Source organism: Pseudomonas gingeri (assembly GCF_013386115.1).
Lineage (GTDB): Bacteria > Pseudomonadota > Gammaproteobacteria > Pseudomonadales > Pseudomonadaceae > Aquipseudomonas > Aquipseudomonas gingeri.
Window position 1 is genome coordinate 113,134 of the sequence record NZ_JACAOR010000005.1, and the last position, 55,331, is coordinate 168,464.

The window sequence follows — 55,331 nt, forward strand, 5'->3', positions numbered from 1 at the left end:
AGGGTTTCACGCACGGCCTTGCCGTTGTCCCAGGTTTCGGTGATGGCCAGCAGTTCGAGGTTCTGTTCGATGCGGTCGGCGATTTTCAGCAGGATCAGCGAGCGCGCCTGGACCGAGGTGCTGCCCCAGGCATCGGCCGCGGCGTGGGCGGCGTCCAGGGCCTTGTCGATGTCCTTGGCATTGGAGCGCGGGAACTCGGCGATCGGCTGGCCGTTCACCGGCGAGGTGTTGGTGAAGTACTGGCCGTCCACGGGAGCGACGAATTCGCCATTGATGTAGTTGCCGTACTTGGCCTTGAACGAAACGATGGCGCCGGCAGTACCAGGGTGGGCGTAACGCATGGTGAGTGTCTCCTTGGCTTTTGTGCTTATAAGGGAGTTGCGCTTATCAAGCGTAGAGCAAAGGTCGGGCCAGTGCGTCCGAACCCCGCAGCAACGGGGCCTGGCAGGATTCGCCCGAAGTCGTCACCGATGCACTGTGGCGCGTCTGGTACAACCCTGGGTGACACTTTGTAACGCCGATGGCACAGCCTGTGACTCATCGGTCGTGGGGTGATTGCAATGCTTGCGGCGCAGGAGGATGCTGATGGGCCAGAGTCAGGCGCATGGATTCTGAACACCCCGCGAAACCTGTAGGAGCCGGCTTGCTGGCGATGGCGGTCGATCAGGCGATGCGAGGCCCACTGGCTCTATCGCTGGCAATCGAGCCTCGACCGGCCGCGCTCCTACAAGGGAGAACAATAAGAAATGCAGAACAACCATTTGAGCCGTCACGCCCGCCAGGTGCTGACCGTGACCCAGGGCAAGCCTCAACTGCATGGGCCGGGTAGTGATCCGTCCATTGCCCGTTCCTGGCTGCGCTGCCTTGAGGATTATCACCTCGATCCGTCGTTGAGCATCGCCCCCACGGTGCTGGAGCACGATCGCCTCCTGGAAAGCCGCGAGCGCCTCAAGCAGGTGTTGCAGATCGCCGGCAACGAGATGACCAGCCTGCATCAGCAACTCTCCGGTGCCGGGCATGCGGTGTTGCTGACCGATTCCCGGGGCGTGATCCTCAACTGCGTCACCGCTCCCGCCGAACGCAAGATCTTCGAGCGTGCCGGGCTCTGGCTCGGCGCCGACTGGAGCGAGGCCTGCGAAGGCACCAACGGTATCGGCACCTGCCTGGTGGAGCGGCAGTCGCTGACCATTCACCAGGACGAACACTTTCGTGGCCGCCACACCGGCCTGACCTGTTCGGCGAGCCCGGTCTTCGATCCCCAGGGCGAATTGCTGGCGGTGCTCGATGTGTCGTCCGCGCGTCCGGATGTATCCCGGCAGAGCCAATTCCACACCATGGCCCTGGTGAACCTCTCGGCGAAGATGATCGAGAGCTGCTATTTCCTGCGTTATTACGATAAGCACTGGTTGTTGCGCTTTCACTTGCAGGCCGAGTCCGTGGGCCTGTTCAGCGAAGGGCTGCTGGCATTCGACGGCGAAGGGCGGATCAGTGCGGTCAACCAGAGCGCGTTGAACCTGCTGGGGCATGCCCGCGGCGGGCTGCTGGGGCAGCCGGTGGAAGCGTTTTTCGATTGCTCGCTGGATGACTTGCTGGGGCGTGCGAGTGCCCAGGCCAGCGCCAGTTGGCCATTGCGCACGCGGGATGGCCGCGGCTTGTTCGCGGTGTTGCGCGGCCAGCCGCGCAGTGTGCCCAAGCCGCTGGTATCGTCGCCGGTCATCGCCGAACGGGCAGGCCTCTCGGGCATCTGCCTGGGCGACGAAGGCTTGCAGAGTGATTTTCGCAAGGCGTTGCGGGTCTTCGAGCGCGATGTGCCGCTGTTGATCAACGGCGAAACCGGCTCGGGCAAGGAAGCGTTCGCCAAGGCGGTGCATCAGTCCAGCCAGCGTGCGGAAAAGGCCTTTGTCGCCCTCAACTGCGCGGCCATCCCGGAAAGCCTGATCGAAAGCGAACTGTTCGGTTATCGCGGTGGCAGTTTTACCGGCGCGCGCAAGGAAGGCATGCGTGGCAAGTTGCAGCAGGCCGATGGCGGCACGCTGTTCCTCGATGAGATCGGCGATATGCCGCTGGCATTGCAGACCCGCCTGCTGAGAGTGCTGGAAGACCGCCAGGTGGTGCCGATCGGCGGCGAGCCCGAGGCGGTCAACGTGCGGATCGTCAGCGCGACCCACCGCAATCTGCTGGAGCGGGTGCAGGACGGCAGCTTCCGCGAGGATCTGTATTACCGGCTCAATGGGCTGGAGATCGGCTTGCCGGCCTTGCGTGAGCGTAGCGACAGGTCCCAGTTGCTGGATTTTCTACTGGCCGAGGAGGCCGCCGGGCAGCCTGTGCTGATCGAGGCGGCGGCACGCCAGGCCCTGCTGGATTTCGCCTGGCCGGGCAATGTGCGGCAGTTGCGCACGGTGCTGCGCACGCTGGTGGCGCTGTGTGATAACGGGCGGATCGCCGTGGCGGACCTGCCGGCGATGATTCGCCAGGCGCGACCCGCCCTTGCGCCGATGCCGGTTGACGAGCTCTCGGAGCATCCGCTGGAAGAGGCCGAGCGCCTGGCCCTGCTCAATGCCCTGGAGCAGCAGCGCTGGCACATGACCCATACCGCCGGGCAACTGGGGGTCAGTCGCAATACCCTGTATAGAAAGCTGCGCAAGCATGGCATCGCCCGCTGAGGACGCTCGGTTCCCTCATGTCCGCGAACCTGAAACACAAGGTGCGATTTCGTCCGCCCTGGGCTAACCTGCGGCCATGTTTTACGAGGTCGACTATGCACATTCATATTCTGGGTATCTGCGGCACCTTCATGGGGTCGATGGCGGTTCTGGCCAAAGAGCTGGGCCATCACGTGACGGGCTCCGATGCCAACGTCTATCCACCGATGAGCACGCAACTGCAGGCGCAGGGCATCGAGCTGACCCAGGGCTACGACCCGGCCCAGCTTGATCCGGCCCCCGACCTGGTGGTGATCGGCAATGCCATGTCCCGTGGCAATCCCGCCGTCGAGTACGTGTTGAACAAGGGCCTGCCCTATGTCTCCGGCCCGCAGTGGCTGGCCGACCATGTGTTGCAGGGCCGCTGGGTCCTGGCCGTCGCCGGCACCCATGGCAAGACCACCACCAGCAGCATGCTGGCCTGGGTGCTGGAACACGCGGGCATGAGCCCGGGCTTCCTGATCGGCGGTGTGCCGCAGAACTTCTCGGTGTCGGCACGGCTGGGCGATACGCCGTTCTTCGTGATCGAAGCCGATGAATACGACAGCGCGTTTTTCGACAAGCGCTCCAAGTTCGTCCACTACCGCCCGCGCACGGCGATCCTGAACAACCTGGAGTTCGATCACGCGGACATCTTCCCGGATCTGCCAGCCATCGAGCGGCAATTCCACCATCTGGTGCGGACCATCCCGAGCGAAGGCCTGGTGATCCACCCGACCACCGAGCCGGCGCTCAAGCGCGTGATCGAGATGGGCTGCTGGACGCCGGTGCAGACCACCGGTGCCGGTGGCCAGTGGCAGGTCAAGCTGCTCAGTGAAGACGGCTCGCGTTTCGAAGTGATGTTCGAAGGCGTGGCCCAGGGTGTGGTCGAGTGGGACATGACCGGCCAGCATAACGTCGCCAATGCCCTGGCCACCCTGGCTGCCGCCCGCCATGTCGGCGTGGTGCCGGCTATGGGCATCGCGGCCCTGAGTGCTTTCAAGAGCGTGAAGCGGCGCATGGAAAAGGTCGCCGAAGTCCATGGCGTGACCATCTACGACGACTTCGCCCACCACCCGACGGCCATTGCCACGACCCTCGACGGTTTGCGCAAGAAGGTCGGCGATGCGCCGGTGATCGCCATTATCGAGCCGCGCTCCAACTCGATGAAGCTCGGTGCCCACCGCGACGGCTTGCCGGAAAGCGTGGTCCAGGCCGACCAGGTGATCTGGTATGCGCCGGCCAACCTCGGCTGGGACCTGGGCGCGACCGCGGCCTTGTGTACCGTGCCGTCGATTGTCAGTGACTCCCTCGACGGCATTATCGAGCGAGTGAAAAGCCAGGCCAAACCCGGCACCCATGTGGTGATCATGAGCAACGGCGGCTTCGGCGGCCTGCACGGCAAGCTGGCCGAGGCCTTGCAGTGAGCGGCCCGGAACGCATCACCCTGGCGATGACCGGCGCGTCCGGCGCGCAATACGGCTTGCGCCTGCTCGATTGCCTGGTGCGCGAGGACCGTGAGGTGCACTTCCTGATTTCCAAGGCCGCGCAACTGGTGATGGCGACGGAGACGGATGTCACCCTGCCACCCAAGCCGCAGACGATGCAGGCGTTCCTCACCGAATACACCGGGGCGCAAGTGGGGCAGATCCGTGTCTATGGCAAGGAAGACTGGATGTCGCCCGTCGCCTCGGGCTCCGGTTCGCCGGCGGCGATGGTGGTGGTGCCGTGTTCCACCGGGACCTTGTCGGCGATTGCCACAGGGGCCTGCAACAACCTGATCGAGCGGGCGGCGGACGTCACGCTGAAGGAGCGGCGGCAGTTGATCCTGGTGCCGCGGGAAGCGCCGTACTCGAGTATCCACCTGGAGAACATGCTCAAGCTGTCGAATATGGGCGTGACTATCCTGCCGGCGTCGCCGGGCTTTTATCACCAGCCGCAGACCATCGACGACCTGGTGGATTTTGTCGTGGCACGGATTCTCAATGTGCTGAATATTCCTCAGGACATGTTGCCGCGCTGGGGCGAGCATCACTTGAGCAGCGATGAATAAGTCGCTGCTGTACCTGTTGCTGGCCGTACAGCTGGCGGGCTGTGCGACGGTGCGTACCCTGGATGCGGGCAAGACCGGCGCGCCGATCGTCTATTCGGGGACGCGGCTGGACCTGTACGCGATGCAGGGCGGTTGTTGTGCCAGCGACCGCTTCGGGGCCGAGGCGCCGAGCTATCCGGGCGTCGACCTGCCGGCCAGCGCCTTGCTCGACACCTTGCTGTTGCCGCTGTCGGTGTTGACGGTATTGGGGGTTGGTTTTCAGGCGACGGGCGGGTTGTAGCATTGATTGATGGCTTTGTGGCGCTGGGTTGCGTGGAGCTTGTGTGGGAGGGGGCTTGCCCCCGAAGAGGCCGGTGAGATCGCTAAAAGCTTCGGGGGCAAGCCCCCTCCCACATAAATAAGCACTGCTCCACACAAGCACCGCTCACCACAAGGGACCGAGCAGTCCCGTGAGTTACTTGCCCAACCGGCGCAACTCATCCGACTCGACGATCCGCACACCATCCTGCTCTTCCAGCGCCAGGCGCCACAGTGCTCGGGCCAGCTGGCAGGCTTCGATCCCGCGATACTTGCCGGGAATCAACTTCGACAAGGGCCCCGCCAGCTGTTCGGCGAGGCGCGGTTCCGTGCGCTCGCCCAGCAACAGCGACGGCCGGGCAATGGTCAGTTGCGGCCAGTCCTGCGCCTTCAACGACTCCTCCATCTCCCCCTTGACCCGGCTGTAGAACACCTTGGATTTCGGGTTGGCATCAATCGCGCTGACCACGATCAGGTGCCGTGCGCCCATTTCCCGGGCGCGCTTGCCAAAGGCCACGACCATGTCATGGTCGATGGCGCGAAAGGCTTCCTCGGAACCGGCTAGCTTGATGGTGGTGCCGAGGCAGCAGATGGCCAGGTCGACACGCCCGCTCAGTTGCGGCAGGAATACCGCCGGGTCGCCGACCGGGTTTTCCAGGTGTGGATGTTCCGCCAGGGGCCGCCGCGACGGGGCGAGTACGCGGCTGACCGTGGGCTCGTTGAGCAGGCGGTCGAGTAGATGTTCACCGGTCAGGCCGGTGGCTCCAGCGAGCAGGATGTGCTGAGGCGTCAAGTACATAAAATATCTCCCTTGATACGAATCAGCTTAGTTGCTCTTGGCTTCCTTGCTGTCCAGCGAAGCGCTTTGCAGCGCTTTTCGTGCTTGTTGCTTGCGTAGTTGCTGCCAATGGGCCAGCACGCCCTTGGGTGCCCAGATCTGGGGTTCCGAAGCCTCGAAGTTGTCCGCCTGTTCGCGGTCGGCGACATGGGCCTTGGCGAGGTTGAAAGCTTGCTGCAAATCGTCGGTCTGGTTCAGTGCCTGGGCGAACAGGGCGTCGCCGAAGTAGGTGAAATCCGCTTCCTCGGAGCAGCCGAAGGACACCCTATCAGCCCGCGAGGCGGTCATTATTAAAGTTCTTTCATCTTTCAGGGCGGGAATGAAACCACCGGAATAACAGGCCGAGATGACGATGACCTTGTCGCGGTTCTTCAGCGGGGCCAGGGCCGAGGCCATTTCATCCGCCGGCAGGTCGGCCAGTTCCAGGCGCGGCTGGTCCAGCACCAGTTCGTGCTCGTGGGTGCCGTGGCTGGTCAGGTAGATGAAGATCAGGTCTTCCGGGCCGCTACGGTCGGCCAGGGTCTGGGCAGCGCGGCGCAGGTTCTCGCGGGTGGCCATCGGACGGTCGACCAGATGGTCGCGGTGATTCACCAGGCTGATCTGGCCGTAGGCGCCAAAGCGCGTGGCGAGCATCTTGTTGACGTAGTCGGCTTCACGCAGGAACACGCTCTGCTTGCCATCGCCCGCCAGTACCAGGCTGTACAGCTCGATGGCCGGGGTGGAGGCGGGAACGGCGGCCAGGGCTTTTTCCAGCAGCGAGCCCTGGGCCAGCAGACCCAGTTCCAGGGCGTCCGGCAGCAGCTTGCCCTCGGCATCGCGAACCCGCTGGCCATTGGCCCAGACACCGCTCTGCACGCTGCCGTCGGCCAGGGTCAGGATGCCGCGGCCCTGGTAGGTGTCGCCGGCGAACTCGCCGATATAGACGCTGCCATCACCGAGGCTCAGGTGGCCGAAGCCGGTAAAGCGCCATTCGCTGAATTCACCGCGATAGTGGCTGCCATCGACACCGATCAGCTCGCCCTTGCCACTGAGCACGCCGTCCTTGAACTCACCGATCCAGACATCGCCGTCGGCGTTTTCATAACGGCCCTTGCCGTTCAACTGGTTGTGCTTGAAGCCGCCGGCGTACTGGTCGCCTTCGGCGCTGTTGAAGGTCCCGATGCCTTCCAGCTGGCCGTTGACGAAACGCCCGGTGAACTGGTTGCCGCTCGAATCGCTGCGCTGGCCTTCGCCATTGGGTTTGCCATGGGCGAACTGGCCCTGGTACTGGCTACCGTCTTCCAGCTCCAGGTGGCCGAGGCCGGAATACTGGTCGTCCTTGAATTCGCCGCGGTAGGTCATGCCGGCTTCTTTGAGGGTGCCTTCGCCGTTGCGGCGCCCCAGCTTGAACGCGCCGGTGTAGCTGCTGTCATGGGTGGTCAGGGTGCCCTGGCCGTGGAACAGGCCTTGCTGGAACTGGCCCTTGTAGACCTCGCCGTTGCTGCCGTGCCACTCGCCGTCGCCATGCCATTGGCCCTTGTCGAACTGACCCGCGTACCAGCTGCCGCTCGGGTAGTCGATGCGCCCCTGGCCTTGCAGCAGGCCATTGATCACTTCCCCACGATAACGACCGCCATCCGGCAGACGGGCGTCTGGCGGTAGCAGCGATTCGCCATCACCGCAGGCGGCGAGCAGCAGGGTCAGAGCAAGGGGCACAAGTGGGCGCATAACGGGATCCGGGCAATTAGGGGACCGAGTATGCCGTAGCATTATGTTGTGTCTAGGGGGGAGAGCACGAAACAGTCGTGTCACTGTTTCGTGCCAGCACTCGGGCGTTACCTCAGACGAAGCAGAGCGACAGAGGTTCAGCGATGTAGGCGGGTTTTTCCTGGCCTTCGATTTCCAGGGTGGCGGTGGCCTTGAGCAGCCATTGGCCGGGCTTTTTCTCGGTGACCTCGGTCAGCTCGACCTTGAGGCGCACCCGCGAGTCGACCTTCACCGGCTGGATGAAGCGCACGCTGTCGAGGCCGTAGTTGACCACCATCTTCAGGCCTTCGGGCAGCACGAGGATGTCTTCCATCAGCTTGGGCATCAGCGACAGCGAGAGGAAACCATGGGCAATGGTGCTGCCGAACGGCGTTTGCGCGGCCTTGACCGGGTCGACGTGGATGAACTGATAATCGCCGGTGGCTTCCGCGAACAGGTTGATACGCTCCTGGTCGATGGTGAGCCATTCGGAACGTCCCAGTTCCTTGCCGACATAGTCGTTGAGTTGCGCTACGGGTACATAGGGCATTGAGCCTCTCCTTGGTTTATCCAGTTCTTTCTGGCCGGGGCCTTGCAGCCCTTGGCATCCACTGTAGATCATCACGGCACTTGTGCCCGGTCAAGCCACCATGGCTTTGGCGAATGCCGCCGTATCGGCGTGCTTATAATGGGCCGCGTTATCGGGGAAGAATCCAAGGGAGTGTCTGATGTTGCTACGCGGCCTGACCTGGCTGGTGCTGTTTCAGTTGCTTGGCACGGCGATCAATCATTTGTGTGTACCGATGTTGCCGGGGCCGATCATCGGCCTACTGCTGTTGCTGGCGTTCCTGATGGTGCGTGGCGAAGTGGGCGCGCCGTTGAGCGAGGCGGCCTCCAGCCTGTTGCGCTACCTGCCGTTGCTGCTGGTGCCGCCGGCCGTGGGCGTGATGGTCTATGCCACGGAGATCGCGGCGAACTTCTGGGCGATCGCCGGCTCGCTGGTGCTCTCGGTGCTGATCTCCATGGCCTTGGCCGGCGTCCTGATGAATTGGCTGGTGCAACGCAAGGACCGGCGGGAGGGCAAGCCATGACGCTCGACTGGCAAGGCGCCTGGAGCGCGGTGATTCACCATCCGTTGTTCGGCATCGGCATTACCCTGGGCGCCTATCAGTTGGTGCTCGCCGGGTTCGAGAAAACCCGCTGGATCTTCCTGCAACCGGTGCTGGCGTCGATGGCACTGGTGGTCGGGGTCCTGCTGCTGTGCGACCTGGACTATGCCGAGTACCGCAAGAGCACGGAAATCCTCAGTATCCTGCTCGGTCCGGCGACCGTCGCGCTGGCGGTGCCGTTGTTCCTCAACCTGCGGCGGATCCGGCAGTTGTTCTGGCCGATTTTTACTACGCTGGTGATTGGCGGGGTGATCGCCACCGGGTTGTGTGTCCTGCTGGGTTGGCTGTTCGGCGCCGACCACCGGATGTTGATGACCATGGCGCCGAAGTCGGTGACTTCGCCGATTGCCATGTTGGTGGCCGAGCAGATCGGTGGTGTGGCAGCCTTGGCGGCGGTCTTCGTGCTGATCACCGGCGTGATCGGCGCCATTGCCGGGCCGAACATGCTGACGCGCCTGGGTGTGCAGCGTGCCGAGGCTCGTGGCATGGCGCTGGGCATGACGGCCCATGCGGTGGGCACCTCGGTGGCCTTGCAGGAAAGTGACGAATGCGGTGCCTTCGCGGCGCTGGCGATGAGTTTGATGGGCGTGGCCACGGCGGTGTTGTTGCCGCTGGTGGTGACATGGCTGGTTTAAGGAAACCTTTATGACCCTGGCGCTGTTTCCCCTGAACACCGTGCTGTTCCCCGGCTGCACCCTCGACCTGCAGATTTTCGAGGCGCGCTACCTGGACATGATCAGTCGCTGCATGAAGCAAGGCAGTGGCTTTGGCGTGGTGTGCATTCTCGAGGGCGAAGAGGTCGGTCGCGCCGCGGAAGGTTTTGCCCGGGTCGGCTGTGAAGCGCTGATCCGCGACTTCCAGCAGCAGGACAATGGCCTGCTGGGCATTCGCGTGGAAGGCGGGCGACGTTTCCGTGTGCTGGGCAGCGAGCTGCAGAAGGACAACCTGACCGTCGCCGATGTCGAATGGCTGGACGAAATTCCCGAGCAGCCATTGCAGGACGAGGACGAGGACCTGGTGGCCCTGCTCAAGGCCCTGGCCGAACACCCGATGGTGGCGGCGTTGAACATGGGCACCGAAGCCACCGGACAGCAGTCGCTGGCGAACCAGCTGGCTTATCTGCTGCCGTTTTCCGATCTGGACAAGATCGATCTGCTGGAACTCGACGATCCCCAGCAGCGGCTGGATGCGATCCAGGCCCTGCTCGACGAACTGCAGGGCGAACTATTCGCATGAACAGGGGGCGCGGTTCTCTCTAGTAGGCGTACCGCAGCACCTGGTGCTGCACATGCCATAACGCGTGGAATCCATACAGGGCCACGGCGGCCGGCAGGATCAGCCACCAGGCGCGTGGCGGCATGGCATTGAGCGGCATGTAGCGCTGGCTGAGGGTCAGGCTGGCCGCCAGCACGCCAATCGCCAGCAGTGCGCCGGCGAGGATGTCGGTCGGCCAATGCGCGCCGAGATACACCCGCGACAACGCCACCGCAAAGGCCGGCAGGCAGCCGAGCAGCAGCCAGGTCACGCGCATCCGTGGCGGCTGGTCGCGCCCGGCCAGCACGGCGAGCATCAGGAAGAACGCGAACGATCCGGAGCTGTGGCCGCTGGGCATGCTGTAGCTGGTGATCGGATCGGTCAGCACCTCCGGGCGCATGCGCGCGAACAGGTGCTTGGTCACGGTGTTGCCGAGGGCGGTGACCGCCAGGGTGGCACCGAAAAACAGCGCGTGGCGCCATTGGCGGGCGAGGAACAGCAGGACCGTGAGCACCGCCGCGACGGTGAACTGGGTGCGGAAGTCGCCCAGGCGGGTGATGATCACCGCGACGAAATCAAGGCTGCTCTCGCGGTGCTCCTGCACCAGCGTCATCAGGCCCTGGTCGAAGGCCTTCAGGTGCGGGTAGCCGAAGAACAGGCCGCCCAGCAGTGCCAGGCTCAGGGCCGAGATCAGGATCGTCGCCTTCGGGTGGCGCTTGAGACTGCAATGAATGCACAGCCCGATCAGCGCCGCCAGGCCGGCCGCGACCACCGCGGTCTGCGGCCAGAAACCCTCAGGCAACGGCAGGCGAAAGGCCGCGCCGGTGGCCCAGCCCGGCAGCAGGTAGGCCACGGACCAGCCGGCGGCGGCAATCAGGCTGACACCGATAAACCGTGGCAGCGGCATGTCGCACATACCGGCGATCATCGGCAACATCGGCCGTAGCGGGCCGATAAAGCGCCCGACCAGCAGGCTGGCGATCCCGTAGCGCTGGAAATAGGATTCGGCGCCGCTCATCCACTCCGGATGCTGGCGCAGGCCCGGCAAGCGCCGGATGTTCTGGTGAAAGCGCCGGCCGAGGGCGTAGGACAACCCGTCACCGAGCAAGCCGCCGAGGAACCCCAGCAGCAGGGTTTCGCCCAGGGTCAGGGCGCCGCTGCCGGCCAGGACGGCAATGGCGAACAGCAGCACGGTGCCCGGCACGATGATGCCGGCAATGGCCAGGCATTCGACACAGGCAATGATGAATACGGCCAGGCCGAGCCATTGCGGATTAGCCGTCAACCAGCCGGTGATGCTATCGAGCCATGGGCCCATGGAGGATTTCCTTATGCAGGCCAGACAACCGTCGGCATTGCGCTTGTTACTGCAGGAGCCGGGCTCCTACAGGTTTGGTGAAAGAATGTGGTAATCGCGACCTTCGACCTGTCCGCGTCGCAATGGGTTGCGCGTGCAATGCGGGGCATAGGCGGCGTCGACGAAGCGGTACATCAGGTGCTCGTCCCGACCCAGGGGAATGCCCAGGCGGGTGGTCTGGATGATCTGCGCCGGCCGGTTGCCGACATCCTCGACAAACAGCCGCTGCAGGTCGAAGCGCTTGGCGTCCCAGGCCGGTACCTTGAGGCCCAGGGCCTTGCACAGCAGCGTCTGCCCGGCACACAGCTTCTGTGATGGCCGCGCCGCACCGTTGGCGTCGGGATTGTTGAGGAGCATCTGCGCCAGGCTGGCCGGGCCCGACAGGTCGTCGACCCAGGGATAGGCGGATTTGATCAGCACCGCGTTTCCCGGCCCATGGGCGCTGAAGTTCAGCGAGTCGCCACCCCGGGAGTAGTACATATAGATGTGTCCGCCATCCAGAAACAAAGCCTTACGCTTTTCTGTATAGCCGAGGGAGGCGTGGCTGCCTTTTTCCTCGAAGTAATAGGCTTCGGTCTCTATGATGCGCGCCGCGAGCCACAGATCGCCGACGCGATGGCGTATGACTTTTCCCAGCAGTTCGCGGGCAAGCAGTTGCGCGTCGCGGTCGAAAAAGGCATCGGGCAGGGCGTTCGGCAGGGGCGGGGGTGTCAGGTTGGACATCGTTCCTGAGAGGCATTCAAGGCTGGTCGGAGGCCAATCATACCGATTTTGCCCTTAATCCAAGCTGAATGGCGGCTATTTGTGCCCGATTTCGACCATCCGCCCGGCACCGCTGTGCGTGAGGCGGCGCGACAGCTATAATCGGCCGCTTTCCTATTTGCCAAGTCCCCCTTAGACCATGACTGAGTCCGTTCTTGACTACATGACCCGCCTGGGTCGCGCAGCCCGCGAGGCTTCCCGCGTGATCGGCCGTGCCAGCACCGCGCAGAAGAATCGCGCGTTGCATGCCGCCGCCGCCGCGCTGGATGCGGCCCGCGACGAGCTGGGCGCGGCCAACGAGCTCGACCTGGCCGCTGCCCGCGCCAATGGTCTGGAGCCGGCGCTGGTCGAACGTCTGGCACTGACCCCGGCGCGGATCGACAGCATGATTATCGGCCTGCGCCAGGTGGCAAGCCTGCCGGACCCGGTCGGGGCGATCCGGGACATGAGCTACCGGCCGTCGGGTATCCAGGTCGGCAAGATGCGCGTACCGCTGGGTGTCGTGGGGATCATCTACGAGTCGCGTCCGAACGTGACCATCGATGCCGCCAGCCTGTGCCTGAAGTCCGGCAATGCCACCATCCTGCGTGGCGGCTCCGAGGCGATCCACTCCAATCGCGCCATCGCCACCTGCATCCAGCGTGGCCTGGACGAGGCCGGCCTGCCGGCCGCCGTGGTGCAGGTGGTGGAAGTCACCGACCGTGCCGCCGTCGGCGCGCTGATCAGCATGCCCGAGTACGTCGACGTGATCGTTCCCCGCGGCGGCAAGGGCCTGATCGAGCGGGTCAGCCGTGATGCGCGGGTGCCGGTGATCAAGCACCTGGACGGCATCTGTCACGTCTACGTCAGTGCCCATGCCGACCTGGCCAAGGCCCGTCGTATCGCCTTCAACGCCAAGACCTACCGCTATGGCATCTGCGGCGCCATGGAAACCCTGTTGGTGGACCAGGCCGTTGCCGCCGAATTCCTCCCGGCCATGGCCGAGCAGTTCCGCGCCAAGGGTGTCGAGCTGCGGGGTTGCGAACGCACCCGGGCGATCATCGAGGCGCTGGCCGCGACGGAAGAAGACTGGAATACCGAATACCTGGCGCCGATCCTGTCGATCCGTGTCGTCGACGGGCTGGACATGGCCGTCGAGCACATCAACGGTTACGGTTCGCATCACACCGACTCGATCGTCACCGAAAACCTGGCCGAGTCCCGGCGTTTCATGGCCGAAGTCGACTCCAGCTCGGTGATGCTCAACACCCCGACCTGCTTCGCCGATGGCTTCGAGTACGGATTGGGTGCCGAGATCGGCATTTCTACTGATAAGCTGCACGCCCGCGGACCGGTAGGTCTGGAAGGCCTGACCTGCGAGAAGTACATCGTGGTCGGCGACGGGCAGTTGCGTGGTCAGGAGTCGGTCTGACTTGGTCGAGAAACGCCAGTCAGCCGCCGTGACCGCTCGCGAAGTTCCACCTCGGCGCATCGGTGTGCTCGGTGGAACCTTCGACCCGGTGCACATCGGCCATTTGCGCAGTGCCCTGGAAGTCGCGGAATTGATGGAGCTCGATGAGTTGCGCCTGACGCCCAGCGCCCGGCCGCCCCATCGGGATACGCCGCAGGTTTCGGCGATCGACCGTCTGGCGATGGTCGATTGCGCGGTGGCCGGCGTCTCGCCGCTGGTGGTCGATGATCGCGAGCTGCAACGGGACAAGCCGTCCTACACTATCGACACCCTGGAACTCATGCGGGCCGAGCTGGCCGCCGAGGACCAGTTGTTTCTGTTACTGGGCTGGGACGCGTTTTGCGGCCTGCCCACGTGGCATCGCTGGGAAGAGTTGCTCCAGCATTGCCATATCCTGGTGCTGCAACGCCCGGATGCCGACAGCGAACCGCCGGATGCCTTGCGCAACCTGCTGGCCGCGCGGTCGGTCAGCGACCCGAAGGCCCTGCCGGGGCCTGGCGGGCACATTACATTCGTCTGGCAGACACCCCTCGCGGTGTCGGCCACCCAGATCCGTCAACTGCTGGCCAGCGGTAAGTCGGTACGTTACCTGGTGCCTGACGCGGTCCTGGCCTATATCGATGCGCACGGGCTGTACCGTGCGTCGAACTGAAAAGGCGCGCTTGAAAGCACGGACAATCGTGTATTGAAGCGCCCGAACATACGAGCAAAACGAGTTTTATATGACGAACAACGACGTAAACAAAGCAAAGCGCAAAGGCACCTTCAAAAGTGCTCCGCTGCCTGAGAAAGTGATCAGCGGTGAGCCCCTCAAGGGCGATGAGCTGGTCAAGATCGCCGTGGCGGCCCTGGAAGACGTCAAGGCCCAGGACATCCTGGTGATCGACGTTCGCGAAAAGCAGAGCATCACCGACTACATGATCATCGCCACCGGTACCTCCAACCGCCAGATCGGCGCGATGCTGGACAAGGTCCGCGAAGCGGTCAAGGCCCTGGGCGTCAAGCCGCTGGGCGAAGAAGGCAAGGGCGACAGCGACTGGGTCCTGCTGGACATGGACGACGTGATCGTCCACATGATGACCGCCAGCGCCCGTCAGTTCTACGACCTGGAGCGTCTGTGGCAGGGTGCCGAGCAGAGCCGTTCGGCCAGCGCCGCACACCACAGCCCGGAAAACACCCATGAGCATTTCATCAAGCTCAACAAAGACCAGGAATAAGGTGCGGTTGTGCGCCTGCGCCTGATTGCTGTCGGTTCCCGCATGCCCAAGTGGGTGGAAGAAGGCTGGCATGAATATGCCAAGCGCCTGCCATCCGAACTGGCGCTGGAACTGGTGGAAATACCGCTCAATACCCGGGGCAAGAATGCCGACGTGGCGCGCTTTATCCGTCAGGAAGGCGAGGCCATGCTGGCCAAGGTCGGTCCCAACGAGCGCGTCGTCACGCTGGAAGTCCATGGCAAGCCATGGAGCACCGAGCAGTTGGCGGTCGAGCTGGATCGCTGGCGGCTGGATTCGCGCACGGTCAACTTCATGGTCGGCGGCCCCGAGGGGCTGGCGCCGGAAGTCTGCGCGCGGGCCGATCAGCGCTGGTCGCTGTCGCCGCTGACCCTGCCGCACCCGCTGGTGCGGATCCTGATCGGTGAACAGCTGTATCGCGCCTGGACCGTGCTGTCCGGGCACCCTTACCACAAATAAGCCTGCCGAATGACCCAGCCGATCCGCCTCAAGGACCACGAGAAAGACGCCCGTCTGGTGCGTAACCGTGTCGTGGTCGGTGCAGTCGTGGTCGTGCTGCTTATTGCGGTACTGATTGCCCGCCTGTATTTCCTGCAGGTGATCCAGTACGACTACCACTCGACCCTGTCGGAAAACAATCGCGTCCATGTGCAGTCGATCCCGCCGCCTCGCGGCCTGATCTATGACCGCAATGGCGTAGTGGTGGCCGATAACCGGCCCAGCTTCAGCCTGAGCATGACCCGCGAGCGTTCCGGCGATTGGCAACAGGTCCTCGATGTGATCGTCGAAGTCCTGCAACTGACCCCCGAGGACCGCGTGCTCTTCGAGAAGCGCATGCGCCAGGGGCGGCGGCCGTTCGAGCCGGTGCCGATCCTGTTCGAGCTGACCGAAGAGCAGATCGCCCGGGTGGCGGTGAACCAGTTCCGCCTGCCGGGCGTCGAGGTGGTGGCGCAACTGGTTCGCCACTATCCACAGGGGGCGCATTTCGCGCATTCGGTGGGCTACATGGGGCGGATCAACGAGAAAGAGGCGAAAGTCCTCGACTCGGTGAACTACAGCGGCACCCACCATATCGGCAAGACCGGCATCGAGCGCTTCTACGAGGCGGAATTGCACGGCCAGGTCGGTTACGAGGAAGTCGAGACCAACGCCCGCGGGCGCATCCTGCGGGTGCTCAAGCGCACCGATCCGGTGCCGGGCAAGGACATTGTCCTGAGCCTGGACATCAAGCTGCAGGAAGCCGCCGAAGAAGCCCTCGGTGGCCGTCGTGGCGCGGTGGTGGCGCTGGACCCGAATACTGGCGAGGTGCTGGCGATGGTCAGCCAGCCGAGCTTCGACCCGAACCTGTTCGTCACCGGCATCAGCTTCAAGGCCTACGCCGAACTGCGCGACTCCATCGACCGTCCGCTGTTCAACCGGGTCTTGCGCGGCCTGTATCCGCCGGGTTCGACCATCAAGCCGGCGGTGGCGATTGCCGGCCTGGACAGCGGTGTGGTCAATGCCTCGACGCGGGTCTTCGACCCCGGTTACTACGAACTGCCGAACTACGACCACAAGTATCGCAACTGGAACCGCACCGGTGACGGCTGGGTCGACCTGGACACGGCGATCATGCGTTCCAACGATACCTACTTCTATGACCTGGCCCACAAGCTGGGGATCGACCGGTTGTCGTCCTACATGAACAAGTTCGGCCTGGGCCAGAAGGTCTCCCTGGACATGTTCGAAGAGTCGCCGGGTCTGATGCCGTCGCGCGAGTGGAAGCGCACCACGCGCCGGCAGGCCTGGTTCCCCGGCGAGACGCTGATCCTCGGCATCGGCCAGGGCTACATGCAGGCGACGCCGCTGCAACTGGCCCAGGCCACAGCGCTGGTGGCGAACAAGGGCGTGTGGAACCGTCCGCACCTGGCGAAGACCATCGAAGGCCAGAAGCCGCTGGATGAGAACCCGATGGCGGATATCGTCCTGCGCAACCCTGCCGACTGGGACAAGGTCAGCCACGGCATGCAGCAGGTGATGCACGGCGCCCGGGGGACCGCGCGCAAGGCGGCGATCGGCTCGCAGTACCTGATCGCCGGCAAGAGTGGTACGGCCCAGGTCGTGGCGATCAAGCAGGGCGAGAAGTACGATCGCTCGAAAGTCCAGGAGCGTCATCGTGACCACGCCCTGTTCGTCGGCTTTGCGCCGGCCAACAATCCGAAGATTGCCGTGGCGGTGATGGTCGAGAACGGTGAGTCCGGTTCCGGCGTCGCGGCGCCGGTGGTCCGCCAGGTGATGGACGCCTGGCTGCTGGGTCCGGATGGCCGGATCAAACCTGAATATGCAGGCACCACTACCGCGGAGGCTACGCCTTGATCGCCAATTTCGATCGCATCCTCTCCAGTGAGGATGTGATGCGCCGCCGGGCCACGTTGTTGCAGCGCATGCACATCGACGGGCCGCTGCTGGTCCTGCTGCTGACCCTGGCGGCCGGCAGCCTGTTCGTCCTCTATTCGGCCAGCGGCAAAAGCTGGGACCTGCTGATCAAGCAGGCGACTTCCTTCGGTATCGGCCTGGTGTCGATGTTCGTCATCGCCCAGCTCGAACCGCGGTTCATGGCCCGCTGGGTGCCGCTGGCCTACGTGCTGGGGGTGATGCTGCTGGTGGTGGTGGATGTCATGGGCCACAACGCCATGGGCGCCACGCGCTGGATCAACATTCCCGGGGTGATCCGCTTCCAGCCGTCGGAATTCATGAAGATCCTGATGCCGGCGACCATCGCCTGGTACCTGTCCAAGCGCACGTTGCCGCCGCAGCTCAAGCACGTGGGTATCAGCCTGATGCTCATCGGCGTGCCGTTTATCCTGATCGTGCGCCAGCCCGACCTCGGCACCTCGCTGCTGGTCCTGGCCGGCGGCGCCTTCGTGCTGTTCATGGGCGGCCTGCGCTGGCGCTGGATCCTCAGCGTGCTGGCGGCGGCGGTGCCGGTGGCGGTCGGCATGTGGTTCTTCATCATGCACGACTACCAGAAGCAGCGGATCCTGACCTTCCTCGACCCGGAAAGCGATCCGCTGGGCACCGGCTGGAACATCATCCAGTCCAAGGCCGCCATCGGTTCCGGCGGCGTGTTCGGCAAGGGCTGGCTGCTGGGCACCCAGTCGCATCTGGACTTCCTGCCGGAGAGCCACACCGACTTCATCATCGCGGTCATGGGCGAAGAGTTCGGCCTGGTGGGCATCTGCGCCCTGCTGCTGATCTACCTGCTGCTGATCGGCCGGGGGCTGGTGATCACCGCCCAGGCCCAGACCCTGTTCGGCAAGCTGCTCGCGGGCAGCCTGACCATGACATTTTTTGTTTATGTTTTCGTCAACATCGGTATGGTCAGTGGCCTGTTGCCGGTGGTGGGCGTGCCGTTGCCATTCATTAGCTATGGCGGAACTTCGCTGGTGACGCTGCTGTCAGCGTTTGGGGTTTTGATGTCGATCCATACCCACCGCAAGTGGATCGCACAGGTTTGATTAAGGTGAAGAATTCAATGCAAGTGATGCGCGGCTGGGCGGCTCGATGCGCTCCATGGATGAGCCTTGTGGGCTGTCTGGGGGCGGCGCAGAGTGCGCTGGCCGGTGATTACGAAGGATCACCGCAAGTGGCCGAGTTCGTCGGTGAAATGACCCGCGACTACGGTTTCGCCGGCGAACAGCTGATGGAAGTGTTCCGTCAGGCCGAGCGCAAGCAGAGCATTCTCGATGCGATTTCCCGCCCGGCCGAGCGGGTCAAGCCGTGGAAGGAATACCGGCCGATGTTCCTCACCGATGCCCGGGTTGCCCGCGGTGTCGACTTCTGGCGCCAGCATGAGGCGGCCCTGGCCCGCGCCGAGCAGGAATACGGTGTGCCGGCCCAGGTGATCGTGTCCATCATCGGCGTGGAAACCTTCTTTGGTCGCAACACCGGCAACTATCGGGTGATCGATGCCTTGTCGACCCTGGGGTTCGATTATCCGCCCCGCGCCGAGTTTTTCCGCAAGGAGCTGCGCGAGTTCCTCCTGCTGGCCCGCGAGGAACAGCTCGATCCGCTCAGTCTCAAGGGGTCCTACGCTGGCGCCATGGGCCTGCCGCAGTTCATGCCGAGCAGTTTCCGCGCCTATGCGGTGGACTTCGACGGCACCGGCCATATCAATATCTGGACCAACGCCGACGATGCCATCGGCAGCGTTGCCAGCTACTTCAAGCGTCATGGCTGGGTGGCCGGCGAGCCGGTGGTGAGTCGCGCCGACGTGCGCGGCGATCTGGTCGACCAGGGTTTGAGCCCGGGTATCGACCCGGTGAAGACCGTTGGGGAGTTGCGGGCGCTGGGCTGGTCGAGTCATGATGCGCTGCGCGATGATATGCCGGTCACGGCATTTCGCCTGGAAGGCGACAATGGCCCTGAATACTGGATGGGCCTGAAGAATTTTTATGCGATCACGCGCTATAACCGCAGCGTAATGTACGCCATGGCCGTGCATCAGCTGTCTGACCTGTTGGTCCAAGCACGGGGCGTCAAGTAATGCAGGCTTTGCCGATTCAAAAACCACTGAAACTGCTGGCTTACACCGCGTTGGCGGTGCTGGTGGTCAGTTGTTCGACCAGCCGCTCGCCTTACCAGTCGTCGTCTTCCAATGCCATCCGCGCCAAGCCGGGGCTGGACATCAACCGGGCCCACAAGGACGGCGCGCCGTGGTGGGACGTGGATGTGTCGCGGATTCCCGATGCCACGCCGACCCTGCATACCGGTGCCTACAAGGCCAACCCCTACACCGTGCTGGGCAAGACCTACTTCCCGCTGCCGGACTCGAAGAACTATGTCGCCCAGGGCACGGCCTCGTGGTACGGCACCAAGTTCCATGGCCAGAACACCGCCAACGGCGAGGTCTACGACCTCTACGGCATGAGTGCCGCGCACAAGACCCTGCCGCTGCCCAGCTATGTGCGGGTGACCAACCTGGACAACAATCGCAGCGTGATCCTGCGGGTGAACGACCGCGGGCCGTTCTATTCGGACCGGATCATCGACCTGTCCTACGCCGCCGCCAAGAAGCTCGGCTACGCCGAGATCGGCACCGCGCGGGTCAAGGTCGAAGGTATCGATCCGCAGCAATGGTGGGCCCAGCGCGGTCGCCCGGCGCCGCTGATGCTCAATGAGCCGCAATTGGCGCAGGCGCAGGCACCGGCCCTGACCGCGTCCACCGGGACCATCGAACAATGGACTCCGCCGCCGCAACAACACGCGACCGACGTTGTCCCTGTACAGGCCGATGCAAAAAAAAACGGTTCTGTACCAGCCTCTGGCCAGTATCTCCAGGTGGGCGCCTTCGCGAACCCGGACGCTGCCGAACTGCTGCGATCGAAGCTAAGCTCGATGGTCAAGGCGCCGGTGTTCGTCAGTTCGATCGTGCGCAACCAGCAGACGCTGCATCGGGTCCGGATGGGACCGATCGGCACGCCGGATGAAGTGCAGCAGGTACAGAACAGCGTCCGCCTGGCCAATCTCGGCTCGCCAAGTCTGGTGACGTCGGAATAACACAGGCACAATTGTGGATTCGGCCGCATCCGAAGGGCCGGGTCCTGGTTGTTGGTTCGTCTGATAATAAAAGCCTCAAGGGCGCTTGAGAACGTAGCGAGCGAAGGCAAGACAAGGCAAAGCACGCGAGGAAGCGGAGTTTACTGCTGTAAATGAGCATTCCGAGCCTGCTTTTAACGCCGTATTACCGAGCGCAGTAGTTTTCATGCGCCCTGATAAAAGGGTGGTGGAGCGAGCAACCTAACACGGGGCAGCCGTTGGCTGTCTGATTAGTTTTGTCCGCAAGGGCAAGTTTCCATTAGCGATTTCGAGAGACGGATGAACATCACCACCTTTGCCAAACGTTTGTGCCTGCTTGTGCCGTTGATCATTGCGCCCGCTGCCTGGGCCGCCGATGACATGGCCTTGCCGGCTTCGCCGCAACTCGCCGCCAAAGCCTATGTGCTCATGGATGCCGCCAGCGGCAACGTGCTGGTCGAGAACAACGGCGACCAGCGCCTGCCACCGGCCAGCCTGACCAAGCTGATGACCGCCTACATCGCGACCCTGGAAATCCGTCGTGGCCAGATCGGCGAAAACGATCCGGTGACGGTCAGCGAGAACGCCTGGCGTACCGGCGGTTCGCGGATGTTCATCAAGGTCGGCTCGCAGGTCACCGTCAGCGATCTGCTGCACGGGATCATCATCCAGTCCGGCAACGACGCCAGCGTCGCGCTGTCCGAGCACATCGCCGGCAGCGAAGACGCCTTTGCCGACATGATGAACAAGACCGCTGGCGACCTGGGCATGAGCAACAGCCACTTCATGAACCCGACCGGCCTGCCGAACCCGGAGCACTACTCGTCGGCTCACGACATGGCGCTGCTGGCCCGCGCGATCATCCGCGTCGACCCGGTGCACTACGCGATCTACTCGCAGAAGGAATTCTTCTGGAACGGCATCAAGCAGCCGAACCGCAACCTGCTGCTGTGGCGTGACAAGACCGTCGACGGTCTGAAAACCGGTCACACCGAAGAAGCCGGCTACTGCATGGTGTCCTCGGCGGTCCGTGACGGTCAGCGCCTGATCGCGGTGGTGTTCGGTACCAACAGTGAATCGGCCCGTGCGGCCGAGACCCAGAAGCTGCTGACCTACGGTTTCCGCTTCTTCGAAACCCAGACCTTCTACCAGAAGGGCACCGAACTGGCCCAGGCCCCGGTCTGGAAAGGCACCACCCACCAGATCAAGGCCGGCCTGGCCGAAGACCTGACCATGACCATGCCTAAAGGCCAGCTGAAGAAGCTTGCCGCCAGCATGACCATCAACCCGAAACTGGTCGCTCCTATCGCCAAGGGTGACGTGATCGGTAAAGTGGAAGTCAAACTGGATGACAAGGTCGTTCACAGTGCCGATCTGATCGCGCTGGAAGCGGTCGAGGAAGGTGGTATCTTCCGTCGCCTGTGGGATAGCATCCGCATGTTCTTCTACGGCATGTTCAACTGAAGCACCTTGAACGGCGGCAGTTTGAACACGTAGCAATTTGAACCAATAGTGTCGATTTACGTACCTCGCGCCTGACCCGGGCGCGAGGTATGTCCGTTGCCTGGGCTTACGAGGCCGTTATTGTCATGACAGACACTGAAGTAAAAGCGCCGAAAATCGAATTCCCCGTCACCGACTATCCGGTCAAGGTGATCAGTGACACGGGTGTGGGCAACAAGGACAAGATCGTCGAGATCGTCAGGAAACACGCGACGATCAACGACAACCGGGTGGACGAACGCCAGAGCACCAACGGCAAGTACACCACGATCCAGCTGCACATCGTGGCCACCGACCAGGACCAGCTGTACAACATCAACAGCGAGTTGCGGGCCACCGGCTTCGTACACATGGTGCTGTGATGGCGGGCGTGTTGGGCTTTCGCGAGCTCGGCCAGACCCCTTACGAGCCGGTCTGGCATGCCATGCAGCGATTCACCGACGGACGCAAGTCCGCGGAATTTCCTGATGAAGTCTGGCTGGTGCAGCACCCGTCGGTCTTCACCCAGGGCCAGGCCGGCAAGGCCGAGCATCTGCTGCTGCCGGGCGATATTCCGGTGGTCAAGGTCGATCGCGGCGGCCAAGTGACATATCATGGGCCTGGCCAACTGGTGGCCTATCTGTTGCTGGACGTTCGCCGCCTGGGTTTTGGCGTGCGCGAACTGGTCAGCCGGATGGAGCGCTGCCTGATCGAATTGCTGGCCAGCTACGGTGTGGATGCCGAAGCCAGGGCCGACGCTCCCGGGGTGTATGTCAACGGCGCGAAAATCGCCTCCCTGGGCCTGCGGATTCGCAACGGTTGTTCCTTCCATGGCCTGGCGTTGAACGTCGACATGGACCTGGAGCCGTTTCGGCGGATTAACCCCTGCGGTTATGCTGGGCTGGCGATGACCCAGCTGCGTGACCACACAGGACCGATTGAATTTGCCGAGGTAAGTGCCCGGCTGCGCGCGCAGCTCGTCAAACACCTCGACTATGCTGAGCAGACGACCCTAACGGGCGGAATCGATTGATATGACTACTGCGCAAGACGCTGTGCAAACCCTGATCCCGGCGCTGGATGTTTCCGAGCGTCCGGCCCGTGCGAAAGTCGAAACCGGCGTCAAGCTGCGTGGCGCCGAGAAGGTGGCGCGGATTCCGGTGAAGATCATCCCGACCACCGAGCTGCCGAAGAAGCCGGACTGGATTCGCGTACGCATCCCGGTATCGCCGGAAGTCGACCGCATCAAGCAATTGCTGCGCAAGCACAAGCTGCACAGCGTCTGTGAAGAGGCTTCCTGCCCGAACCTGGGCGAGTGTTTCAGCGGCGGCACCGCGACCTTCATGATCATGGGCGATATCTGCACCCGTCGTTGCCCGTTCTGCGACGTCGGCCACGGTCGGCCGAAGCCCTTGGATGTCAACGAGCCGGAAAGCCTGGCCATCGCCATCGCCGACCTGCGCCTGAAGTATGTGGTCATCACCTCCGTGGACCGCGATGACCTGCGTGACGGCGGTGCCCAGCACTTCGCCGACTGCATCCGCGAGATCCGCAAGCTGTCGCCGAACGTGCAGCTCGAGACCCTGGTCCCGGACTACCGTGGACGCATGGACATCGCGCTGGAAATCACCGCCGCCGAGCCGCCGGATGTGTTCAACCACAACCTGGAAACCGTACCGCGCCTGTACAAGGCCGCGCGTCCGGGCTCCGACTACCAGTGGTCGCTGACCCTGCTGCAACGCTTCAAGCAGATGATGCCGCACATTCCGACCAAGTCCGGCCTGATGCTCGGCCTGGGCGAGACCGACGACGAAGTCATCGAAGTCATGAAGCGCATGCGCGAACACGACATCGACATGCTGACCCTCGGCCAGTACCTGCAACCGTCTCGCAGCCACCTGCCGGTGCAGCGTTTCGTGCACCCGGACACCTTCGCCTGGTTCGCCGAGGAAGGTTACAAGATGGGCTTCAAGAACGTTGCCTCGGGCCCGCTGGTACGTTCCTCGTATCACGCCGACGAGCAGGCCAAGCTGGTCAAGGCAGAACTGATCGGAGCGTAACCTTGAACCGTCGTCGACCCGTGCAGGCTTCTTGTCAGGTCCAGAGCGCGGTGCCGGCGCTACGTCAGGGCGGGGTGATCGGTTTGATCGCCCCGGCCGGTCCGGCGGCCCTTGATCCGCTCAAGGCAAAGCAGTGGGCGCAGGCCCGTGGCTATGAGCTGCGGATATTTCCGGGTGTCTCGCAACGGGACGGTTACCTGGCCGGCAGCGATGAGGTCCGCTTGCGGGACCTGCACGATGCCTTTGCCGATCCCGAAATCGATGTGATCCTCTGCCTGCGTGGCGGCTACGGTTGCCCGCGTCTGCTGGACGCTATTGATTTCGAATTGCTCAAAAAACATCCAAAACCCTTGGTCGGCTACAGCGACATCACCGCGCTGCATCTGGCGATCGCCCGTTATGCGGGGTTCATGACCTTTCACGGGCCGCTGTTCAATGCGGATCTGCTCGGGGACAAACTGCCGCCGACCGAATCCTCGTTATTCAACCTGCTGACCGGGCAGGTGCGCGCCGGTAGCCTGTTCGAGCATCCCGCCGCATTCCCGCTGACCACCGTTGTTCCGGGCGCCGCCTCGGGACGTCTGCAAGGCGGCAACCTGTCGTTGATCTGCGCCACGTTGGGCACGCCCTATGAAATCGACACCCATGGCTTGATCCTGCTGATCGAGGACGTCAACGAGCCGCTGTACCGGGTTGATCGGCTGCTGACCCACCTGCGCCTGGCCGGCAAGCTGGAAGGCCTCAGGGGCGTGCTGGTGGGGGATTTCGCCGGTGTCGACCGCGATGCGCTGGCGCGCCTGCTCACGCAGGAGCTGGCACCCTTGGGGATTCCGGTGCTGGCGGGGTGGCGCAGCGGACATTGCGACCCGAACCTGACGCTGCCGTTGGGGGCTCAGGTGCGCCTGGATGCCGATGCCCGGCAGCTTGTCCTGGAGCAGGACGTGGTGCTGATCGCGTAAGTCCGCTCGCCTGTTCAGCCGCCCGGCCCGCTCCCACGGTGTTCGAGTGGTACCGGGTATTGCGGTCCTTGCAATACCTGTGGGAGGGGGGCTTGCCCCCGAAGCTTTTGGCGGTCTTGAGGGCCCCGGCGGATCTATCGGTTGCGCAAGCTCTCCAGCAGCTTGTGGGTCGGATACCCATCCGCCGGCCAGCCCAGCGACTGCTGTGCGCTGCGGATCGCCTTGCGGGTATTGGCTCCGATGATCCCATCGGGATTGCCCGCGTCGTGGCCATTGGCGCTGAGCACCGTCTGCAATTCCATCCGCTCGCTGCGACTCAGCGGCAGGTCGTCTTTCGGCCAGCTCCCGCGAATCACGCCACCGCTGTTGAAACGCTGGGACAGCAGGCCGACGGCCAGGCCATAGGACGATGAGTTGTTGTACTTGAGAATGGCGCGGAAGTTGTCGAGCACCAGGAAACCCGGTCCACGATAGCCTGCCGGCAGCAGCAGCGAGGCCGACAGCGGCGCGGCGCCATAGGGCAGGGCGACCCCTGGAGGGAGCTGCACGCCCATCTGCAGCCACTCGCTCACCGGCTTGCGGATGGCACCGTCCGCCAGGGCGTAGTCGAAGCCGGTCGGCAGCGTGACTTCGAATCCCCAGGGCTGGCCTTTCTGCCAGCCGGAGCTTTGCAGGTAGTTGGCGGTCGAGGCCAGGGCATCGGCGGAGTCGTTCCAGATGTCGCGGCGACCATCCCCATCGAAGTCCACGGCATAGGTGTTGTAGGTGGTCGGGATAAACTGGGTCTGGCCCATGGCTCCGGCCCAGGAGCCGAGCATCTGGCCGGGCAGGATGTCGCCGTGCTGGATGATCTGCAGCGCCGCGAGCAACTGGCTCTGGGCGAAACCGGGGCGACGGCCTTCGTAGGCCAGGGTCGCCAGCGAGCGGATCACCGACTTGTCGCCCTGGAACTGGCCGAAATTGCTTTCCATGCCCCACACTGCGACCAGGGCTTCCCGGTCGACGCCGTAACGTTGTTCGATGCTTTGCAGCAGGGCGCTGTTCTGGACCAGCAGCGACTGGCCCTTGCGCACGCGCAGCGCCGAGAGTGCGCCGTCGAGGTATTCCCATACGGGGCGGGTGAATTCCGGCTGGCTGCGATCGGCCTTGATCACGCTCATGTCCGGGGTGACGCCGGCAAAGGCGGTGTCGAAGGTGCTCGCCGTGATACCGGCGCGCAAGGCTTCGGCGCGGAAGGCGGCTTGCCAGTCATCGAAACTCTGGGCGGGCTGGATGCTCAACTCGTCGCTGGCGGGCTGTGGCGCAGGGACGGGAGCAGGGGCCGCGGGCAAGGTCTGAAGCGGCTGGGCGTCGGCGGCGGTGGGCTTTTCCGCACAGGCGACGAGCAGGATGAAGCTGGTGGCGGCGAACAGTCGGCGCAACGGCCAACGGAGGGTGAGACTAAAGGGCATGCGCGGGTCCGGAGAATGCGAATCAGGTGCTGACCTTATCACGCCAGAGGGGTGCAGGTCGTGATGACACTTTTACGCGGCCAGAAAGTCAGAAGCCTCCCAGCTTTTAGACTGGAAGGCTTCGCGGCGGTAGCTGCCTTTGCCCTTGGCGGGTTGTTCCTGACGGCTGCGGAACAGTGGCTGGGCGATGATCGATTTGGCCTTGTTGGGACGGCGCCGGGACGGCTTGCTCATGAGGGTGCACTCTCGGGTTGGGTGAAGAGTGCGAATGATCGGGCAGATGGGGTTGCCTGTCCAGTGGGTAGGGTGATGCTCGCGGCGCGGGGTTATTCCGGCGGCAATGCCAGCCGTTGCCCACACATCAGCAGGCTGAGACGGCTCAGGCTGCTCCAGGGCGAACCGGCGGCCTGTCCCTTGATTTGCGCATCGACCCGCTGGGCGTCCATCAGCAGCTGGCTCCAGCGTTGCGCCGAATGCCGTTGCAGGGCCTTGCTCATCAGCGGCTTGCGTTTGTCCCAGACCGGTGGCCGGGCCTGGCTGAACGCCTTGTCCAGCGGCACGCCCTGGCTGTACTGCTGGGACAGGCTGGCGAGCAGCCGCAGTTCCCGGGCCAGGGCCCAGAGAATCACCGGCGGCTCGACCCCTTCGCCGCGCAAGCCTTCCAGCATGCGCAGGGCATGGGCCGATTCGCCATTGAGCACGGCATCGACCAGTCCGAACACGTCGAAACGGGCGCTGTCGGCCACTGCGGCCTGCACCGTTTCGACGGTGATCTGGCCGCCCTCGGCCATCAGCTTGAGCTTTTCGATTTCCTGGGCCGCCGCCAGCAGGTTGCCTTCGACCCGCGCGGCAATCAGTTCCACCGCATCCTGCTGCGCGGACAGCCCGGCTTGCGAGAGACGCTGGCGAATCCATTGCGGCAACTGGTTGGCGTCCACCGGCCAGATCTGGATGAACTGGGTCTGCTGGCCTTCGACCAGGGCCTTGCCCCACTTGGTTTTCTGCGCGCTGCCATCGAGCTTGGGCAGGCTGATCAGCAGCAGGGTGTCCTCGGCCGGCCGGCCGCAATATTCCATCAGGGCGGCGGCACCCTTGTCGCCGGGCTTGCCCGAGGGCAGGCGCAGTTCCAGCAGACGCTTTTGCGCGAACAACGACATGCTGGCGCCGGCTTGCAGCAGCGTGCCCCAGTCGAAGTTGGCGTCGGCGCTGAACACCTGGCGTTCGTCGAAGCCTTGCTGGCGCGCGGCGGCGCGAATGGCGTCGGCGGCTTCCTGGCACAGCAACGGATCGTCGCCGCTGATGATGTAGACGGGCGCGAGGCTGCCTTGCAGGTGTTTGGCGAGTTGGGCGGGGGCGAGTTTCATAGGCGGATAGCGGCGGGGCGCCTGGGGCGCCCCGTCCGGCTTACTGCTGCGGCAGTTCCAGAGGTGATTGCTTCGGTATCGACTCTTCGTACTTGCGCGCGGCTTCCAGGGCGTCGGCATCCGCCTTGGCCTTGGCATCGGCGGTTTGCTGCAGGCCGTCGAGTTGTTCCGGGGTCAGCAGTTGCAGGCGGATGACCATCTGCTGTACCAGGTCACGACGCATTTCCTTGCGCAGCTGCTCGGCCTCGGCGTCGCCGCCGGTGATGTTGTTGCCGTCGTGCACGTAGTATTTCTGCACTTCCAGCTTGCCGCCCAGCAGTGTCAGGTCCTTGTCGCCATGGATTTCATAGGTCAGCACGGTGTTGAGTTCGTACTCGGCGGTACGGCCCGAGCCGCTGTAGCTGGCTGCCCGCTGGGTTTCCTGTTCACTGGTCAGGATCAGCTTGTAGGGCGCACCGTTGTAGACCTTGACGCCGCTGTGCTCCAGGACCTGGGTCAACTGCTTGACCGTGTCACCGTAGGCGTTGCGGGCGCTGACCGACAGTTCCTTGATCGTCAGTTCGGTATTGCCGGTGCCGCGCAGCTGGAAGCCGCATGCGCTCAGCAGCACTGCAAGGCCCATTACCAGCAGATTGCGTTTGATCATCTTGTTGCTCCCCTTGAAACCGTGGGTCGACACTGCGACCCCGGAAGTCTTGTAAGGTGCTCGTCCGGGACGGGCACCTGGTCCAATTAGCTAGCGACGATATTGACCAGCTTGCCGGGCACGACGATCACTTTGCGGATCGTCAGGCCATCGATGAAGCGCAGTACGTTTTCGTTGACCCGCGCCGCCGCTTCGATTTCTTCGCGAGTGGCGCTGGCCGGCATTTCGATCTGGCCGCGCAGCTTGCCGTTGACCTGGATCACCAGCACCAGGCTGTCCTGCACCAGCGCGCTGTCATCCTGCACCGGCCAGCCGGCGTCGATCACCGGATCGGCGTGACCCAGGCGATTCCACAGCTCGTGGCAGATATGCGGGGTGATCGGCGCCAGCAGCAGGGTCACGGTTTCCAGGCCTTCCTGGATCAGGGCGCGATCCTGCGCGGTGTCTTGCGGGGCTTTTTCCAACACGTTCATCAGCGTCATCACCTGGGCGATGGCGGTGTTGAATTTGTGGTTCTGGCCGACGTCGTGGCTGGCCTGCTTGATGGCCAGGTGGATCGAACGGCGAATGGCTTTCTGCTCGTCGTTCAGGCCGGCGACGTCCAGTTTGCCCGGCAGGCCCTGGGAAACGTGGGCCTGCGCCAGGCGCCAGACGCGCTTGAGGAAACGGTGCGAACCTTCGACGCCCGAGTCGGACCATTCCGCGCTCATGTCGGGTGGCGAGGCGAACATCATGAACAGGCGGCAGGTGTCCGCGCCGAACTGGTCGATCATCGACTGCGGGTCGACGCCGTTGTTCTTCGACTTGGCCATCTTCTCGGTGCCGCCGATCTCCACCGGCAAACCGTCGGAGATCAGCCTGGCGCTGATGACCTTGGCCTTGCTGTCACGCTCGAGCTCCACGTCCGCCGGGTTGAACCAGGTGTAGGCACCATTGGCTTCGCGACGGTAGTAGGTTTCGGCGATCACCATGCCCTGGGTCAGCAGGTTCTTGAACGGCTCGTTGGAACTGACCAGGCCTTCGTCGCGCATCAGCTTGTGGAAGAAGCGCGCGTAGAGCAGGTGCAGGATCGCGTGTTCGATACCGCCGATGTACTGGTCCACCGGCAGCCAGTGGTCGGCGGCCTTCGGGTCGACCAGGCCACCCTCGTAGTGAGGCGAGGCGTAGCGAGCGTAGTACCAGGACGATTCGACGAAGGTGTCCATGGTGTCGGTTTCGCGCTTGGCCGGTGCGCCGCATTTCGGGCAGGTGCACTCGTAGAACTCGGGCATGCGCGCCAATGGCGAACCGGCGCCGTCCGGCACCACGTCTTCCGGCAGCACCACCGGCAGTTGGTCTTCCGGTACCGGAACGTCGCCGCAGGTGTCGCAATGGATGATCGGGATCGGGCAGCCCCAGTAGCGCTGGCGGCTGATGCCCCAGTCGCGCAGGCGGAACTGGGTGCGCGAGGCGCCGAGGTTTTTCTTGATCAGTGCGACTTCGATGGCGTCGAACGCACCGGCGAAGTCCAGGCCGTCGAATTCACCGGAGTTGATCAGCGTGCCGTGCTCGCCATAGGCGTCCTGCCAGGGCGCCGGGTTGGTGTCGCCCGAGCTGGTGCGCACCACCGACTTGACCGGCAGGTTGTACTTGGTGGCGAACTCGAAGTCCCGTTCGTCGTGAGCCGGAACCGCCATCACGGCACCGTCGCCGTAGTGCATCAGCACGTAGTTGGCGACCCACACCGGGAGTTTCTCACCGGTCAGCGGGTGTTCGACGAACAGGCCGGTCGGCAGGCCTTTCTTTTCCTGGGTGGCGACGTCGGCTTCTGCCACGCTGCCGCCCTTGCATTCGGCGATGAAGGCCTGCAGTTCGGGGTTGTTGCGCGAGGCCTGGGTCGCCAGCGGGTGTTCGGCGGCAACGGCGACATAGGTCGCGCCCATCAGGGTGTCCGGACGGGTGGTGAAGACTTTCAGGGCGCCGGCTTCGCCAATGGAGGCGACATCGTACGGGAACTGCACTTCCATGCCACGGGACTTGCCGATCCAGTTGCGCTGCATGGTCTTGACCTGCTCGGGCCAGCCCGGCAGGTCGTCGAGGCTTTCCAGCAGCTCATCGGCGTAGGCGGTGATCTTGAAGTAGTACATCGGGATTTCGCGCTTTTCGATCAGCGCGCCGGAACGCCAGCCGCGGCCGTCGATCACTTGCTCGTTGGCCAGTACGGTCTGGTCCACCGGGTCCCAGTTGACGGTGCCGTTCTTGCGGTAGATCACGCCTTTTTCGAACAGGCGGGTGAACAGCCATTGTTCCCAGCGGTAATAGTCCGGCTTGCAGGTGGTCACTTCGCGGGACCAGTCCACCGCCAGGCCCAGGCTGCGCAGCTGGGTCTTCATGTAGGCGATATTTTCGTAGGTCCACTTGGCCGGTGCGACGTTGTTCTTCATCGCGGCGTTTTCCGCCGGCATGCCGAAGGCGTCCCAACCCATCGGTTGCAGGACGTTCTTGCCCTGCATGCGCTGATAGCGCGCGATCACGTCACCGATGGTGTAGTTGCGCACGTGCCCCATGTGTAGCTTGCCGCTGGGGTAAGGGAACATCGACAGGCAATAGTAAGTCTCCTTGCCTGGCTGTTCACTGACTTCAAAGGACTTTTGCTCATCCCAGAACGATTGGGCGGCGTTTTCGATTTCACGGGGCTGATAGTGTTCGTGCATGGCTACTTGTACTGGAAAGGGTGGCCTAATCCTCTTCAACGCACCGTCTGGGTGCTGCTGGAAGTGGAGTTACAGGAAGCGCCGTAGCATACATGACGCCGCTCTATCGAGGGAAACCCTGATTGCGCGACAAAAGCCGTTGGTCGCGGCGGCCAGCCGGTTGGCCGGGCACCGCTAAGCTCATAGAGGGGGAGTGATTCTTATCTTCAATGAGGTGAACGGATGGTGGAGTCGCAGCGAAATGTAACTAATCCCGAGTTGTACGAGCGTCTGATCACGCGTCTTGGGCTTGCCCTCGACGCTGCAAGGACGGCGGTCCGCCTGCGTGACGAGCGGCCTGCCGAGCTGGAGTTACGAGGCTTGAGTCGTGCCGAGTTCGAGCTGATCAGGGCCTACCTGGACCTGAGCGGTGGCGACGTGCCCGAGTCGGCCACAGCCGTGGCGCAACAGAAGGAAGGGGTGCGTTCGGCCGAGGTTGTCTGGCTGAAGGACAGGGCGCCCAGGCTCTATTCGGCGCGCTTCAAGTCACTGCGGATCAAGTGAGGATCTGCCCGGCTGCATCCTGTTGTCTGTCGTTGACCTGGCTTGTATTCGAAAGCCATGGATCTGGAATGTTGTTGATTGATCCTGATGCACTTAGGCTTCGAGCATCTTCTGGAGGTGCTCGATGCCTGTTCGCTTCATCCTGAAACAATTACTCCTGCCGCCCGGTCTGTTATTGCTGCTGCTGGCGCTTGCCTGGTGGTTTCGTCGCCGCCGGCCACGCCTGGCGGGGCTGTGTTTCGCCCTGGGACTGGGAGGGTTCTGGCTGATCAGCCTGCCGGTGGTGGTCGAATGGTCCGCGCGGGTGCTGGAAACCGTGCCGCCCCTGCAGCGCGATGAATGGGCGGGCCTGGCGCAGCGGGCCGATGCGATCGTGGTGCTGGGCTCGGGGCGGGAGCGGGGCGATCCGGCGTGGGGCAGCGACCAGCCCACCGGTATCGGCCTCGAGCGCCAGCGCTACGCGGCGCGCCTGGCCAAGGCCTCGGGCCTGCCGGTATTGACCAGTGGTGGTTTGCATTACGGTTCGCCACCCAGCGAGGCGGCGCTGATGGCGCAGTCGATGCTGGACGATTCCGGCGTGACCGTGCGCTGGCAGGAAGAGCGCAGCACCACCACCTGGGAAAATGCCCAGTTCAGTCATGAGCTGCTGGCGCCGCTGGGTATCCGGCGGGTGGTCGTGGTGACCCATGCGGCCCATATGCCGCGGGCGGTGTGGAGTTTTGAAAAGGCCGGCTTCAGTGTCGTGCCGGCACCGGTCGGCTTTCTCGGACGAGACAACGCCAGCCCGCTGGGCGGCTGGCTGCCGGAGTTCAAGGCGATCTGGCGCAGCGGGCAGTTGATCAATGAAGCGGTGGGGCAGGTCGGCTACCGGCTGTTTTACCGTTGAAACCACTCCCCGATCGCCAACCTTGTAGGAGCCGGCTTGCCGGCGATGAGGCCCGTGAGTCTTGCGTTGCTCTCGCGGGCGCCATCGCCGGCAAGCCGGCTCCCACAATCGGTCAGGCTCAGACGGTCTTGGCGATCCGGCTGGCCAGCAGCGCCCAGCCGAACAGCAGGCCGCAGAGGATGATCAGCGGCCACGAGCGCCATTGCAGGTAAGGCGTCAGGTTGTGCATCGGCACCACTTCACCGTAGAGGATGCCCCGTTCGAACTGGGGAATCTGCGCGGTGATCTGGCCGAACGGGTTGATCAGCGCGGTCACCCCGTTGTTGGTGCCGCGAATCATCCAGCGCCCGGCTTCCAGGGCGCGCATCTGCGCCATCTGCAGGTGTTGCAGCGGGCCGATCGAAGTGCCGAACCAGGTGTCGTTGCTGATGGTCAGCAGCAGGTCGCTGCGCGCCGACAGGCTGGCGGCAAACTCCGGGTACACCACTTCATAGCAGATGAACGGGGCGATCTGGTAGCCCTTGGCTTGCAGCAGCGCCTGGTCGGCCGGGCCGCGGGCGAAGTCGGACATCGGCAGGTCGAAGAAGGCGATCAGGCCGCGCAGTACATCCTGCAGCGGCACGTATTCGCCAAACGGCACCAGCTTCTGCTTGAGGTAGATACCGTCGCCTTCGCCTACGACTGTAATGCCGTTGAAGTAGCGTTTTTCGTTATGCACGACCTGGCGGATCGGCACGCCGGTGATCAGTGCCGTATGCCGGTCGGCGGCGAAGTTGCCCATCATCGACAGGTAGCCTTCTGCGGACTCCTTCAGTACCGGCACCGCGGTTTCCGGCCAGACCAGCAGGTCGACTCGCTTGGCCGTGAAACTCATGTCGCGGTACAAGGCCAGCTGCGCATTGAGCTGTTCGGGGTCCCACTTCATGCTTTGTTCGATATTGCCCTGGATTGCCGCCACGCTCAGCGGCTCGCCCGCCGGGCTTGTCCAGGCGTAGTGCTTGAGCGCCAGGCCGATGGCCCAGGGGCCGAGCAGCAACACCAGGCCAATGGCGATAAAGGCCTTGCGCCCGGTCTTGAACAGGCGCGGTGCGTTGTACAGCAGGGCAGCGGTGAGGGCCAGGGCAAAGGAAATCAGCCATACCCCGCCCAGCGGTGCCAGGCTCGAGAGTGGCCCGTCGAGCTGGCTGTAACCGGAGTAGAGCCAGGGAAAACCGGTGAGAAACCAGCCGCGGAAGGCCTCTTGTGCCACCCACAGGGCGGCAAAGGCCAGCGCGTCGGCCAGTGGTGCTTCATTGCGGCGAATCCAGCGTGCCCAGACCCAGGCGGGCAAGGCGAAAAACCAGGCAATGGCGGCCGTGAACAGCAGCATCAGCATGCTCGCCAACAGCACCGAGGCGCCGCCGAAGTGGTGAATGCTGTAGTAGATCCAACTGGTGCCCGCGCCGAACAGGCCGAAACCGAAGCACCAGCCGCGCCATAGCGCCTGGCGTGGCGAAAGCTCGCGCAGGCCGGCATAGAACAGACCGACCGCGAGCAGTGCCAGCGGCCAGATGTCGAACGGCGCCAGGGCCAGGGTGGTCAGTGCGCCAGCCACCACGGCCAGCAGATTACCGGGCCAGCCGGGACGGGTTAAGCGCAGCATGTGGATCCTTAGCGGCTGATGGGAGTCAGGCGAATCAAATGAATCCGACGGCTGTCGGCATTCAGGATGCGGAAACGATACGCGCCGATTTCGGTGATTTCATTACGCTTGGGCAGATGCCCGAACGCACTCATCACCAGCCCGCCGACAGTGTCGAACTCGTCATCGGAGAATTCGCTGTCGAAGAACTCATTGAAGTTCTCGATCGGCGTCAGCGCCTTGATCAGGAAGTCGCCGCTGGGCAATGGCTTGATGTAGCTGTCTTCCTCGACATCGTGCTCGTCTTCGATATCGCCGACGATCTGTTCCAGCACGTCCTCGATGGTCACCAGGCCCGCCACGCCGCCGTATTCGTCGATGACGATGGCCATGTGGTTGTGGTTGGCGCGGAACTCGCGCAGCAGGACGTTCAGGCGCTTGGACTCGGGGACGAAGGTCGCCGGCCGCAGCAGGTCCTTGATGTTGAAGCCGTCGCCGTTCTCCTGGAGGATCAGCGGCAGCAGGTCCTTGGCCAGCAGGACGCCCATGACGTCGTCGTGGCTTTCACCGATCACCGGATAGCGCGAGTGCGCCGCGTCGATCACGGCAGGGAGGAATTCCCGGGGTGTCTGGGTCGCCTTGATGCTGATCATCTGCGAGCGCGGGACCATGATGTCCCGTACCTGCAGGTCGGCAACCTGGATGGCGCCCTCGACGATGGCCAGCGCTTCGCTGTCCAGCAACTTGTTCTGGTGGGCTTCGCGCAGCAGCTCCAGCAACTCCTGGCGGTTTTTCGGCTCATGGGCAAAAGCCTGGGTCAGTTTACCCAGCCAGGACTTCTGCCCGTTGCTCGATCGGTCTTCGCTCATAGCGATTTACTCGTTTCCCTTGGTTGTTGAGTGATCAGTTTTCGTCATCGATATACGGGTCGGGATGACCCAGTTCAGCAAGCAACTCTCGTTCCAGTGCTTCCATTTCCTCGGCTTCCTCGTCATCGATATGGTCGTAACCCAATAGATGCAGGCAGCCGTGAATGACCAGATGGGCCCAGTGGGCGTCCAGTGCCTTGCCTTGTTCGGCCGCCTCGCGGGCGACCACCGGTACGCAGATCACCAGGTCTCCCAGCAAGGGGATATCCAGCAGTTCGTCCGGCACATCGGCGGGGAAGGACAACACGTTGGTCGCGTAGTCCTTCTGTCGCCAGGTATGGTTGAGTTCGCGGCCTTCGGCTTCGTCCACCAGGCGGATGGTCAGTTCCGAGTCGGCGCTGCGCTGGCGCAGGGCCAGTTCGCACCAGGTACGGAAGTCCGCTTCGCTCGGGGCTGGCGCTTCACTGGCCAGTTGCAGGTCGAGTTCAAGCATCGCGACGGCTGTCCTTCGATGCAGACGGTTCGACCGGGCGATTCTCGAAGCGCTCGTAGGCTTCGACGATGCGCTGCACCAGCGGATGGCGGACCACGTCCTTGGGCTGGAAGTGGGTGAAGCTGATGCCCGGTACGTCTTTGAGCACTTCGATGACATGGGCCAGGCCGGACTTGGTGCCCTTGGGCAGGTCGACCTGGGTGATGTCACCGGTGATGACGGCGGTGGAGCCGAAGCCGATTCGGGTCAGGAACATCTTCATCTGTTCGACGGTGGTGTTCTGGCTTTCGTCGAGGATGATGAAGCTGTTGTTCAGCGTGCGCCCACGCATATAAGCGAGCGGGGCGATCTCGATCACCTGGCGCTCGATCAGCTTGGCCACGTATTCGAAGCCGAGCATCTCGTACAGCGCATCGTAGAGCGGGCGCAGGTACGGGTCGATCTTCTGGGCCAGGTCGCCGGGCAGGAAGCCGAGTTTTTCCCCGGCTTCGACCGCCGGGCGCACCAGCAGGATGCGTCGCACCTGCTCGCGCTCCAGGGCGTCCACCGCGCAGGCCACGGCCAGGTAGGTCTTGCCGGTGCCCGCCGGGCCGATACCGAAGTTGATATCGTTGGCCAGGACTTCCTTGACGTAGCGCTGCTGGTTGATGCCGCGGGGACGGATCATGCCTTTCTTGGTGCGCAGGGCCACGGCGGCTTCGGCCACCGGGTTGCTGTTCAGGTCTTCGACGGCCGACTCCTGCAGGAACAGGTGCACCATGTCCGGAGACAGCTCGGTCCCCTTGGTTTCCCGGTACAGGCGGCGCAGCAGGTTTTCTGCGGAAGTGGTGAGCTTGGGTTCGCCGATCAGTTCGAACTGATTGCCGCGGTTGCGGATCTCGATCGTCAGGCGCTGTTCGATCAAGCGCAAATGCTCGTCGAATTGCCCGCACAGATTGGCGAAGCGGCGAGCCTCGAAAGGCTCGAGAATGAAACGATGGGGTTCTATGGGTGCGTTCAAGGTTGTTTTTAGCCGCCCGACGGCAATGGATATGGATTCAAGGATAACGCTAGCAGCCTGGGGGTGAAAGCGCTCATTGCAGCATCGAGCCGCGGAGCGAATGTGGCTGGGCTGCGTCGATATGGACGTCGACGAACTGGCCGATCAGTTGCGGATTGTCGCAGCGGAAGTTGACGATACGGTTATTCTCGGTCCGCCCCTGCAGTTCGCCGGGGTCCTTTTTCGAGTAATCGGTCACCAGGATGCGCTGGGTCGAGCCGACCATTTGTCGGCTGATCTCGAAACCCTGCTGGTTCAGGCGGTGCTGCAGGGCATTGAGGCGCTGCTTTTTCAGCTCTTCCGGGGTGTCGTCCGGCAGGTCCGCGGCAGGGGTGCCCGGACGCTGGCTGTAGACGAACGAATAGGAGAAGTCGAAGCCGACGTCTTCGATCAGCTTCATGGTCTGCTGGAAGTCCTTCTCGGTTTCGCCCGGGAAGCCGACGATAAAGTCCGAACTGATGCAGATTCCCGGCACTGCGGCCCGCAGCTTGCGCAGCTTGGACTTGTATTCCAGCGCGGTGTGGTTGCGTTTCATCGCCGCGAGAATCCGGTCCGAGCCCGATTGCACCGGCAGATGCAGGTGCTTGACCAGCTCGGGCACCTCGGCATGGGCCTGGATCAGGCTGTCGGAGAACTCCAGCGGGTGCGAGGTGGTGTAGCGGATGCGCTCGATGCCCTCGACGGCGGCGACCACCCGGATCAGTTCCGCCAGGTCGGCCAGGCGCCCGTCGTGGGTGCTGCCGCGATAGCCGTTGACGTTCTGTCCCAGCAGGGTCACTTCACGCACGCCGTTCTCGGCCAGGTGGATGATTTCGGCGATCACGTCGTCGAACGGCCGGCTGACCTCTTCACCGCGGGTGTAGGGCACCACGCAGAAGGTGCAGTACTTGCTGCAGCCTTCCATGACTGACACATAGGCACTGGGGCCATCGATGCGTGGCTCGGGCAGATGGTCGAACTTTTCGATTTCCGGGAACGAGACATCCACCTGCGGCAGTCTGGTCAGGCGCGCGGCATCGATCATTTCCGGCAGGCGGTGCAGGGTCTGCGGGCCGAAGACCACGTCGACATAGGGCGCGCGGTCGCGGATCGCCGCGCCTTCCTGGCTGGCGACGCAGCCGCCGACGGCGATCACCATCTCCGGGTTCGCCAGTTTCAGCTCGCGCCAGCGGCCCAGCTGGGAGTAGACCCGGTCCTGGGCGCGCTCGCGGATCGAGCAGGTGTTGAGCAGGATGACGTCCGCGTCTTCGGCGCGGGCGGTAACTTCCAGGGCCTGATGTTCGCCCAGCAGATCGACCATGCGCGAGCTGTCGTACTCGTTCATCTGGCAACCGTGGGTTTCGATATAAAGCTTCTTGGCCATGGGGTTTCATCAAGTGATTCAAAGAACCGCGCATTATAAGGGTCATCGCGGTCGCTTCCTAGCATTGTGCGTCCGGCGGCTATGCTATAGTTCGCGCCCTCTTTTATATCCCCGATGTGTTGCCCGCCCACCATGACCAAACGTGAAGCCCCGATCTACAAGGTGATTTTCCTCAACCAGGGCCAGGTGTTCGAAATGTACGCCAAGCAGATCTATCAGAGCGATCTGTGGGGCTTCCTGGAAGTCGAAGAGTTCGTCTTCGGCGAGCGTACGCAACTGGTGGTCGACCCGGGCGAAGAAAAACTCAAGGCCCAGTTCGAAGGCGTGGTGCGCAGTTTCGTGCCGATGCATTCGATCGTGCGGATCGACGAGGTCGAGCGCCTGGGCACGCCAAAGATCAGCGAGGCGCGGGGCATGAGCAATGTCATGCCGTTTCCGATGCCGATGCCCGAGAAATAAGCCATTTCCTGCACCGATATCGATATCTGTAGGAGCCGGCTTGCCGGCGATTGCGGTCTATCAGCCTGCATCGTTGTCGACTGACACACCGCCATCGCCAGCAAGCCGGCTCCTACAGGGGAATGGATTCAGGGAAGCGGTGAGAAGGGCGTGCGCCCGTCAGCCGTCTGCAGTTCCAGCAGGTACTTGCGGAAAATCTGTCCCAGTACCTGGGTCGCCATCTCCAGCTCGTCCCGCGGCATCTGCGCGGCGACTTCGTCCGCGGTGTCCAGCGCGTCTTCGGCGCCATTGACCGCCGCCATCTTCAGCACGATATAAGCCTGGACATTGTTGGCCGGCACGCCTTCGCCCTTGTAGAACATGGTGCCGAGCTGGAATTGCGCCTGGGCGTGGCCTTGCAGCGAAGCCTGTTCGAAGAGGTTCAGGGCCTTGTTGAGGTCGCGCGGCGCATTCTTGCCGTCGTAATAGAACTCGCCCAACTCGTATTGCGCCTCCGCATCACCACCCTTGGCCGCCTGTTCGCAGGCTGTCAGGGCCTCGGCGAGATCCTGCGGCTGGGTATTGAGGGTGCAGCGACCCATCGCCGGGATCAACAACGAGTTACCGCCTGCATGTGCCAGCAGCGGCTGAAGGAGCAACAGGCAGCCCAGTGAAAGGGCGCGGCCGGTGCGGTTCATGGGAATCGACGTACCTCTGAAGGGCGGGCGTACCCGGCCAGGGGATGTATATGGCGCGCATTATGAAATAAGCGGGGGCCACCTTACAAAGTCTTTACTCGTTTTTCTGCTGCGCGGGCGTTATATCGCCTTGTTTTGCAAGTAATGGGTTAGATGACGGGAAGAAACGAAGGAAGTTTAGGTGGGAAAAGCGACGCCGGCTGAAACCGGCGTCGGATCTGTCACTTGTTTCAGGGTTTATTTCAGTGCGGCGAAGGCGCGTTCAGCTGCATCCAGGGTCAGTTTCAGTTCGGTTTCGCCGTGGGCGATCGAGGTGAAACCGGCTTCGAAGGCACTGGGCGCCAGGTAGACGCCGCCGTCGAGCATCAGGTGGAAGAAGCGCTTGAAGCGCTCCGCATCGCTGGCCATCACGTCGTCGAAGGTGACGATGTCGTCGGCACCGCTGAAATACAGGCCGAACATGCCACCGGCCTGGGTGGTGACGAACGGGATACCGGCCGCGTCGGCGCGCTGTTGCAGGCCATCGAGCAGGCGCGTGGTGTAGTCGGTCAGTTCGGCATGGAAGCCCGGACGGCTGATCAGGCGCAGGGTGGTCAGGCCGGCGGCCATGGCCAGCGGGTTGCCGGACAGGGTGCCGGCCTGGTAGACCGGGCCCAGCGGCGCGATGCAGGACATGATCTCGCGCTTGCCGCCGAAGCAGCCGACGGGCATGCCGCCACCAATGATCTTGCCGAAAGTGCTCAGGTCCGGGGTCACGCCGTAATGGGCCTGGGCACCGCCGAGGGCGACGCGGAAGCCGGTCATCACTTCGTCGAAGATCAGCACCACGCCGTGCTGGTCGCACAGGCTGCGCAGGCCTTCGAGAAAGCCCGGGGCCGGCGGTACGCAGTTCATGTTGCCGGCCACCGGCTCGACGATGATGCAGGCCACTTCCTGGCCGACTTCGCCGAGCATCTTCGCCACGGCATCGATGTCGTTGAACGGCAGTGTCAGGGTGTGTTTGGCGAAAGCCGCCGGCACGCCGGCCGAGCTCGGTACGCCCTGGGTCAGGGCGCCGGAGCCGGCCTTGACCAGCAGGCTGTCGGAGTGACCGTGGTAGCAGCCTTCGAACTTGATGATGCTGTCGCGGCCGGTAAAACCACGGGCCAGGCGGATGGCGCTCATGGTCGCCTCGGTGCCTGAGCTGACCATGCGGACCATTTCCATCGACGGTACGATCGAGCAGACCAGATCGGCCATCTCGGTTTCCATGGCGGTCGGCGCGCCGTAGGACAAGCCGTGCTCAAGCTGCCGGCGCACCGCATCCAGCACGTCCGGATGGCTGTGGCCGAGAATCATCGGGCCCCACGAGCCGACGTAGTCGACATAACGCTTGTCGTCTTCGTCGGTGACATAGGCCCCTTCGGCATGCTTGAAGAACAGCGGGGTGCCGCCGACGCTCTTGAACGCGCGAACGGGCGAGTTCACGCCACCGGGGATATGTTTCTGGGCATTGGCAAACAGCGTTTCGGAACGAGACATGGTCGGGCTCTCAAAAATCATGAAGTGAAGAGGGCATTGAAGGCGCGGGCGCGGCGCGTCACTTCCTGGGCGTTGTCGGCGCCGAACAGGCCGTGGATTACCGCCAGCAGGTCGGCGCCGTGGGCGACCAGCGGCGCGGCGTTGTCCAGCGTGATACCACCGATCACGCAGATCGGCAGGTGCAGCGCCGGGCGGGCCCGTTCGAGCAGGGCGATATCCGCTGCCGGGGCGCCGGGCTTGGTGTTCGAATTGAAGAAGCGTCCGAAGGCGACGTAGCTGGCACCTTCCCTGGCGGCCTGCTCGGCCAGCTCCAGCTGCGCGTGGCAGGTGGAGCCGATGATGGCCTTGCTGCCGAGCAAGGCGCGGGCGGGCGTCAGCGGGCCGTCGGTCTGGCCCAGGTGGACGCCCACCCCGAGGCGTGCGGCGAGTTCGGCGTCATCGTTGATGATCAGCCGGGTCTTGTAGCGCTCGCAGAGTTTCAGCAACGCCTCGGCTTCGCGCAGGCGGCGGGCGTCGTCGGCGCTCTTGTCGCGGTACTGCAGCAGGGTCACGCCACCTTCCAGCGCGGCTTCCACGTAGGACAGGAACTTGCCGGCCAGCAACTGGCTATCGGTGATGGCGTACAGGCCACGTAGTTTCATCGGTTCGGCCTCGAAGCGTTACGAACACAGGGTTTCCAGCACGGGTTTCCCGGTACTGGAAGTTGCCCGCGGTTACGAGCAGAAATCCAGCGGCAGACGGCGTGGCACAAATTGTCCCTGGCCCAGCTGTTCGGCGTCGCGCAGGGTGCGCCATGTGTAATTCAACGCCGATTGCACCGCGCTGACCAGGTTTTCACCGAGGGCCAGACGGCCGGCGAGGGCGCTCGCCAGGGTGCAGCCGGAGCCGTGGTAATTGCCGGGCAGGCGCTGGCACTTGAAGGTCTGGCGGGTGCCGTCGCGGCTGTACAGGCGGTTGTGGATTTCTTCTTCATCGCCGTGGCCGCCGGTGATCAGCAGGTGTTGGCAGAACGGCAGGAGTTTTTCCGCGCATTCGTCGGCGGTGCCTTCGGGCAATTCGGCCAGGATGCGCGCTTCGGGAAGGTTGGGGGTGGCGATCGTCGCCAGTGGCAGCAGCTGTTCGCGCATGGCGTAGCCGACCTCGTCCTTGCCCAGGCGGCCACCGCCGCCAGCGCGCAGGACCGGGTCGCAGACCAGCGGCAGGTGCGGGTGCGCCTTGAGCAGTTCGACCACGGTGTCGACCATTTCCAGGGACCCGAGCATGCCCAGCTTGACCGCCGCGACCGTCGAATCCTCGAATACGGCGTTGGCCTGGGCCAGTACCCACTCGCGATCGAGCACGCGGAAATCGCGGACATTGACCGTATTCTGCACGGTCAGCGCGGTGACAGCGGGAGCTGCATGACAGCCCTGGGCGAGCAGGGCTTCGATATCTGCCTGGAGGCCGGCGCCACCACTGGGATCATGGCCGGAGAGACAGAGGACAACGGGACGAGAGCTGTAGATATTCATGGTGCGCGAGCTTACCACCAAACGCCTTTTTCGGAATCTTCCGCGCAACGGGCTGTTCGATTCCTGAAGCTTTGTCCGTTGCGGCCGATAGATGCTACTCACGAATGCGATTCGATCGCTGAAAAGCCCGTTCTAGAGCCTTTGGATAAAATGTTTCAATGGTGTGCTTTAGCCATTATTGGCTATGCTAGAGTGGATCCAAACGAATAACAGGTCATGCGGTTTCACGTCGTCTCAAAGGGAAGGGGGGCTCCTGACGCGACCAGACTGGCCATGCTGGGGCTGTATGCGCTATTTGCTGATGATGTTGTTGAGCTGTCTGCCGCTGATGGCGAGCGCAGTCGAGTTTGATGAATCCACTCAGAGCCTGCCCCTGGGCCGGATCATGCAGGTGTTCGAGGACGTGAGCGGCCAGGCCGATATCGCGGATATCAGCGCGCCTGCCAAGGCCGGCCAGTTCCGTCGCCATGACAAGGATGCGCTCAACGCGGGCTATTCGCGATCGGCGTTCTGGCTCAAGGTCGACCTGACCTACCAACCGAAAAATCCCGACGCACGGCGCACCTGGCTGCTGGAAATGGCCTATCCGCCGATGGACCACATCGACCTTTATCTGCCGGACGCCGGCGGCGAGTACCGCCTGGCCCAGCGTACGGGCGATGAGTTGCCTTTCGCCAGCCGACCGATCAGGCAGAACAATTACCTGTTCGAACTCGACTTTGCCCCCGGCGAAAGCAAGACCGTCTACCTGCGGCTGCAAACCGAGGGCTCGGTCCAGGCGCCGCTGAGCCTGTGGTCGAGCCAGGCCTACCTGGAAGAGCAGCCGGTGCGCCTGTATGTGCTCGGGCTGATCTATGGCGTGCTGCTGGGGATGCTGGTCTACAACCTGTTCATCTACCTCAGCGTACGCGACACCAGCTACCTGTACTACATCTTCTATATCGCCTCGTTCGGCTTCTACCAGTTGTCGGTCAACGGTGCGGCGGTACAGTATTTCTGGCCGAACAATCCCTGGTGGGCCAACGCCGCGACCCCCTTCCTGATCGGTTCGGCGGGGTTCTTCGGTTGCCAGTTCGCCCGCAGCTTCCTGCACACGGCGGCCCACAGCCGCTGGCTGGACCGCCTGCTGTTGCTGCTGATGGCCTTCGGTGCGGTGGTCATGGCCCTGTCGCTGATGACCAGCTATGCCCTGGCCTTGCGCCTGGCGACCGCCCTGGCCCTGGCCTTCACCGTGACCATCTTCTACGCCGGGATCAGTGCCTGGTATTGCGGCCAGCGGGTGGCGCGCTACTTCATCATCGCCTGGTCGGCGTTCCTCCTGGGCGGGCTGGTCAACACCCTGATGGTGCTCGGCTACCTGCCGAACATGTTCCTGACCATGTACGCCAGCCAGATCGGTTCGGCCCTGGAGGTCGGCCTGCTGTCCCTGGCCCTGGCCGACCGGATCAATGCCATGCGCGAGCAGCAGGCCCAGACGTTGCTGGAGTCCGGGCAGAAGCTGGAAGTGCTGAACCAGGAATTGGCCAACAGCAACCGCCTGAAGGACGAGTTCCTGGCCACCGTCACCCACGAGCTACGCACGCCGATGAACGGTGTGATCGGCTCGCTGGAACTGATGCAGACCGTGGCGCTGGACCCCGAGCTGGAGCAGTACCAGCAGACCGCCGCCGGTTCGGCGCGGGACATGATGCGCATGGTCAACGGCATCCTTACCCTGACCGAGTTGCAGGCCGGGCGTCTCAAGGTCTACCCGCAGACTTTCAGCCTGCGCGGGCTGCTGGAGGGATTGCAGGAGCAGTTCGCCGGCAATGTACTGAACAAGGGGCTGCACTTTGCCGTCGAGGTGGCCGACGAGTTGCCCGACAGCCTCCACGGCGACGCGACGAAGATCGCCCAATGCCTGGAATGCCTGGTGGACAACGCCATCAAGTTCACCCGTGAAGGCGGGCTGGTGCTGCGGGTGATCGGTCATTCGCCGCAGCCTGGGCAATTGACCCTGTCCTTCGCCGTGATCGACAGCGGCATCGGCTTTACCGACCTGGACGAGGCCACGCTGTACCAGCGTTTCTTCCAGCTCGACGGCTCGATGACCCGCGAATACGGCGGTCTGGGCATCGGCCTGGCGATCTGCCGGCAGTTGATCGAATTGCTCGGCGGGCGCCTGACCCATCAATCGGAACCGGGAATGGGCAGCCGTTTCCAGATCGAGGTCGATGTCGAGGTGCTGAGCCCACGCGTCAACCGGTCCGCCACCTCGACGCCACGCAGTCCGCATGACTGCACCGTGTTGCTGGTGGACGGCAACGATATCAGCCAGCTGGTCGTGCGCGGGATGCTGCTCAAGCTCGGCTATCGCGTGCTGACGGCCAGCAATCCGCGGGCGGCGATCGACAGGCTGCGGGCCGAGACGGTGGATGCCTTGCTGCTCGATTGTTCCGCCGACCAGGCGGGCGAGACGATTCTGTGCGGTCAGTTGCGCAGCCTGCCCGGCTGCGCGGAGTTGCCGATCCTGGCCCTGACCAGTCTGCTCAATGGCGTGGAGCGCGAGCGCTGCCTGGCCGCCGGGATTACCGACTACCTGCACAAACCGGTACGTTTCGAAGAGTTGCAAAGCCTGCTGGCGCGTCGTCTGCTGAATCAGACAGAGGGTGAAAGCGCCGATATTTAGGCGCATATGTCACTTTTTTCCCGGAGGTGTGCGTGATTCACTGGGGTTCCTGGCAACTTCCCATAGGAGCCCGACAGCATGAACCTCCATCAGTACGCCGAAACCCACGAAGTCACCAACCAGCCGCCGTCGCTGGATGGCACCAATCTCTACCGCATCGACCTGCCGCTGCAGGAGTGGTCGCAACGGTTCGGCGCCGGCTGGGCGCAGGCGCGCATCGACCGCTACGGTGCGCTGGCCGGCGGGCCGCTGATGGAGGCGGGGTTCCTGGCCAACCAGAACAAACCGGTGTTCGTCAGCCATGACCGCTATGGCCATCGCCAGGACCTGGTGGAATTTCACCCGGCCTACCATGAGCTGATGCGTACCGCGATCGAGCATGGCTTGCCGTCATTGCCCTGGACCGATCCCCGGGACGGCGCCCATGTCGCCCGTGCCGCCATGACCTACCTGCACAGCCAGGCCGAAGCCGGTACCGGTTGTCCGCTGACCATGACCTTCGCCTGCGTGCCGGCGCTGAAACTGCAGGCGGATCTCGCCGGACAGTGGCTGCCGAGTATCCTCAGCACCGAGTACGATCCGCGCAATATAGGCATCGCCCACAAGCGCGGTGCCACCATTGGCATGGCGATGACCGAGAAACAGGGCGGCACCGACGTCCGCGCCAACACCACCAGGGCCTATCCGGTGGGGGCTGGTGGTCCCGGCCAGGCCTATGAACTGGTGGGCCACAAATGGTTCTGCTCGGCGCCGATGTGTGATGCCTTCCTGACCCTGGCCCAGACCGACAAGGGCCTGACCTGCTTCCTGCTGCCCCGGCACCGTCCCGATGACAGTCGCAACCAGTTCTATATCCAGCGCCTGAAAAACAAACTGGGCAACTGCTCCAATGCTTCGAGCGAAGTGGAGTTTCGCGGCGCCCTGGCCTGGATGATCGGCGAAGAGGGACGCGGCGTGCCGACCATCATCGAGATGGTGGCGATGACCCGCTTCGATTGCATGGTGGGTTCCAGCGCCTTGATGCGCCAGGCGCTGACCCAGGCCAGCCATCATTGCGCCCACCGCCTGGTGGGCGGGCGGGTGCTCGGCGAACAACCGTTGATGCAGAACGTGCTGGCGGATCTGGCGCTGGAGAGCGAGGCGGCCCTGGCCTTGAGCCTGCGCATGGGCCGGGCGCTGGATCGGCTGGGGGACGAGCATGAAGCCAAGTTCGCCCGGCTGGTCACGGCCGTGGGCAAATACTGGATCTGCAAGCGTGCGCCGGCGATGATCAACGAGGCGGCCGAATGCATGGGCGGTGCCGGTTATGTGGAAGACAGCATCCTGCCGCGGCTGTACCGCGAAGCACCGGTCAACTCGACCTGGGAAGGTTCGGGCAATGTGCAGTGCCTGGATGTGCTGCGGTCGCTGTCGAAAGAACCGGGCGTGCTGGAAGTGCTGTTCAGCGAGTTGGGCGACGGCCACGGCGACAAGCACCTGGCCCGGCATATCGAGCATCTGAAGCTGGCGTTTACCGACACCCATGACATCCAGTACCGCGCCCGCCAGTTGACCGAGGACATTGCCCTGGCCCTGCAGGCCAAGCTGCTGCTGGAAGCGGGCAACTCGGCGGTCAGCGACGGCTTTATCGCCAGTCGTCTGGGCACCGGCGGGCGGGTCTACGGCACTTTGCCACGTGGGGTGAATGTCGAGGCCATCGTCGCTCGTTCGACGCCGCAGGGGTTCTGATGTGGTCGGTTTGGGTAAGGTCTTGCTTGCAATAGCTGTGGGGCGACCGAGCATTCACAGCTATAGCGAGTAAGCTATTGCATATTTAATTTGTTGAGTTGAAAAAGCAGGTTCGAGTCCGGTTGTGACAGTAGACTCAATAGAGTGCTGTAGTCAGCTTTTGATTGCATTGAGTATATCGCGCACCGCGCCAACAGCCTTGTCGAGCACGGCTTCCTCGCTAAGGTCGGTAGTGTCAATTTTTACACAGTTGATCAAGTGGCATCGTTCATAGCTAGACCGAACGCGATTCTGATAGGCAATGAAACTGTTAAGCCGGTTTTCGTCTCCCCCATCGTAAGCTCCACTTTCGCCAGGACGAAAAGAAATCTTCCGTTTCGCAGCAATAACGGGATCAACATCCAGGAATATCACGGCGTCAGGCTTTCTAATCGTTGCGAATACCGCTGCAGCTTCGTCAGCTATATTTGTGTCCTTAAGTAGGAAGCGAGCAAGATATTTATAGTACCACCCGTCGATAATGCAACTTTTTCCTGCTTTCAGTAGTGGCCTGATAGCGGCATGATCCGTGGCTTGAAACCAGGCGGCTATCAGATTCAACCAGTGCCTGTCGCCTAATTGCTCCAAGGGAGCGTTATCTGGGTAATCCCAAAGTATTTCACGCATTCGGGCCATATGGAATTCGGTGTATCCAGAGGCTACCGGAGGGCTGTTTTTATCAATAAACCTTAGACTGGGGTTACTTTCACAAATTCTGTCATAGGTCGCCCGTGCTATCGTAGATTTTCCGGCCCCATCAGTACCTTCAAATGCGATTAACACTGAACGTTCAGTTGAGAAGCTCATGAAAAACCTCCTAAATAGGCTTCAGTATCTAAAGAATTTCTTCCGCTTCCCTCGATTAGTGGCCGGAAGCCCTCTCTTTGATATATTTCCGACATTTTCTTTCCAAGCGATCTTAGAAAGTCTAAAGAGGGTCTTGGTTTTTTTGAGTACTGCGATCCTGCATCAGGGTGAAATACCGCGACAGCCGGAACTACTCCCATGCTCCCAAAATACTCGATACCCTCGATAATCGATTCTAAGGGTTCCATCCCAGCAACAAAGCCAACATACACATTGCCGCGTCCTAGGGTTTCGACTGCTGCCTCGAAGGCGGCGAAAAAACGTTCGCGTGTATAATCTTTGGATTTTCCTGGGCATACCTCGGAGAACAGCTTGGAGTTGAACACCTCTAAGCTCATGGACATGTTGTCGCCGAGACTTTTGAAACGATCAAAAAGGCGGAAATCTTTAGGGGGCATAGAGATTAAGTGGTATTCAAGATCGGTATTTTGGTTTGTGTTTTTTACCCGTTCCATTAAATCCATGTGTCTTGAGTATCCACGGTCATAATTTGGCGTGGTACCGCCATTAAACAACACCCTTTTGTATCGCCCGCTCTCTTCTCTGATCGCTAGGCTCACCGCCTCACCTGCCTGATCAGGTTTTATTCGCATTTTATGATCAGATAGATTCGTTCTGGCGGATCCTAGAGAGCAAAATTTGCACTCGCGACCATTGTTGAAATAATAGCAGTGCCCTGGGGAAAAAATTCCGAGTGTTGAATTTCCGTAGACGGTCACATATTGCTCAAAAAGCTCCCCGCTACTCAAATATTGTCCGTAGGCTATAGGTCGCCTGGGAAACGTTATTTTTACGAAATTGTTTTGGTTCTTGAGTACCGGTGTTCCGTTCTCTAAGTCTATGAAGATTGTTGAGGTCGGATTGTAGTTTGCAGCTGCAATAATCTGCCCATCTAAAATTATTTCTTGAGGGGTTCGAGCGCTTGACTTCAGAATGACGCTATCACCTGTTCCGTAGGCCCATCTTTTTTCAATGGATTCAGTCTGCTCTTTGTAATACTTTAAAAAGTCGTCGGTGAAGTTTATTCCGTTACAGAGAACCTCAAGCTTTAGGTTTACAGTGTCAGTTAACATGGAAGTTTTCCTCGTCAAGTAGTCCTATGTGATAATGTGTATAAGCTTATGGGATGACAAAGCGATCAGTGTTCCATAGTCTGAAATAGCAGCACTTGACGGAGGAAGGGCGAATCTCGGGGCTCCAGACGCATAAAATAACGAACCGCCAGCCTCTCTCAAAATCAACTCTGCTGCTGCAATATCACAACTGCGCTCATGCCCTGGCGTGTCTATATCAATAAAAGCATCAAGAGCTCCTGCCGCAATAAGGCAGATTTCCAGTGATGAGCATGAACAAACTCTAATCTTGTTGGATGCCCACATAAGATTTTCTATTTTTCTCTTTTTTTTACCTGTTCGAGGACGATGAAAGGCGATGCGCATATCCTCTATGCGACTAACTTTCCGAGTGTGCAGTCTTTTTAAAATAATAGGCGACTGAATGTAAGCGCCTTCGCCTGAGGCGGCGGAATATACTAAATCTCTTGAAATGTCATACACCCAGCCAAATGCATAGGCATCGTTATGGTAGAGTGCAACGCTGGATGTAAATGCTGGAAAGCCCAAGATTGCATTATGTGTGCCGTCTAGAGGATCAATGAGTAGGTGAAAATCTCCAGTTTTGCCGAAATTTAGTGCTGACTCGTTGTCTTCAGAAAAGGCTGTGATGTTCAAGCCTGTACCGGCGATGCAGTCAAAGATGATACGTTGGCACTCCAAATCATAAGGGGTCATTGAATGACCCAGGTCCTGATTTTCTTTCGTATCTGGCAAGCAGGATAAGACTCCCGCCCAATAACGACGAAGTTCTTTTCTGGCCTCATACAGGCCTTTTTCTAATTCGGCGATTTTTTCACATTTGAATAAAGGTCTCATATGGTTTGATCCACTATAAGCTGCATGTGCCAAAGATCTCTATCTAGCCGTGAGGTGTATGCTCGGACATCGAATAGCTTGCCGGCGTAAACTGCATAATCGGCACCCATAAACGCACTAAATGATTTTGGAAATAGCGCTACTATTTTTATTTCTACTGAATATCCGTATTTTTTTCTAATGGTGTTGGCTGCTTGCCTAAGACTACCGCCGGTATAGGCCTTGTCTATAATTAGCCATGGGTCGCGGGATGAAGTTGGTGTGGGGAATATATCTTGAAACTCGATATTTTTATTGAGCAGGCTTGAGTCGTTTTGTCGATGTATTTCTAAGAAAAATACGTTCTGGTCCCCCGTTGCAGCCATGTATCCTAGCGCCAGAGGCAGGCCTGCTGATAACAGGAAAAGTTTGTTTTTTGATAGGTTTTCAATTTGATGCCAGATTTCGTGGTCTTCGTATATATACCTTGTGTTGAATATGCTGTTGCTTTCCAGTTGTTCATGAGATACGTATTGGCTGTAAAAAATACAGAGCCTGTTGTGAAAGTCTAAGGTGTTTGAATCGGCATTTGTGAGCAACCTGTTTTTGGCTACGCCTCTACTGGGCTTTTTTGTAGTGATAGGGAAGAAGCTGCTTTGAACGTGGCTAAAGGCTTCACTGATTAGTGAGTTTTTTATAATTGTAAGAGCCGACTTGGAAGGGCCGGAAATGGCTATTTCAGGTGACAAACCATTCCCTTCGACTCTGCCTATTCCTCCTCGTCCTTCTATTTTTCGAGTGCTTAAATTCAGGTGCTCCCAGATTTTTACAATATCATCGCGATGCATGCCATTATAAATTGGGTCGAGGTTGCTTAGATCGCAAATCATCTCTTCGGGGTGGCGAAGTTCGAAAGAAGCTCGTTGGAGGTGGCATCCGTCTCGTATGGCATCGCGGTAAGCATAATAGTCACTCGTTTGGATTCCACTCAATGTTCTCCAGCCATGATGCTCGCTAATTATGGTTATCAGATTCGTGCGCTGATCAGGCAGGCAAGGTGAAAAGCTAGCATGACCCATCTTTTGCTCCTTGATAGGATTTGCAATATAAAAATCATCAAAATTAATAATTAAGAGATAGGTGGATAATAGAGGTGGCGTTTGCATGCTCGCTCAGTTGGAAATGAATTAGCTACCGGAACGGTTTTTAGTCCCACTCTTTGAGAAGGGTCGTCAGTGATGGCGTGTCTTTTGCCGCGAAGTATTTTTTTCTGAAGTGGTACTCGCATTTCGATATTTTGTGTTGTGTCTGTTTTCGGCTATTGAATTCTTTATTCAATGCGGCAAGAGAATTTTGGGATGAGGGGTATAGTTCTGATTTTTCTAGCAATTTTTCGATGGCTAAAAAAACCAGGTCCATGTAGTCCAGTGTGTCCTGGATGTACCTACGGCATTCCTCCTCCGTGACAGCACCTCTTCGGGCTAGTGAATAGAATTTTTCCTTGATGTCGTTGAAACCATCGATTCTAAAAATATTTGAATAAATCCACTTGTAGTGTTTGTTTGTTATTCCTGTTAAGTAGGTGAAGCTCATTGTCGTCTTTAGCATCATGTCTCTTGCAATTTCGCATCCCATCCAGAGATTCCCCGACTGCCAGCAGCCTTGCACGTCCTGGAATGCGTAAAATACGGGGAGTTTTTCTCGATGTGCCACATAAATATGTTTCTCGATGGGGATTCTGGATTTTAACTCGCGAAATATTTCCTCGTTCTCTAATGCATGTCCTGTTAACGACCGGTGAATCACATTGTTCTCGGTATTTGATAGTACGGGCTCATATAGAAAACGTTGATCGTGAGCGACTTGTTCGTAGGTTTTTTCGATTTTTAGTATGAGAGTGTCAAGTTCGGCGAATGTTATGTAATCCGCATCAATGTGGATGCTGGTATCACCATAGAAATTCGTTGTGTTGTGAACGCCCTCGTTGCCGGTTATGTATCGATAATTGATGTCGGTAACCAGCGCGTGCTCGTTGGGTTCTACGTCACTTGCTTTAGGTCTTTTCTCGCATATAACAATGCAATCGATGTCGGAGTGAATTGTTCCAATGCCTTCAATGAGACTGCCTGAAATGACCAGGATGCTTGTGCTTTCCAGGATAACCTTGTCTCGCAAATATTTTTTTGGGATAGATATCTTTCCATCTAAAATGGAAACGCTGTCTTCGGATAGGCTTGATTTTGAGGTGTTGATGAGTGCTTTCATTGTTTGAGGCTTCCTTGTGCGAATACCTACTAGAAAGTTTGGTTGATCATCGTGTTGTGGTTTAACGCTAGCTCCAGAATAATTGTGTTGTCAAAATTTTTACAAAATTTCAGAAGGTTCCTTAATGTATTAGGCGTAAGTTTTGAAGTTGGAGTGAATTTGTCGTTGGTTTCTGAAGGGATTTTCCTACGTGTTGTGCATTTTTTGATTTAAGAAATATGGAAAGAGAACTTCAAGGATGTTCAGGCCCAATACTGCACAGTAAGCGCCGGCTCGCTAGCAAGCCGGTTCTTATAGAGCACGCTAAATTATCGGTCTTGAAGCATTTTTAAAGGCCGATGTAGTTTCTCGTCTAGTTCTGTGCCCGACAGCGCGGCGTCGAAAGGGGAGGGGGCTCCTGGAGGTACGGCGTTTCACCCTGAAAATGCTGCTACCAGACCCGACAGTAGGGCGTCGTGCTTTGACCCAGTGCGCAGGCATAGGCTGTGGTCTGATAAGCCACTGTTTCCGTCCGACGATGTTGCAGGCAAGATGAAGGTCTGCAACATCAGAAGACAGGATGCTCTCCGTGACCGAAGCTTTTATTGTCGTGCAATCCCCCGAACAGGCCGTAGACCGCCTGGCCGAACTCCATGAGCGTGCTACCTCGGCCCTGAGCCAGGCGCTCAAGCGTTACCTCAAGGACCGCGTCGAGCCCGATGCCGAACAGCGCGCCTTGTTCCGCTACCCCGAACTGCGCCTGACCTACACCTACCAGGGCGAAGTTCCGGCGACCACCCGCGCCTACGCCAAGGTCCAGTTGCCGGGCACCTACAGTGTCACCGTCACCCATCCGGCCGCGTTTCGTAAATACCTGCTGGAACAGCTGGTGCCACTGATGCGCGATTTCACCGTGACGGTGGAAGTCGGCGTCAGCGAACAGAACATCCCTTATCCCTACGTCGTCGAGCAGGGCGATGAACTGGCCGGTTCCGGCGTGACCGCCGCGGCCCTGGCGCGGGTCTTCCCGAGCACCGACCTGTCCGCCGCCACCGATGGCATCGCCGACGGCCTGCATGATTGGGAAAACACCTCGCCATTGCCCCTGGCCCTGTTCGACGCCGCCCGTGTCGATTTCTCCCTGCGCCGCCTGGTGCACTACACCGGCAGCGACTGGCGCCATGTGCAGCCGTGGATCCTGCTGACCAACTACCATCGTTATGTCGACCAGTTCATCCTCCATGGCCTGGAGCAACTGCGCGACGACCCGCGCTTCGTGCGCATGGTCTTGCCGGGCAACGTGATCATCGACAAGGGCATGGACTACGCCGATGCCCAGGCCATTGCCGCCGCGGTGGTCTGGCATCGCTACCAGATGCCGGCCTATCACCTGCAGGCCAACGATGGTCATGGCGTGACCCTGGTGAATATCGGCGTCGGCCCGTCCAACGCGAAGAACATCACCGACCACCTGGCGGTGTTGCGCCCCCATTGCTGGCTGATGATCGGCCACTGCGGGGGCCTGCGCCAATCCCAGACCATCGGCGACTATGTGCTGGCCCACGCCTACATGCGGCGTGACGGGATTCTCGATCGGGTGGTACCGCCGAATATCCCGATCCCCGCCCTGGCCGAAGTGCAGATGGCCTTGCAACAGGCCGCAGCCAACGTCACCGGGGAGAAGGGCGACGATCTCAAGAAGCGCCTGCGCACCGGCACCGTGCTGACCTACGACGACCGCAACTGGGAGCTGCGCTGGGCCCAGGAACGTCCGCTGATCAACCTGTCCCGCGCGGTGGCCGTGGATATGGAAAGCGGCACCATCGCCGCCCAGGGTTATCGCCTGCGCGTGCCGTATGGCACCTTGCTTTGTGTCTCGGACAAGCCGCTGCACAGCGAAATCAAGCTGCCGGGCTCGGCGAACGCGTTCTACGAGCGTGCCGTCAGCCAGCATCTGAAGATCGGCATCGCCGCGGTGGACCTGCTGCGTACCGAACTGCACTCGCTGCATTCGCGCAAGCTGCGCAGCTTTGACGAGCCGCCGTTCCGTTAAGGGCGATTCACCCCGTCGGTGGGGTGAAATCCGCTTGCTGTGGGAGCCGGCTTGCCAGCGATGAGGCCCTGAAGCTTTGCTGAGCTGCGCAGGACGCCATCGCCGGCAAGCCGGCTCCCACGGAACCGCGTCTGGAAAAAAAAGCCGGTACGCCCTAGCATGACGGCTCCTGATCTGCAGATATCTCCGTCGCCATGTCCCGACCACCCCGTCCCGTCGTACGCCGTTCGGCTGCGAAAAGCCCCGTTGCGCCGCGTCGGGTCGCCAAGGCGCCGCCTGTCGAACCCAAGCTGATCCTGTTCAACAAACCCTTCGATGTGCTGACCCAGTTCAGCGACGGTGAGGGGCGCGCGACCCTCAAGGATTTCATCGACGTGGCGGGTGTCTACCCGGCCGGGCGCCTGGACCGCGACAGTGAAGGCCTGCTGCTGCTGACCAATGATGGCCAGCTTCAGGCACGCATCGCCGACCCGAAGCACAAGCTGGCGAAAACCTACTGGGTGCAGGTCGAAGGTGTGCCGACGGCGGAGCAGATCGAGCGCTTGTGCAAGGGCGTCGAGCTTAACGACGGCATGACCCTGCCGGCCCAGGCCCGGGCACTGGAAACGCCGGAACTGTGGCCGCGCAACCCGCCCGTGCGCTTTCGCCAGAGCATTCCCACCAGTTGGCTGGAACTGATCATTCGTGAAGGTCGTAACCGTCAGGTGCGGCGGATGACGGCGGCGGTCGGTTTGCCGACCTTGCGCCTGGTGCGGGTGCGTATTGGAGACTGGACCCTCGAAGGACTCGATCAGGGCCAGTGGAAGGAAGTCCCGGCGAGTTTATAGGGAACCGGACTCGATCAAGCCGATCACCACGCTCTTGATCACGAACGCGGCGATACCCAGGCCCAGCACGAAGAACAGGATAAAGGTGCCGAAGCGCCCGGCCTTGGATTTTTTCGCCAGGTCCCAGACGATGAAGCCCATGAAAATGATCAGGATGCTGACCAGGCCGGTCATCATCCACTCTTCGAAAACGGCAGGATCCATCGAATCTCTCCAGCGCGAGCGGGGTAAAAAGCCGGCCGATTATACGCCAGGGGGAACCCGGGGACATTGACCTGCGTCGGTTTGACTCAGGCCCCGTGCTTCAGTTGCGCAGGTGGGTCAATGGCAGTTCGGTGCTGTTGAGCACCTGGTTCAGCACAAAGCTGGAGCGCACGCTGGTCACGCCTTCGATACGGGTCAGGTGCCCCAGCAGCAGCTTCTGGTAGTGGTCCATGTCCGGCACCACGACTTTCAACTGGTAGTCGGCATCCATTCCCGTCACCAGGCTGCACTCCAGGACCTGGGGCAGGGTGCGGATCGCCGCTTCGAAGTTCTCGAAGCGTTCCGGCGTATGCCGGTCCATGCCGATCAGCACATAGGCGGTCAGGCTCAGGCCGAGCATCTTGCGGTCGAGCAGGGCGACCTGGCGCGAGATGTAGCCGTCGTCTTCCAGTTGCTTGACCCGTCGCGAGCACGGCGATGGCGACAGACCGATGCGTTCGGCCAGTTCCTGGTTGGAGATGCGGGCATCGCGCTGCAATTCCGCCAGAATGCTCAGGTCGTATCGGTCGAGTTTGCTCATCATTCAGGCCTTTCTCATAACTATTGCGCTGAATTATCTATCTGAAGCGAATTATTGCGCAAGTCATGTTTATCTAAGCAATGTTCGCAATCCTCTGTCGTCGCGTCAGGCCTATTCTTATCACCAGAATCACTGCAACAGAATCACTGCCCGGACATAGAGTCCACAGCGGCCCGCCGAATCAGGCGCGCCGCGGC

Annotated in this window: 54 protein-coding genes (1 of these 54 running past the window's edge); 27 read left to right on the forward strand and 27 right to left on the reverse strand. The window is 61.5% G+C overall.

Annotated elements, in window-relative coordinates; genetic code table 11:
• Positions 1-341: the 5' end (the start) of an acetaldehyde dehydrogenase ExaC gene (gene exaC, locus HX881_RS08470; protein WP_177083937.1), read on the reverse strand. Its footprint begins 1,180 nt before the window's first position; the window shows 341 of its 1,521 coding nt (coding positions 1-341); the start codon lies at positions 339-341; its stop codon lies off the left edge, out of view.
• A 405-nt stretch (positions 342-746) separates the two neighbouring features.
• Here exaC and HX881_RS08475 point away from each other — a divergent pair, with 405 nt between their 5' ends.
• The 4 genes from HX881_RS08475 (at position 747) to HX881_RS08490 (ending at position 5,014) form a co-directional block, all read left to right on the forward strand.
• Complete coding sequence (locus tag HX881_RS08475) at positions 747-2,663, forward strand: sigma-54-dependent Fis family transcriptional regulator (protein WP_017123333.1); 1,917 nt, start codon at positions 747-749, stop codon at positions 2,661-2,663.
• A 95-nt stretch (positions 2,664-2,758) separates the two neighbouring features.
• Positions 2,759-4,108, forward strand: a complete 1,350-nt coding sequence (gene mpl, locus HX881_RS08480; RefSeq protein WP_017123334.1) for a UDP-N-acetylmuramate:L-alanyl-gamma-D-glutamyl-meso-diaminopimelate ligase — start codon at positions 2,759-2,761, stop codon at positions 4,106-4,108.
• Positions 4,105-4,734, forward strand: coding sequence for a flavin prenyltransferase UbiX (gene ubiX / locus HX881_RS08485; protein WP_017123335.1), 630 nt, complete (start codon positions 4,105-4,107; stop codon positions 4,732-4,734). The genes mpl and ubiX overlap by 4 nt, the downstream gene beginning before the upstream one ends.
• Positions 4,727-5,014, forward strand: coding sequence for a YceK/YidQ family lipoprotein (locus HX881_RS08490; RefSeq protein WP_017123336.1), 288 nt, complete (start codon positions 4,727-4,729; stop codon positions 5,012-5,014). The genes ubiX and HX881_RS08490 overlap by 8 nt, the downstream gene beginning before the upstream one ends.
• Before the next feature lie 174 nt (positions 5,015-5,188).
• Here the strand turns inward: HX881_RS08490 and HX881_RS08495 are convergent, their stop codons facing one another.
• From HX881_RS08495 to HX881_RS08505, 3 genes are all read right to left on the reverse strand, one after another.
• Positions 5,189-5,830 carry an oxidoreductase gene (locus tag HX881_RS08495; protein WP_017123337.1) on the reverse strand — a complete coding sequence of 214 codons (642 nt, stop codon included), beginning with the start codon at positions 5,828-5,830 and terminating at the stop codon, positions 5,189-5,191.
• A 27-nt stretch (positions 5,831-5,857) separates the two neighbouring features.
• Entirely contained in the window at positions 5,858-7,576 is a 1,719-nt protein-coding gene (locus HX881_RS08500; protein ID WP_177083940.1) for a C13 family peptidase, read from the reverse strand.
• A gap of 112 nt (positions 7,577-7,688) precedes the next feature.
• On the reverse strand, positions 7,689-8,144 hold the full coding sequence (locus HX881_RS08505) for a MaoC family dehydratase (protein ID WP_177062865.1): 456 nt from the start codon (positions 8,142-8,144) through the stop codon (positions 7,689-7,691).
• A gap of 178 nt (positions 8,145-8,322) precedes the next feature.
• Between HX881_RS08505 and HX881_RS08510 the strand changes: the two genes are divergently transcribed.
• The 3 genes from HX881_RS08510 to HX881_RS08520 are packed head-to-tail and all read left to right on the forward strand — an operon-like array spanning position 8,323 to position 9,999.
• Positions 8,323-8,685 carry a CidA/LrgA family protein gene (locus tag HX881_RS08510; RefSeq protein ID WP_017123340.1) on the forward strand — a complete coding sequence of 121 codons (363 nt, stop codon included), beginning with the start codon at positions 8,323-8,325 and terminating at the stop codon, positions 8,683-8,685.
• Entirely contained in the window at positions 8,682-9,398 is a 717-nt protein-coding gene (locus tag HX881_RS08515; RefSeq protein ID WP_017123341.1) for an LrgB family protein, read from the forward strand. The genes HX881_RS08510 and HX881_RS08515 overlap by 4 nt, the downstream gene beginning before the upstream one ends.
• A gap of 10 nt (positions 9,399-9,408) precedes the next feature.
• Positions 9,409-9,999 carry an LON peptidase substrate-binding domain-containing protein gene (locus tag HX881_RS08520; protein WP_177083948.1) on the forward strand — a complete coding sequence of 197 codons (591 nt, stop codon included), beginning with the start codon at positions 9,409-9,411 and terminating at the stop codon, positions 9,997-9,999.
• Between the two features lie 19 nt (positions 10,000-10,018).
• Here HX881_RS08520 and HX881_RS08525 read toward each other — a convergent pair whose 3' ends face one another.
• Both HX881_RS08525 and HX881_RS08530 read right to left on the reverse strand, forming a co-directional pair.
• Positions 10,019-11,335: a bifunctional DedA family/phosphatase PAP2 family protein gene (locus HX881_RS08525; protein ID WP_017123343.1), complete on the reverse strand. Its 1,317-nt coding sequence runs from the start codon at positions 11,333-11,335 to the stop codon at positions 10,019-10,021.
• Between the two features lie 66 nt (positions 11,336-11,401).
• Positions 11,402-12,097, reverse strand: coding sequence for a DNA-3-methyladenine glycosylase (locus tag HX881_RS08530; RefSeq protein ID WP_177083950.1), 696 nt, complete (start codon positions 12,095-12,097; stop codon positions 11,402-11,404).
• A gap of 178 nt (positions 12,098-12,275) precedes the next feature.
• Here HX881_RS08530 and HX881_RS08535 point away from each other — a divergent pair, with 178 nt between their 5' ends.
• From HX881_RS08535 to HX881_RS08595, 13 genes are all read left to right on the forward strand, one after another.
• A complete protein-coding gene (locus tag HX881_RS08535; protein WP_042934198.1) occupies positions 12,276-13,547 on the forward strand; it encodes a glutamate-5-semialdehyde dehydrogenase in 1,272 nt (423 codons plus the stop codon).
• Position 13,548: 1 nt separating this feature from the next.
• Complete coding sequence (gene nadD / locus HX881_RS08540) at positions 13,549-14,238, forward strand: nicotinate-nucleotide adenylyltransferase (protein ID WP_017123346.1); 690 nt, start codon at positions 13,549-13,551, stop codon at positions 14,236-14,238.
• A 70-nt stretch (positions 14,239-14,308) separates the two neighbouring features.
• Positions 14,309-14,803 carry a ribosome silencing factor gene (gene rsfS / locus HX881_RS08545; RefSeq protein ID WP_017123347.1) on the forward strand — a complete coding sequence of 165 codons (495 nt, stop codon included), beginning with the start codon at positions 14,309-14,311 and terminating at the stop codon, positions 14,801-14,803.
• A gap of 9 nt (positions 14,804-14,812) precedes the next feature.
• Entirely contained in the window at positions 14,813-15,280 is a 468-nt protein-coding gene (gene rlmH, locus HX881_RS08550; RefSeq protein ID WP_007937439.1) for a 23S rRNA (pseudouridine(1915)-N(3))-methyltransferase RlmH, read from the forward strand.
• A gap of 9 nt (positions 15,281-15,289) precedes the next feature.
• Entirely contained in the window at positions 15,290-17,176 is a 1,887-nt protein-coding gene (gene mrdA, locus HX881_RS08555; RefSeq protein ID WP_103033144.1) for a penicillin-binding protein 2, read from the forward strand.
• Positions 17,177-17,214: 38 nt separating this feature from the next.
• Positions 17,215-18,318 (forward strand): rod shape-determining protein RodA, encoded by a 1,104-nt coding sequence (gene rodA / locus HX881_RS08560; RefSeq protein ID WP_042934380.1) that lies wholly within the window; start codon positions 17,215-17,217, stop codon positions 18,316-18,318.
• Between the two features lie 17 nt (positions 18,319-18,335).
• Complete coding sequence (gene mltB / locus HX881_RS08565) at positions 18,336-19,346, forward strand: lytic murein transglycosylase B (RefSeq protein WP_042934202.1); 1,011 nt, start codon at positions 18,336-18,338, stop codon at positions 19,344-19,346.
• Positions 19,346-20,359: a septal ring lytic transglycosylase RlpA family protein gene (locus tag HX881_RS08570; protein WP_177083952.1), complete on the forward strand. Its 1,014-nt coding sequence runs from the start codon at positions 19,346-19,348 to the stop codon at positions 20,357-20,359. Before mltB ends, HX881_RS08570 begins: the two co-directional genes overlap by 1 nt.
• Before the next feature lie 318 nt (positions 20,360-20,677).
• Positions 20,678-21,841: a D-alanyl-D-alanine carboxypeptidase family protein gene (locus tag HX881_RS08575; protein ID WP_017123351.1), complete on the forward strand. Its 1,164-nt coding sequence runs from the start codon at positions 20,678-20,680 to the stop codon at positions 21,839-21,841.
• Between the two features lie 125 nt (positions 21,842-21,966).
• The gene (locus HX881_RS08580; RefSeq protein WP_042934383.1) at positions 21,967-22,242 is read left to right on the forward strand and encodes a DUF493 domain-containing protein; all 276 of its coding nucleotides are present in this window, start codon (positions 21,967-21,969) and stop codon (positions 22,240-22,242) included.
• The gene (lipB, locus tag HX881_RS08585; RefSeq protein ID WP_017123353.1) at positions 22,242-22,892 is read left to right on the forward strand and encodes a lipoyl(octanoyl) transferase LipB; all 651 of its coding nucleotides are present in this window, start codon (positions 22,242-22,244) and stop codon (positions 22,890-22,892) included. The genes HX881_RS08580 and lipB overlap by 1 nt, the downstream gene beginning before the upstream one ends.
• A 1-nt stretch (position 22,893) precedes the next feature.
• Positions 22,894-23,919 (forward strand): lipoyl synthase, encoded by a 1,026-nt coding sequence (gene lipA, locus HX881_RS08590; protein ID WP_042934203.1) that lies wholly within the window; start codon positions 22,894-22,896, stop codon positions 23,917-23,919.
• 2 nt (positions 23,920-23,921) lie between these two features.
• On the forward strand, positions 23,922-24,878 hold the full coding sequence (locus HX881_RS08595; protein ID WP_083875232.1) for a S66 peptidase family protein: 957 nt from the start codon (positions 23,922-23,924) through the stop codon (positions 24,876-24,878).
• Between the two features lie 134 nt (positions 24,879-25,012).
• On the opposite strand, the gene HX881_RS08600 is transcribed toward HX881_RS08595, so the two are convergent.
• The 5 genes from HX881_RS08600 to leuS all read right to left on the reverse strand — a co-directional run bounded on the left by HX881_RS08600 (position 25,013) and on the right by leuS (position 31,032).
• Entirely contained in the window at positions 25,013-26,329 is a 1,317-nt protein-coding gene (locus HX881_RS08600; RefSeq protein ID WP_177083954.1) for a lytic murein transglycosylase, read from the reverse strand.
• Between the two features lie 72 nt (positions 26,330-26,401).
• Positions 26,402-26,563, reverse strand: coding sequence for an alternative ribosome rescue factor ArfA (gene arfA, locus HX881_RS08605; protein WP_017123357.1), 162 nt, complete (start codon positions 26,561-26,563; stop codon positions 26,402-26,404).
• Between the two features lie 92 nt (positions 26,564-26,655).
• Complete coding sequence (holA, locus tag HX881_RS08610; protein ID WP_017123358.1) at positions 26,656-27,693, reverse strand: DNA polymerase III subunit delta; 1,038 nt, start codon at positions 27,691-27,693, stop codon at positions 26,656-26,658.
• Positions 27,694-27,733: 40 nt separating this feature from the next.
• Positions 27,734-28,339, reverse strand: coding sequence for an LPS-assembly lipoprotein LptE (locus HX881_RS08615; protein WP_042934385.1), 606 nt, complete (start codon positions 28,337-28,339; stop codon positions 27,734-27,736).
• A gap of 86 nt (positions 28,340-28,425) precedes the next feature.
• Positions 28,426-31,032, reverse strand: a complete 2,607-nt coding sequence (gene leuS, locus HX881_RS08620) for a leucine--tRNA ligase (protein ID WP_177083956.1) — start codon at positions 31,030-31,032, stop codon at positions 28,426-28,428.
• A gap of 222 nt (positions 31,033-31,254) precedes the next feature.
• Between leuS and HX881_RS08625 the strand changes: the two genes are divergently transcribed.
• Together HX881_RS08625 and HX881_RS08630 are read left to right on the forward strand one after the other, a co-directional pair.
• Positions 31,255-31,575 carry a hypothetical protein gene (locus HX881_RS08625; RefSeq protein WP_177083958.1) on the forward strand — a complete coding sequence of 107 codons (321 nt, stop codon included), beginning with the start codon at positions 31,255-31,257 and terminating at the stop codon, positions 31,573-31,575.
• Positions 31,576-31,699: 124 nt separating this feature from the next.
• Positions 31,700-32,461: a YdcF family protein gene (locus HX881_RS08630; protein ID WP_177083960.1), complete on the forward strand. Its 762-nt coding sequence runs from the start codon at positions 31,700-31,702 to the stop codon at positions 32,459-32,461.
• Positions 32,462-32,579: 118 nt separating this feature from the next.
• Here HX881_RS08630 and lnt read toward each other — a convergent pair whose 3' ends face one another.
• The 5 genes from lnt to miaB all read right to left on the reverse strand — a co-directional run bounded on the left by lnt (position 32,580) and on the right by miaB (position 37,846).
• Positions 32,580-34,103 carry an apolipoprotein N-acyltransferase gene (gene lnt / locus HX881_RS08635; RefSeq protein ID WP_177083962.1) on the reverse strand — a complete coding sequence of 508 codons (1,524 nt, stop codon included), beginning with the start codon at positions 34,101-34,103 and terminating at the stop codon, positions 32,580-32,582.
• A gap of 8 nt (positions 34,104-34,111) precedes the next feature.
• Entirely contained in the window at positions 34,112-34,951 is an 840-nt protein-coding gene (locus HX881_RS08640; RefSeq protein WP_017123364.1) for a CorC family transporter, read from the reverse strand.
• Between the two features lie 34 nt (positions 34,952-34,985).
• Positions 34,986-35,444, reverse strand: coding sequence for an rRNA maturation RNase YbeY (ybeY, locus tag HX881_RS08645; RefSeq protein ID WP_017123365.1), 459 nt, complete (start codon positions 35,442-35,444; stop codon positions 34,986-34,988).
• Positions 35,437-36,444, reverse strand: a complete 1,008-nt coding sequence (locus HX881_RS08650) for a PhoH family protein (protein WP_042934207.1) — start codon at positions 36,442-36,444, stop codon at positions 35,437-35,439. The genes ybeY and HX881_RS08650 overlap by 8 nt, the downstream gene beginning before the upstream one ends.
• Before the next feature lie 73 nt (positions 36,445-36,517).
• Complete coding sequence (gene miaB / locus HX881_RS08655) at positions 36,518-37,846, reverse strand: tRNA (N6-isopentenyl adenosine(37)-C2)-methylthiotransferase MiaB (protein WP_017123367.1); 1,329 nt, start codon at positions 37,844-37,846, stop codon at positions 36,518-36,520.
• Positions 37,847-37,978: 132 nt separating this feature from the next.
• On the opposite strand from miaB, the gene HX881_RS08660 reads away from it, so the two are divergent.
• Positions 37,979-38,305, forward strand: coding sequence for a DUF1820 family protein (locus HX881_RS08660; protein ID WP_003215457.1), 327 nt, complete (start codon positions 37,979-37,981; stop codon positions 38,303-38,305).
• Between the two features lie 128 nt (positions 38,306-38,433).
• On the opposite strand, the gene HX881_RS08665 is transcribed toward HX881_RS08660, so the two are convergent.
• From HX881_RS08665 to HX881_RS08680, 4 genes are all read right to left on the reverse strand, one after another.
• Entirely contained in the window at positions 38,434-38,982 is a 549-nt protein-coding gene (locus HX881_RS08665; protein WP_017123368.1) for a tetratricopeptide repeat protein, read from the reverse strand.
• A gap of 237 nt (positions 38,983-39,219) precedes the next feature.
• The gene (gene hemL, locus HX881_RS08670; protein ID WP_017123369.1) at positions 39,220-40,503 is read right to left on the reverse strand and encodes a glutamate-1-semialdehyde 2,1-aminomutase; all 1,284 of its coding nucleotides are present in this window, start codon (positions 40,501-40,503) and stop codon (positions 39,220-39,222) included.
• A 17-nt stretch (positions 40,504-40,520) separates the two neighbouring features.
• Complete coding sequence (gene thiE, locus HX881_RS08675) at positions 40,521-41,144, reverse strand: thiamine phosphate synthase (protein ID WP_017123370.1); 624 nt, start codon at positions 41,142-41,144, stop codon at positions 40,521-40,523.
• 72 nt (positions 41,145-41,216) lie between these two features.
• Positions 41,217-42,014 (reverse strand): hydroxymethylpyrimidine/phosphomethylpyrimidine kinase, encoded by a 798-nt coding sequence (locus HX881_RS08680; protein WP_103033145.1) that lies wholly within the window; start codon positions 42,012-42,014, stop codon positions 41,217-41,219.
• Positions 42,015-42,300: 286 nt separating this feature from the next.
• Between HX881_RS08680 and HX881_RS08685 the strand changes: the two genes are divergently transcribed.
• Together HX881_RS08685 and HX881_RS08690 are read left to right on the forward strand one after the other, a co-directional pair.
• Positions 42,301-44,682 (forward strand): hybrid sensor histidine kinase/response regulator, encoded by a 2,382-nt coding sequence (locus HX881_RS08685; protein ID WP_177083963.1) that lies wholly within the window; start codon positions 42,301-42,303, stop codon positions 44,680-44,682.
• 78 nt (positions 44,683-44,760) lie between these two features.
• Positions 44,761-46,410 carry an acyl-CoA dehydrogenase family protein gene (locus HX881_RS08690; protein ID WP_177083964.1) on the forward strand — a complete coding sequence of 550 codons (1,650 nt, stop codon included), beginning with the start codon at positions 44,761-44,763 and terminating at the stop codon, positions 46,408-46,410.
• Between the two features lie 153 nt (positions 46,411-46,563).
• Here the strand turns inward: HX881_RS08690 and HX881_RS08695 are convergent, their stop codons facing one another.
• Genes HX881_RS08695 through HX881_RS08715 form a run of 5 tightly spaced genes read right to left on the reverse strand, consistent with a single transcriptional unit; the run spans position 46,564 to position 51,491 of the window.
• On the reverse strand, positions 46,564-47,256 hold the full coding sequence (locus HX881_RS08695; protein WP_177083966.1) for a dTMP kinase: 693 nt from the start codon (positions 47,254-47,256) through the stop codon (positions 46,564-46,566).
• The gene (locus HX881_RS08700; protein WP_177083968.1) at positions 47,253-48,389 is read right to left on the reverse strand and encodes a radical SAM protein; all 1,137 of its coding nucleotides are present in this window, start codon (positions 48,387-48,389) and stop codon (positions 47,253-47,255) included. Before HX881_RS08700 ends, HX881_RS08695 begins: the two co-directional genes overlap by 4 nt.
• A gap of 24 nt (positions 48,390-48,413) precedes the next feature.
• Positions 48,414-49,247 carry an inositol monophosphatase family protein gene (locus tag HX881_RS08705; protein WP_177083970.1) on the reverse strand — a complete coding sequence of 278 codons (834 nt, stop codon included), beginning with the start codon at positions 49,245-49,247 and terminating at the stop codon, positions 48,414-48,416.
• Positions 49,244-50,392, reverse strand: coding sequence for a hypothetical protein (locus HX881_RS08710; protein WP_246356479.1), 1,149 nt, complete (start codon positions 50,390-50,392; stop codon positions 49,244-49,246). The genes HX881_RS08705 and HX881_RS08710 overlap by 4 nt, the downstream gene beginning before the upstream one ends.
• Positions 50,393-50,432: 40 nt before the next feature.
• Entirely contained in the window at positions 50,433-51,491 is a 1,059-nt protein-coding gene (locus tag HX881_RS08715; protein WP_177083972.1) for a hypothetical protein, read from the reverse strand.
• Between the two features lie 559 nt (positions 51,492-52,050).
• On the opposite strand from HX881_RS08715, the gene amn reads away from it, so the two are divergent.
• Both amn and HX881_RS08725 read left to right on the forward strand, forming a co-directional pair.
• Complete coding sequence (gene amn / locus HX881_RS08720; RefSeq protein ID WP_167331609.1) at positions 52,051-53,523, forward strand: AMP nucleosidase; 1,473 nt, start codon at positions 52,051-52,053, stop codon at positions 53,521-53,523.
• A gap of 194 nt (positions 53,524-53,717) precedes the next feature.
• Positions 53,718-54,350 (forward strand): pseudouridine synthase, encoded by a 633-nt coding sequence (locus tag HX881_RS08725; protein ID WP_244861786.1) that lies wholly within the window; start codon positions 53,718-53,720, stop codon positions 54,348-54,350.
• Here the strand turns inward: HX881_RS08725 and HX881_RS08730 are convergent.
• On the reverse strand, positions 54,345-54,554 hold the full coding sequence (locus HX881_RS08730; RefSeq protein ID WP_017123375.1) for a DUF2788 domain-containing protein: 210 nt from the start codon (positions 54,552-54,554) through the stop codon (positions 54,345-54,347). The two genes, HX881_RS08725 and HX881_RS08730, sit on opposite strands and share 6 nt — an antisense overlap.
• A gap of 100 nt (positions 54,555-54,654) precedes the next feature.
• Positions 54,655-55,134, reverse strand: coding sequence for an Lrp/AsnC family transcriptional regulator (locus tag HX881_RS08735; RefSeq protein ID WP_042934386.1), 480 nt, complete (start codon positions 55,132-55,134; stop codon positions 54,655-54,657).
• Positions 55,135-55,331: the final 197 nt, after the last annotated feature.

Excerpts from the sequence above, each read along its gene's own strand:
- HX881_RS08475 (WP_017123333.1), top strand. The coding sequence starts at position 747 with ATGCAGAACAACCATTTGAGCCGTCACGCCCGCCAGGTGCTGACCGTG.
- mpl (WP_017123334.1), top strand. The coding sequence starts at position 2,759 with ATGCACATTCATATTCTGGGTATCTGCGGCACCTTCATGGGGTCGATG.
- HX881_RS08490 (WP_017123336.1), top strand. The coding sequence starts at position 4,727 with ATGAATAAGTCGCTGCTGTACCTGTTGCTGGCCGTACAGCTGGCGGGC.
- HX881_RS08495 (WP_017123337.1), bottom strand. The coding sequence starts at position 5,830 with ATGTACTTGACGCCTCAGCACATCCTGCTCGCTGGAGCCACCGGCCTG.
- HX881_RS08500 (WP_177083940.1), bottom strand. The coding sequence starts at position 7,576 with ATGCGCCCACTTGTGCCCCTTGCTCTGACCCTGCTGCTCGCCGCCTGC.
- HX881_RS08505 (WP_177062865.1), bottom strand. The coding sequence starts at position 8,144 with ATGCCCTATGTACCCGTAGCGCAACTCAACGACTATGTCGGCAAGGAA.
- HX881_RS08510 (WP_017123340.1), top strand. The coding sequence starts at position 8,323 with ATGTTGCTACGCGGCCTGACCTGGCTGGTGCTGTTTCAGTTGCTTGGC.
- HX881_RS08515 (WP_017123341.1), top strand. The coding sequence starts at position 8,682 with ATGACGCTCGACTGGCAAGGCGCCTGGAGCGCGGTGATTCACCATCCG.
- HX881_RS08520 (WP_177083948.1), top strand. The coding sequence starts at position 9,409 with ATGACCCTGGCGCTGTTTCCCCTGAACACCGTGCTGTTCCCCGGCTGC.
- HX881_RS08525 (WP_017123343.1), bottom strand. The coding sequence starts at position 11,335 with ATGGGCCCATGGCTCGATAGCATCACCGGCTGGTTGACGGCTAATCCG.
- HX881_RS08530 (WP_177083950.1), bottom strand. The coding sequence starts at position 12,097 with ATGTCCAACCTGACACCCCCGCCCCTGCCGAACGCCCTGCCCGATGCC.
- HX881_RS08535 (WP_042934198.1), top strand. The coding sequence starts at position 12,276 with ATGACTGAGTCCGTTCTTGACTACATGACCCGCCTGGGTCGCGCAGCC.
- rsfS (WP_017123347.1), top strand. The coding sequence starts at position 14,309 with ATGACGAACAACGACGTAAACAAAGCAAAGCGCAAAGGCACCTTCAAA.
- mrdA (WP_103033144.1), top strand. The coding sequence starts at position 15,290 with ATGACCCAGCCGATCCGCCTCAAGGACCACGAGAAAGACGCCCGTCTG.
- rodA (WP_042934380.1), top strand. The coding sequence starts at position 17,215 with ATGCGCCGCCGGGCCACGTTGTTGCAGCGCATGCACATCGACGGGCCG.
- mltB (WP_042934202.1), top strand. The coding sequence starts at position 18,336 with ATGCAAGTGATGCGCGGCTGGGCGGCTCGATGCGCTCCATGGATGAGC.
- HX881_RS08570 (WP_177083952.1), top strand. The coding sequence starts at position 19,346 with ATGCAGGCTTTGCCGATTCAAAAACCACTGAAACTGCTGGCTTACACC.
- HX881_RS08575 (WP_017123351.1), top strand. The coding sequence starts at position 20,678 with ATGAACATCACCACCTTTGCCAAACGTTTGTGCCTGCTTGTGCCGTTG.
- HX881_RS08580 (WP_042934383.1), top strand. The coding sequence starts at position 21,967 with ATGACAGACACTGAAGTAAAAGCGCCGAAAATCGAATTCCCCGTCACC.
- lipB (WP_017123353.1), top strand. The coding sequence starts at position 22,242 with ATGGCGGGCGTGTTGGGCTTTCGCGAGCTCGGCCAGACCCCTTACGAG.
- lipA (WP_042934203.1), top strand. The coding sequence starts at position 22,894 with ATGACTACTGCGCAAGACGCTGTGCAAACCCTGATCCCGGCGCTGGAT.
- HX881_RS08600 (WP_177083954.1), bottom strand. The coding sequence starts at position 26,329 with ATGCCCTTTAGTCTCACCCTCCGTTGGCCGTTGCGCCGACTGTTCGCC.
- arfA (WP_017123357.1), bottom strand. The coding sequence starts at position 26,563 with ATGAGCAAGCCGTCCCGGCGCCGTCCCAACAAGGCCAAATCGATCATC.
- holA (WP_017123358.1), bottom strand. The coding sequence starts at position 27,693 with ATGAAACTCGCCCCCGCCCAACTCGCCAAACACCTGCAAGGCAGCCTC.
- HX881_RS08615 (WP_042934385.1), bottom strand. The coding sequence starts at position 28,339 with ATGATCAAACGCAATCTGCTGGTAATGGGCCTTGCAGTGCTGCTGAGC.
- leuS (WP_177083956.1), bottom strand. The coding sequence starts at position 31,032 with ATGCACGAACACTATCAGCCCCGTGAAATCGAAAACGCCGCCCAATCG.
- HX881_RS08625 (WP_177083958.1), top strand. The coding sequence starts at position 31,255 with ATGGTGGAGTCGCAGCGAAATGTAACTAATCCCGAGTTGTACGAGCGT.
- HX881_RS08630 (WP_177083960.1), top strand. The coding sequence starts at position 31,700 with ATGCCTGTTCGCTTCATCCTGAAACAATTACTCCTGCCGCCCGGTCTG.
- lnt (WP_177083962.1), bottom strand. The coding sequence starts at position 34,103 with ATGCTGCGCTTAACCCGTCCCGGCTGGCCCGGTAATCTGCTGGCCGTG.
- HX881_RS08640 (WP_017123364.1), bottom strand. The coding sequence starts at position 34,951 with ATGAGCGAAGACCGATCGAGCAACGGGCAGAAGTCCTGGCTGGGTAAA.
- ybeY (WP_017123365.1), bottom strand. The coding sequence starts at position 35,444 with ATGCTTGAACTCGACCTGCAACTGGCCAGTGAAGCGCCAGCCCCGAGC.
- miaB (WP_017123367.1), bottom strand. The coding sequence starts at position 37,846 with ATGGCCAAGAAGCTTTATATCGAAACCCACGGTTGCCAGATGAACGAG.
- HX881_RS08660 (WP_003215457.1), top strand. The coding sequence starts at position 37,979 with ATGACCAAACGTGAAGCCCCGATCTACAAGGTGATTTTCCTCAACCAG.
- HX881_RS08665 (WP_017123368.1), bottom strand. The coding sequence starts at position 38,982 with ATGAACCGCACCGGCCGCGCCCTTTCACTGGGCTGCCTGTTGCTCCTT.
- hemL (WP_017123369.1), bottom strand. The coding sequence starts at position 40,503 with ATGTCTCGTTCCGAAACGCTGTTTGCCAATGCCCAGAAACATATCCCC.
- thiE (WP_017123370.1), bottom strand. The coding sequence starts at position 41,144 with ATGAAACTACGTGGCCTGTACGCCATCACCGATAGCCAGTTGCTGGCC.
- HX881_RS08680 (WP_103033145.1), bottom strand. The coding sequence starts at position 42,014 with ATGAATATCTACAGCTCTCGTCCCGTTGTCCTCTGTCTCTCCGGCCAT.
- HX881_RS08685 (WP_177083963.1), top strand. The coding sequence starts at position 42,301 with ATGCGCTATTTGCTGATGATGTTGTTGAGCTGTCTGCCGCTGATGGCG.
- HX881_RS08690 (WP_177083964.1), top strand. The coding sequence starts at position 44,761 with ATGAACCTCCATCAGTACGCCGAAACCCACGAAGTCACCAACCAGCCG.
- HX881_RS08695 (WP_177083966.1), bottom strand. The coding sequence starts at position 47,256 with ATGAGCTTCTCAACTGAACGTTCAGTGTTAATCGCATTTGAAGGTACT.
- HX881_RS08700 (WP_177083968.1), bottom strand. The coding sequence starts at position 48,389 with ATGTTAACTGACACTGTAAACCTAAAGCTTGAGGTTCTCTGTAACGGA.
- HX881_RS08705 (WP_177083970.1), bottom strand. The coding sequence starts at position 49,247 with ATGAGACCTTTATTCAAATGTGAAAAAATCGCCGAATTAGAAAAAGGC.
- HX881_RS08710 (WP_246356479.1), bottom strand. The coding sequence starts at position 50,392 with ATGCAAACGCCACCTCTATTATCCACCTATCTCTTAATTATTAATTTT.
- HX881_RS08715 (WP_177083972.1), bottom strand. The coding sequence starts at position 51,491 with ATGAAAGCACTCATCAACACCTCAAAATCAAGCCTATCCGAAGACAGC.
- amn (WP_167331609.1), top strand. The coding sequence starts at position 52,051 with ATGCTCTCCGTGACCGAAGCTTTTATTGTCGTGCAATCCCCCGAACAG.
- HX881_RS08725 (WP_244861786.1), top strand. The coding sequence starts at position 53,718 with ATGTCCCGACCACCCCGTCCCGTCGTACGCCGTTCGGCTGCGAAAAGC.
- HX881_RS08730 (WP_017123375.1), bottom strand. The coding sequence starts at position 54,554 with ATGGATCCTGCCGTTTTCGAAGAGTGGATGATGACCGGCCTGGTCAGC.
- HX881_RS08735 (WP_042934386.1), bottom strand. The coding sequence starts at position 55,134 with ATGAGCAAACTCGACCGATACGACCTGAGCATTCTGGCGGAATTGCAG.